The sequence below is a fragment of the Bordetella hinzii LMG 13501 genome (assembly GCF_001548475.1).
In the GTDB taxonomy this organism is placed as follows: Bacteria; Pseudomonadota; Gammaproteobacteria; order Burkholderiales; family Burkholderiaceae_B; genus Bordetella; species Bordetella hinzii.
Map to the genome: position 1 here is coordinate 1 of NZ_LRUJ01000012.1, position 57,454 is coordinate 57,454.

46 protein-coding genes (1 of these 46 cut by a window edge) are annotated in these 57,454 nt (G+C 67.0%); 18 read left to right on the plus strand and 28 right to left on the minus strand.

The window, feature by feature from the left end:
* Positions 1-347 precede the first annotated feature (347 nt).
* The 4 genes from AXA74_RS10175 (at position 348) to AXA74_RS10190 (ending at position 10,085) form a co-directional block, all read left to right on the plus strand.
* A complete protein-coding gene (locus AXA74_RS10175) occupies positions 348-5,864 on the plus strand; it encodes a beta strand repeat-containing protein (RefSeq protein WP_126623600.1) in 5,517 nt (1,838 codons plus the stop codon).
* A 101-nt stretch (positions 5,865-5,965) separates the two neighbouring features.
* Positions 5,966-7,156, plus strand: coding sequence for a TolC family protein (locus tag AXA74_RS10180; RefSeq protein WP_223850548.1), 1,191 nt, complete (start codon positions 5,966-5,968; stop codon positions 7,154-7,156).
* Positions 7,153-8,895, plus strand: coding sequence for an ATP-binding cassette domain-containing protein (locus AXA74_RS10185; protein ID WP_029578915.1), 1,743 nt, complete (start codon positions 7,153-7,155; stop codon positions 8,893-8,895). The genes AXA74_RS10180 and AXA74_RS10185 overlap by 4 nt, the downstream gene beginning before the upstream one ends.
* Positions 8,892-10,085, plus strand: a complete 1,194-nt coding sequence (locus AXA74_RS10190; RefSeq protein WP_048940268.1) for an HlyD family efflux transporter periplasmic adaptor subunit — start codon at positions 8,892-8,894, stop codon at positions 10,083-10,085. Before AXA74_RS10185 ends, AXA74_RS10190 begins: the two co-directional genes overlap by 4 nt.
* 5 nt (positions 10,086-10,090) lie before the next feature.
* Here AXA74_RS10190 and AXA74_RS10195 read toward each other — a convergent pair whose 3' ends face one another.
* Together AXA74_RS10195 and AXA74_RS10200 are read right to left on the minus strand one after the other, a co-directional pair.
* Positions 10,091-10,480 carry a YchJ family protein gene (locus tag AXA74_RS10195; RefSeq protein WP_029578913.1) on the minus strand — a complete coding sequence of 130 codons (390 nt, stop codon included), beginning with the start codon at positions 10,478-10,480 and terminating at the stop codon, positions 10,091-10,093.
* The gene (locus AXA74_RS10200) at positions 10,477-10,761 is read right to left on the minus strand and encodes a GNAT family N-acetyltransferase (RefSeq protein WP_029578912.1); all 285 of its coding nucleotides are present in this window, start codon (positions 10,759-10,761) and stop codon (positions 10,477-10,479) included. The genes AXA74_RS10195 and AXA74_RS10200 overlap by 4 nt, the downstream gene beginning before the upstream one ends.
* Before the next feature lie 191 nt (positions 10,762-10,952).
* Between AXA74_RS10200 and AXA74_RS10205 the strand changes: the two genes are divergently transcribed.
* Positions 10,953-12,347 (plus strand): amidase family protein, encoded by a 1,395-nt coding sequence (locus tag AXA74_RS10205; protein WP_032955282.1) that lies wholly within the window; start codon positions 10,953-10,955, stop codon positions 12,345-12,347.
* A gap of 5 nt (positions 12,348-12,352) precedes the next feature.
* On the opposite strand, the gene AXA74_RS10210 is transcribed toward AXA74_RS10205, so the two are convergent.
* From AXA74_RS10210 to AXA74_RS10250, 9 genes are all read right to left on the minus strand, one after another.
* Complete coding sequence (locus AXA74_RS10210; RefSeq protein ID WP_029578910.1) at positions 12,353-12,889, minus strand: GNAT family N-acetyltransferase; 537 nt, start codon at positions 12,887-12,889, stop codon at positions 12,353-12,355.
* A 2-nt stretch (positions 12,890-12,891) separates the two neighbouring features.
* A complete protein-coding gene (locus AXA74_RS10215) occupies positions 12,892-13,281 on the minus strand; it encodes a membrane protein (protein WP_029578909.1) in 390 nt (129 codons plus the stop codon).
* A 6-nt stretch (positions 13,282-13,287) separates the two neighbouring features.
* Positions 13,288-14,547: a glutamate-5-semialdehyde dehydrogenase gene (locus AXA74_RS10220; protein WP_032979738.1), complete on the minus strand. Its 1,260-nt coding sequence runs from the start codon at positions 14,545-14,547 to the stop codon at positions 13,288-13,290.
* A gap of 29 nt (positions 14,548-14,576) precedes the next feature.
* Positions 14,577-15,617: a DNA polymerase III subunit delta gene (gene holA / locus AXA74_RS10225; protein ID WP_032979737.1), complete on the minus strand. Its 1,041-nt coding sequence runs from the start codon at positions 15,615-15,617 to the stop codon at positions 14,577-14,579.
* Entirely contained in the window at positions 15,617-16,294 is a 678-nt protein-coding gene (locus AXA74_RS10230; protein WP_032955283.1) for an LPS-assembly lipoprotein LptE, read from the minus strand. Before AXA74_RS10230 ends, holA begins: the two co-directional genes overlap by 1 nt.
* 11 nt (positions 16,295-16,305) lie before the next feature.
* Positions 16,306-18,963 (minus strand): leucine--tRNA ligase, encoded by a 2,658-nt coding sequence (gene leuS, locus AXA74_RS10235; protein ID WP_029578905.1) that lies wholly within the window; start codon positions 18,961-18,963, stop codon positions 16,306-16,308.
* 72 nt (positions 18,964-19,035) lie between these two features.
* Positions 19,036-20,208, minus strand: a complete 1,173-nt coding sequence (locus AXA74_RS10240; protein WP_326969420.1) for an MFS transporter — start codon at positions 20,206-20,208, stop codon at positions 19,036-19,038.
* Positions 20,209-20,228: 20 nt separating this feature from the next.
* On the minus strand, positions 20,229-20,741 hold the full coding sequence (locus AXA74_RS10245) for a MarR family winged helix-turn-helix transcriptional regulator (RefSeq protein WP_032955268.1): 513 nt from the start codon (positions 20,739-20,741) through the stop codon (positions 20,229-20,231).
* A gap of 116 nt (positions 20,742-20,857) precedes the next feature.
* A complete protein-coding gene (locus AXA74_RS10250) occupies positions 20,858-21,304 on the minus strand; it encodes an HU family DNA-binding protein (protein ID WP_029578902.1) in 447 nt (148 codons plus the stop codon).
* A 300-nt stretch (positions 21,305-21,604) separates the two neighbouring features.
* Between AXA74_RS10250 and AXA74_RS10255 the strand changes: the two genes are divergently transcribed.
* Positions 21,605-23,374 (plus strand): SulP family inorganic anion transporter, encoded by a 1,770-nt coding sequence (locus AXA74_RS10255; protein WP_029578901.1) that lies wholly within the window; start codon positions 21,605-21,607, stop codon positions 23,372-23,374.
* On the opposite strand, the gene AXA74_RS10260 is transcribed toward AXA74_RS10255, so the two are convergent.
* The 4 genes from AXA74_RS10260 to AXA74_RS10275 form a co-directional block, all read right to left on the minus strand.
* On the minus strand, positions 23,317-24,546 hold the full coding sequence (locus AXA74_RS10260; RefSeq protein WP_029578900.1) for an ABC transporter substrate-binding protein: 1,230 nt from the start codon (positions 24,544-24,546) through the stop codon (positions 23,317-23,319). The genes AXA74_RS10255 and AXA74_RS10260 overlap by 58 nt on opposite strands.
* Positions 24,547-24,693: 147 nt before the next feature.
* Positions 24,694-24,861 (minus strand): 50S ribosomal protein L33, encoded by a 168-nt coding sequence (gene rpmG / locus AXA74_RS10265; RefSeq protein WP_003810296.1) that lies wholly within the window; start codon positions 24,859-24,861, stop codon positions 24,694-24,696.
* A gap of 90 nt (positions 24,862-24,951) precedes the next feature.
* On the minus strand, positions 24,952-25,188 hold the full coding sequence (rpmB, locus tag AXA74_RS10270; protein WP_029578899.1) for a 50S ribosomal protein L28: 237 nt from the start codon (positions 25,186-25,188) through the stop codon (positions 24,952-24,954).
* A 300-nt stretch (positions 25,189-25,488) separates the two neighbouring features.
* Positions 25,489-26,634 carry a multidrug effflux MFS transporter gene (locus AXA74_RS10275; RefSeq protein ID WP_032959549.1) on the minus strand — a complete coding sequence of 382 codons (1,146 nt, stop codon included), beginning with the start codon at positions 26,632-26,634 and terminating at the stop codon, positions 25,489-25,491.
* A gap of 230 nt (positions 26,635-26,864) precedes the next feature.
* Between AXA74_RS10275 and AXA74_RS10280 the strand changes: the two genes are divergently transcribed.
* The 6 genes from AXA74_RS10280 to AXA74_RS10305 all read left to right on the plus strand — a co-directional run bounded on the left by AXA74_RS10280 (position 26,865) and on the right by AXA74_RS10305 (position 33,514).
* Positions 26,865-28,130: a class I SAM-dependent methyltransferase gene (locus tag AXA74_RS10280; protein WP_029578897.1), complete on the plus strand. Its 1,266-nt coding sequence runs from the start codon at positions 26,865-26,867 to the stop codon at positions 28,128-28,130.
* Between the two features lie 490 nt (positions 28,131-28,620).
* Positions 28,621-29,616, plus strand: coding sequence for an ABC transporter substrate-binding protein (locus AXA74_RS10285; protein WP_032979736.1), 996 nt, complete (start codon positions 28,621-28,623; stop codon positions 29,614-29,616).
* A gap of 132 nt (positions 29,617-29,748) precedes the next feature.
* Positions 29,749-30,606, plus strand: a complete 858-nt coding sequence (locus AXA74_RS10290; protein WP_029578895.1) for an ABC transporter permease — start codon at positions 29,749-29,751, stop codon at positions 30,604-30,606.
* Positions 30,603-31,832, plus strand: coding sequence for a quaternary amine ABC transporter ATP-binding protein (locus AXA74_RS10295; protein ID WP_029578894.1), 1,230 nt, complete (start codon positions 30,603-30,605; stop codon positions 31,830-31,832). The genes AXA74_RS10290 and AXA74_RS10295 overlap by 4 nt, the downstream gene beginning before the upstream one ends.
* 77 nt (positions 31,833-31,909) lie before the next feature.
* Positions 31,910-32,284 (plus strand): tautomerase family protein, encoded by a 375-nt coding sequence (locus AXA74_RS10300; protein ID WP_029578893.1) that lies wholly within the window; start codon positions 31,910-31,912, stop codon positions 32,282-32,284.
* A gap of 48 nt (positions 32,285-32,332) precedes the next feature.
* The gene (locus AXA74_RS10305; RefSeq protein ID WP_029578892.1) at positions 32,333-33,514 is read left to right on the plus strand and encodes an acetyl-CoA C-acyltransferase family protein; all 1,182 of its coding nucleotides are present in this window, start codon (positions 32,333-32,335) and stop codon (positions 33,512-33,514) included.
* Between the two features lie 56 nt (positions 33,515-33,570).
* On the opposite strand, the gene AXA74_RS10310 is transcribed toward AXA74_RS10305, so the two are convergent.
* The 3 genes from AXA74_RS10310 to AXA74_RS10320 all read right to left on the minus strand — a co-directional run bounded on the left by AXA74_RS10310 (position 33,571) and on the right by AXA74_RS10320 (position 35,405).
* Positions 33,571-34,194, minus strand: a complete 624-nt coding sequence (locus AXA74_RS10310; RefSeq protein ID WP_032955272.1) for a toxin — start codon at positions 34,192-34,194, stop codon at positions 33,571-33,573.
* A gap of 11 nt (positions 34,195-34,205) precedes the next feature.
* Positions 34,206-34,652 carry a hypothetical protein gene (locus AXA74_RS10315; RefSeq protein ID WP_032979733.1) on the minus strand — a complete coding sequence of 149 codons (447 nt, stop codon included), beginning with the start codon at positions 34,650-34,652 and terminating at the stop codon, positions 34,206-34,208.
* An 87-nt stretch (positions 34,653-34,739) separates the two neighbouring features.
* Positions 34,740-35,405, minus strand: a complete 666-nt coding sequence (locus AXA74_RS10320; protein ID WP_032955273.1) for an LOG family protein — start codon at positions 35,403-35,405, stop codon at positions 34,740-34,742.
* A gap of 16 nt (positions 35,406-35,421) precedes the next feature.
* Between AXA74_RS10320 and polA the strand changes: the two genes are divergently transcribed.
* Positions 35,422-38,142, plus strand: a complete 2,721-nt coding sequence (gene polA, locus AXA74_RS10325) for a DNA polymerase I (protein WP_032955274.1) — start codon at positions 35,422-35,424, stop codon at positions 38,140-38,142.
* Here the strand turns inward: polA and AXA74_RS10330 are convergent.
* From AXA74_RS10330 to cyoA, 5 genes are read right to left on the minus strand one after another with little or no spacing between them, the layout of a single operon-like run.
* Positions 38,096-38,902 (minus strand): SURF1 family protein, encoded by an 807-nt coding sequence (locus AXA74_RS10330; RefSeq protein ID WP_051594011.1) that lies wholly within the window; start codon positions 38,900-38,902, stop codon positions 38,096-38,098. The genes polA and AXA74_RS10330 overlap by 47 nt on opposite strands.
* On the minus strand, positions 38,880-39,263 hold the full coding sequence (gene cyoD, locus AXA74_RS10335; RefSeq protein WP_032979731.1) for a cytochrome o ubiquinol oxidase subunit IV: 384 nt from the start codon (positions 39,261-39,263) through the stop codon (positions 38,880-38,882). The genes AXA74_RS10330 and cyoD overlap by 23 nt, the downstream gene beginning before the upstream one ends.
* Positions 39,260-39,901, minus strand: coding sequence for a cytochrome o ubiquinol oxidase subunit III (gene cyoC / locus AXA74_RS10340; RefSeq protein ID WP_029578886.1), 642 nt, complete (start codon positions 39,899-39,901; stop codon positions 39,260-39,262). Before cyoC ends, cyoD begins: the two co-directional genes overlap by 4 nt.
* Complete coding sequence (gene cyoB / locus AXA74_RS10345; RefSeq protein ID WP_032979729.1) at positions 39,894-41,897, minus strand: cytochrome o ubiquinol oxidase subunit I; 2,004 nt, start codon at positions 41,895-41,897, stop codon at positions 39,894-39,896. Before cyoB ends, cyoC begins: the two co-directional genes overlap by 8 nt.
* Before the next feature lie 31 nt (positions 41,898-41,928).
* Entirely contained in the window at positions 41,929-42,906 is a 978-nt protein-coding gene (cyoA, locus tag AXA74_RS10350; protein WP_080701001.1) for a ubiquinol oxidase subunit II, read from the minus strand.
* Between the two features lie 214 nt (positions 42,907-43,120).
* On the opposite strand from cyoA, the gene AXA74_RS10355 reads away from it, so the two are divergent.
* The 3 genes from AXA74_RS10355 (at position 43,121) to AXA74_RS10365 (ending at position 46,192) form a co-directional block, all read left to right on the plus strand.
* Entirely contained in the window at positions 43,121-44,437 is a 1,317-nt protein-coding gene (locus tag AXA74_RS10355) for an MFS transporter (protein WP_032955276.1), read from the plus strand.
* Between the two features lie 93 nt (positions 44,438-44,530).
* Positions 44,531-45,367 (plus strand): ZIP family metal transporter, encoded by an 837-nt coding sequence (locus tag AXA74_RS10360; protein ID WP_029578882.1) that lies wholly within the window; start codon positions 44,531-44,533, stop codon positions 45,365-45,367.
* Positions 45,368-45,403: 36 nt separating this feature from the next.
* The gene (locus tag AXA74_RS10365; RefSeq protein WP_032979727.1) at positions 45,404-46,192 is read left to right on the plus strand and encodes a dienelactone hydrolase family protein; all 789 of its coding nucleotides are present in this window, start codon (positions 45,404-45,406) and stop codon (positions 46,190-46,192) included.
* Positions 46,193-46,218: 26 nt separating this feature from the next.
* On the opposite strand, the gene AXA74_RS10370 is transcribed toward AXA74_RS10365, so the two are convergent.
* The gene (locus tag AXA74_RS10370; protein ID WP_029578880.1) at positions 46,219-46,890 is read right to left on the minus strand and encodes an HAD family hydrolase; all 672 of its coding nucleotides are present in this window, start codon (positions 46,888-46,890) and stop codon (positions 46,219-46,221) included.
* Between the two features lie 69 nt (positions 46,891-46,959).
* Positions 46,960-48,624, minus strand: coding sequence for a Na/Pi cotransporter family protein (locus AXA74_RS10375; protein ID WP_032955277.1), 1,665 nt, complete (start codon positions 48,622-48,624; stop codon positions 46,960-46,962).
* A gap of 167 nt (positions 48,625-48,791) precedes the next feature.
* Between AXA74_RS10375 and AXA74_RS10380 the strand changes: the two genes are divergently transcribed.
* Positions 48,792-50,183, plus strand: coding sequence for an L-serine ammonia-lyase (locus AXA74_RS10380; RefSeq protein WP_029578878.1), 1,392 nt, complete (start codon positions 48,792-48,794; stop codon positions 50,181-50,183).
* A gap of 7 nt (positions 50,184-50,190) precedes the next feature.
* On the opposite strand, the gene AXA74_RS10385 is transcribed toward AXA74_RS10380, so the two are convergent.
* Both AXA74_RS10385 and glnE read right to left on the minus strand, forming a co-directional pair.
* Complete coding sequence (locus AXA74_RS10385; RefSeq protein WP_029578877.1) at positions 50,191-50,865, minus strand: epoxyqueuosine reductase QueH; 675 nt, start codon at positions 50,863-50,865, stop codon at positions 50,191-50,193.
* A gap of 39 nt (positions 50,866-50,904) precedes the next feature.
* Complete coding sequence (gene glnE, locus AXA74_RS10390) at positions 50,905-53,676, minus strand: bifunctional [glutamate--ammonia ligase]-adenylyl-L-tyrosine phosphorylase/[glutamate--ammonia-ligase] adenylyltransferase (protein ID WP_032979725.1); 2,772 nt, start codon at positions 53,674-53,676, stop codon at positions 50,905-50,907.
* 83 nt (positions 53,677-53,759) lie between these two features.
* Here glnE and AXA74_RS10395 point away from each other — a divergent pair, with 83 nt between their 5' ends.
* On the plus strand, positions 53,760-57,398 hold the full coding sequence (locus AXA74_RS10395) for a YhdP family protein (RefSeq protein WP_032979724.1): 3,639 nt from the start codon (positions 53,760-53,762) through the stop codon (positions 57,396-57,398).
* A gap of 24 nt (positions 57,399-57,422) precedes the next feature.
* On the opposite strand, the gene rho is transcribed toward AXA74_RS10395, so the two are convergent.
* Positions 57,423-57,454: the 3' end of a transcription termination factor Rho gene (rho, locus tag AXA74_RS10400; protein ID WP_029578874.1), read on the minus strand. It continues 1,225 nt past the right edge of the window; only the last 32 of its 1,257 coding nucleotides appear in the window; its start codon lies beyond the right edge, outside the window — the gene reads right to left on this strand; it ends in the stop codon at positions 57,423-57,425.

Consider the following 57,454-nt stretch of genomic DNA (forward strand, 5'->3'; position numbering starts at 1 on the left):
CCCACCCCTACAAAACCCCCGCCTCCCTCCCCCCATGACCTCTTGGGCGGCGGCGGCAATGACCGCCGCGACAACCACGCCAGGCCCTGGCACCCGCGTCAAGAGCGTTCGCTAATTCATTTCCCGCGGACTGTCCATATCCAATTTGAGGGGGGACTTTGTCTTGCCATCCCTCTAGCATGCGCTTACTCAGGATTCCCTCGGCTTACTTTTGCTGATCCTTGTATCTGAATGAGTCAAACCCCTGTTTTTCAGGAGAATTTTGACATTTGGAAAACATGGGAAGAGGGATTAGTCAGGCTTCTGTAAGTTTCGTTTGCGCAAAACTTCGATAAAAGGGCTAGGACATGGCTGCAGCCGTAGTGACCAACGGGACTCTTGACCCCCAGATGAGCAAGAGCGCGCGCGGAAAGCGCGAGTGGCAGGCACAAGGGAAACGGCATCCGGGTAAGCCGGGGGAGAACGGTCTGCTGGGCGAGAACTTGGTGCCGGCCGAGGAGAGCGCGAAGCAGGAGGCGCCCCCGCGGGATGAGGTCCAGGCGCAGGCCGGTGCCGAGCCGGATGAGAACGTAATCGACACCGCGGCCGCGGCGGAGCCTTTCCAGACGACGGGTGAGCGCATCGAGCTGGCCCAGGCCGCGACCACGCAGACGGATGCGGGCGCCGGCAGCGGTGGCTCGGGGAGCACGGCGGCTTCCGGCGGCGCCGAGGGCGGTGGCGCCGCCGCTTCATCCGGGGGGCTATCGACGGGCGCGCTGGTGGCGCTGGGTTTACTGGGCATCGGCGTCATTGCGGCGGCGGCCAGCGGTGGCGGGGGTGGCGGAGGCAGCGACGACAGTCCGTCGTCGTCGGGAGGCAGTTCCAATCCTCCTGTCTCGGGAGGCAATCCCGGCAATCCGCCGGCCGACACGACCGCTCCTGTCCTCGTCGGTGTCGAAGCCCATAGCGGCGCGGCCGGCGCGGGCACGATCGTCATCACCTACAACGAAGCCCTGGACCCGGCCAATCCGCCGCCGCTAGGCGCGTTTGCCGTGACGACGGGGGGAGTGGCCAATCCGGTGGCGAGCATTGTGATCAACGGTTCGACGATCACCTTGACGCTGACCAATGCTTTTGGCGTGCACGATAATGTTTCGGTGGCCTATAACGACCCCACCGCCGGCAATGACGCGGCGGCGATCCAGGATGCGGCCGGCAATGATGCGGCCAGTTTCGTGATCGGGTCGGCCACGGTGGCCGATGGCTATGTGCGCGGCGCGCAGATCTGGGTCGATACCAACGGCGATGGCGAGGCCGATTTCAACACGGGCGTGCGGACCGATGCCAATGGCAATTTCTTTTTGCCCGTGGGCACGCCGGCCGGCACCTTGATCGCCAAGGGCGGCGTCAATATCGATACGGGTGTGGCCAACACCATCGAGTTGAAGGCGCCGGCGGGTTCGACGGTGATCAATCCGCTGACGACGCTGATCGACGCCGTGGCGCAAGACAGCGGACGGTCGGTGCAGGAGGCCACCGCCCTGGTCAAGGCGGCGCTGGGCCTGACGGCCGACAATCTGCTGGCGTACGATCCGATCAATGCTGGCGATGTGGCCGCGCAAAAGGCGGCGGCGACGCTAGCCACGGCCATGGCCCAGGCGGCCGCCGCGGCGGCGGACGCGACGGCGGGAACCCAGGGGGCCGACAGCGCCAATGCCGCAAGCAGCGCCAGCACGGGCGTGCTCAGCGCTTTGGCCGACGCCATCGCCAACGCCAATGGCGCGGTGGATTTGAGCGCCACCGTCGGCGCCGCGGTCAACACCGCGGTGGCGTCGGCTGTCAGCAGCGCGCTGACGGCCGCGGGAGTCGATGCGATCACGGCCGGCACGGCGGCGTCCAACGCGGCGGCCGGCGCGGAGACGGCCGCCAACACGGCCGCGACCGATATTGCCAATGCGACGGACTTGGCCGGGATTTCCGACGCCCAGTCGGCGGCTTTGGACAAGATCGCCCCGAGCGTCGGCGGCTTGACGGCGGACACTACGCTGACCAATCACACCACGGCGGTGGTGCATGTTTCTTTTGGCACGACGGCAACGGACGGCACGGCCGCGATGGCCGGCGACGTCGTCACGGTGTACGACGGCAATACGTCGGTGGGTACGCATATCCTGACTGCCGCGGATATTGCGGCGGGCCGCGCCGATGTGAGTGTGTCGGGCCTGACCGAAGGCGGCAATACGCTGACCGCGACGATCACGGACAAGGCGGGCAACGCCAGCGCGGCCAGTGAGGCGCTGACCATCACGGTGGATACGTTCGCGCCGTCCGCGCCCACGCTGGCGCTGGCCATGGACACCAGCGGCGGCAGCCGTATCACCAGTGATGGCACGCTCAATGTGTCCGGCCTGGAGGCCGGCGCGATCTGGCTGTACAGCGCGGATAATGGCGCGCATTGGCTGATGGGCAGCGGCAACAGCATCGTGCTGACCGGCGATGGCGCCAAGTCGGTGCTGGTGCGCCAACAGGATGCGGCCGGCAATGTCAGCGCGATCTCCGCCGCGTTTGATTTCACCTTGGACACGGCGGCCCCTTCGGCTCCCACCAGCCTGACGATTATTCCGGACAATGCCGGCGGCATGGTCCGCGTGGGGCTGGATGTCACGTCAACGGGCGGGCATGCGGCCGCCGTGGGCGATGTGGTGTGGGTCAATGTGGTGGTCGGCACTACCGGAAGTCCCGCCGGCAGCCAGACCCTGACGGCGGCCGATATCCAGAACGGCTATGTCGATATCGCCCTGTCCAATATGCCGGATTCGGGCGCGGCCACGCTGAGCGCGCAGATTATGGATCCGGCCGGCAACAACGGCGCGCCGCTGAGCCAGAATCTGTATCTCGCCGATGACAGCGGTGCCACCATCGACCAGTCGGCGGCGACCACGGGCGTGTTCATCATGGGCGGGGATGGCGACGACACCCTGCGGGGCGGGTCGGGCGACGACACGATCTACGGTGGCGCGGGCGAGGACCGCATACGCGGCAATGGCGGCGCCGACACGATCTATGGCGGCGAGGGCGCAGACCGCATCCAGTATGCGCGTCCGGGCGACCTGGCCGGCGATACCGTGACCGGTACCGATACGGTGTGGGACCGCGATGTGGCCACCTTGGCCGCGGGCGGCGATCCGACTTCCCAGGACCGCATCCAGCTGCTGGGCGGTGGCACCTACGATTTCGGTACGGCCAATATCAGCTATATCGATCGCATCGACGTGCAGTCCGGCACCAACGCCGGCCCCAACCCCTTGCCCAGCTATGCGTCGACGCTCAGTGGGACGGCGCCTGGCAGCGTGACCATTGTGCTGAGCGCCGATATGGTGGCCTCGGCGGATTTCAATGGCGATGGCGCCTATGGCGATATCCGTATCGTGGGCTATGACAATGCCACGGACGCCAACGGCGCCAATCTGCCGACGACCACCAGCATCACGGTGGATGCGCGCGGCTTGGCGGCCGGCCAGTGGATCCAGGTGGATGGCCAGGTCGGATCGGGCGCGACCGGCCCGGTGGGCATGGCCCAGCAGCCGTTTGGCGGCATGAATGGCAACGACACCATCTATGGCAGCGCCGGTCCGGACCGCATCAACGCGGGCTTGGGCAATGACGTCATCTATGGCGGCGCGGGCGACGACCGGATCACGGGCGGCCTGGGCGCGGACACCATCTACGGCGGCGATGGCACCGACCGCATCCAGTATCTGAGCGGCGACCCGGCGGAGCTGCAGGGCGATATCATCACGGGCACCAACACCATCTGGAATGGCGACCCCAATACCCTGGCCGCGGGCGGCGACCCAGCCAACAGGGACCGTATCCAGATCGGCGCGGCGCCGACCGATGTCACCTTCGATTTCCATGCGGCGGGCAGCGTCAGCTATATCGACCGCATCGACGTCATGTCGAACACGACGGGCGGGCAGGGCCGGGTGACCGTGGTGTTGACCTCCGAGATGGCGGCTTCGGCCGATCTCAATGGCGATGGCGTGTACGGCGATATCGGGGTGACGGGCTATGACAGCAACAATGCGCCGACCACGCTCAATATCACCGTCAATGGCTCGGCGCTGACGGCCGGCCAGAGCCTGGTTGTCTATGGACAGGACGGCTCCGGCGCGCCCAGCGGCCCCTTTGGCGGGATGCGCGGCAATGACGTCCTGATCGGCGGGGCGGGCGCCGATATCCTTTACGGCGGTGCCGGCGATGACCGCATCCGTGGCGGCGGCGGGGCCGATACGATCTACGGCGGCGACGGCACCGACCGCATCCAGTACATGGCGCCGCAGGATATGGCCGGCGATATCGTGACCGGCACCAATACGGTGTGGGACCGCGATCAGGCCACGCTGGCGGCGGGCGGGGACCCGACCGCGCTGGACCGTATCCAGATCATGGGCGCGGGCACCTATGATTTCGCCACGGCGGGCAGCATCAGCTATATCGACCGCATCGACGTGCTGACGGGCGCGAACGGGCCGGCCGGCAACGTGACGCTGGTGCTGACCTCCGACATGGTGGCCTCGGCTGATGCCAACGGCGACAACGTTTATGGCGACATACGTATCGTGGGGTATGACAACGCCACGGACGCCAATGGCGCCAACCTGCCGACGACCGCCGGCATTACGGTGGATGCGCGCGCGCTCGCGGCCAACCAGTGGATACAGGTGGACGGCCAGATCGGCTCGGGCGCGATAGGCCTGCCGGGCAGCGCCAACCAGCCCTTTGGCGGGATGAGCGGCAATGATGTGATCTATGGCGGCGCCGGCGCGGACCGCATCAATGCCGGCGCGGGCGACGACATCATCTATGGCGGCGCGGGCGACGACCGGATCACGGGCGGCCTGGGCGCGGACACCGTCTACGGCGGCGATGGCACCGACCGCATCCAGTATCTGAGCGGCGACCCGAGCGAGCTGTGGGGCGACACCATCACGGGCACCAACACGATATGGGACGGCAATCCCAACACCCTGGCCGCTGGCGGCGATCCCACGACCCGGGACCGTATACAGATCGGCGCGGCGCCGACGGATGTCACCTTCGATTTCCATGACGCGGCCAGTGTCAGCTATATCGACCGCATCGACGTGATGTCGAATCCCGCTGGAGGACAGGGCGGCGTGACCGTGGTGTTGACCTCGGACATGACAGCCTCGGCCGATCTCAATGGCGATGGCGTGTACGGCGATATCGGGGTGACAGGCTACGACAGCAATGACGCGCCGACAGCGCTCAACATCACCATTGATGGTTCGGCGCTGACGGCAGACCAGCACCTGATCGTCTATGGACAGGACGGCTCTGGCGCTTCCGGCGTGCCCTTCGGCGGCATGCAGGGCAATGACACGCTCATCGGCGGCGCGGGCGACGATGTGCTGATCGGCGGCAAGGGCGCCGATATCCTGACCGGCAACGCAGGGGCCGACACGTTTGTGTTTTTCCAGGGCGATTCGCCGTTGTTGTCGGGTATGCAGTTGGCCGGCCCGACCGTGGACGCCGCGGGCAGCACGTTGTCGTTCGCCCATGGGCTGGACATCATCACGGACTTCTCGGGTGGCGATCAGATCCAGCTCAATCCGGGCGCCTTGCTGAACTACCTGGCCGATGCCAGCCAGGCGGCCGATGGTCTGCTGGCGGACCAGTCGTACCACGCGGTGCAGGGCAATTACGCCAATGGCACCTTCACCGTGAATGCGGCGGGCGGCAGCACCCTGGTTGTCTATGACGGCGACAACAGCAGCAATGTGGCGGCGACCGCCATCCTGTTGAGCAACGTGACGCTGGACCAGTTGCAATTCAACAACGGGACGATCACGCACGCATGAGGGGTAGCAACAAGAAGTGGTTGTGGGCGGGGCCCCGCCGTGGCGTCCTGCGGCAGGTCGGGTTGGCGCTGGGGCTGTACTGTCTGGCGCCGTCCCTTGCGATGGCTGCGCGTGACTGGACCATCCCTGCCTTGCTGCAGGCGGCCCAGGCCACGCATCCATCGGTGGCCGGGCGGCGGGCCGATGAGGCCGCCGCCCAGGCCAACCGCGACGCCGCGGGATGGCAACGGTTTCCCACGCCCAGCGTGGAGCTGGGTTCGCGCGCCCTGGGCAGCACGAACTCGGATTCGCTCAATGGCTCGACGCGAGCCATTCGGCTGGATCAGCCGCTGTGGGCCGGCGGCCGCATCGACGCCGGCATCGACGCGGCCGACCAACGCCTGCAGGCCGCCGGCGCGGCCATCAGCGAAACCCAGCTGGAGCTGAGCATCAAGGTGGCCAATGCCGCCAGCGAAGCCTTGCGCCAGCAGGAGCGCATGCGCGTCGCGCAAGGCCATGTTGCCCAGCAGGACAAGCTGCTGGAGATGATACGCCGGCGGGTGGCGCAGGAGGTCAGCGCCACGGCCGACCTCAATCTCGCGCAGTCGCGTATGCTGGCCAGCGTCAACGACGTCAACGCCGCCAAACAAGCGCTGCGTGTGGCCTTGGCTCAGCTGGAGCAACTGGTGGGCGAGCCCGTGCGCAGTGTGATCGGCAGCACGGCCGATGAAGCCGGCTTGCCGGATGACCGGGATGGCCTGCTTGCGCGCACGCTGGACCTGTCGCCGCGCCTGAAGCGGCTGCGTTCCGAACAGCAGCAGGCCGAGGCCACGGTGCGGGAGCGTCGCGCCGTCCTGAGCCCGGCGGTGCTGCTGCGGCTTGAGAATGTCCAGGGCGCGCCCCTGGTCGGCAGCGGCGTCGGATCGACCAATCGCGCGCTGCTGGTGCTGCAATGGCAGACCGGCGCGGGGCTGTCGGCCGTGTCGGCGGTCAGCGAAGCGCGTTCGCAGGTGGAGTCGGTGCGCCAGGCGCGCGAAGCGGCCGTGCGCGATGTGACCCAGCAATTCGAGACCGACTGGGCCCAATGGACGGACGCCCGGCTGCGCCTGGAGGTGGCGCGCCGCATACAAGGCACGGCGGCCGAAGTGGCCGATTCCTATTCCCGCCAATACGTGGCGGGACGCAAGAGCTGGTTGGACATGATGAATTCGGTGCGTGAAGTGGAACAGGCCGAGCTGGCCAGTGTGGACGTGCGTTATGAGGCGCAGGCGGCGGCGCTGCGCCTGCGCCTGGAGTCGGGGAGCCTGCGATGAGGACGCGCAAGGGTGGGCCGGGCGCCCTGGGCTGGGTGACGGCCGCGCTGTGGCGCCGCCGCACGCCGTTTGCCGAGGCCCTGGTGGCCACCACGGTGGCCAATCTGCTGGCGCTGGGCACATCGATGTTCTCCATGCAGGTCTATGACCGCGTGATCCCCAGCGAAGGCCACCAGACGCTGTGGGTGCTGACCGTGGGCGTGAGCCTGGCCGTCATCCTGGAGTTTCTCCTCAGGCTGCTGCGCGGCCGCATGCAGGAGCGCGTCGCCAGCTCGATCGACCAGACGCTGTCGCGGCGCTTTTTCGAGCGCATGCTGAATGTCCGCATGGAAGCGCGGCCGCCCACGGTGGGGACGCTGGCCTCGCAGATCAAGGGTTTCGAGCTGGTGCGCGGGGTGTTGACCGCGGCGTCGCTGCTGGTCCTGGCCGATGTGCCCTTTGCCCTGCTGTATATCGCCGTGATCGCGCTGGTCGGCAGTTGGGTGGCGCTGGTGCCGCTGGCCGTGGCGCCCCTGGCCTTGGCGGCCGGCCTGGGCCTGCAGGCCCTGGTGCGCCGCCATGCCCGCATACAGCAGACGGCCGCCAACCAAAAGGCCGGCCTGCTGGTCGAGGCCGTCGACGGCGCCGAATCGCTCAAGGCCAATGGCGGCGAGCGCATGATGCAGGCGCGCTGGAACACCCTGGTCGACGAGGCGGCCATCGCCGAGCGGCAGTCGCGCGATCATGGCGGCCTCGCGCAGCAATTGACGGTCAGCCTGCAGCAGTTGGGCTATGTGGCCACCATCGCGTTCGGCGCCTGGCTGGTCTCGGAGAACCAGATCACCATGGGCGGCTTGCTGGCCTGCTCCATCCTCAGCAATCGGGCGCTGGCGCCCCTTATCCAGCTGCCGGGCGTGATGATGCAATGGGCGCATGCGCGCGTCGCGCTCGATTCGCTGGACCAGTTGCTGGCGCTCGCCAACGAGGAGGACGATCGCGAGCAAGCCCTCAAGCCCGGCGTCGTCGAACCTTCGATGCGTTTTGAGCGTGTGCGCTTTGCCTATGCGCGCCAGGCGCAGCCGGCCCTGGATCTGGAACGGCTCGACATCCGGCCGGGGGAGCGGATCGGCGTATTGGGGCCGGTGGGCTCGGGCAAGAGCACCCTGCTCAAGCTGGCCAGCACCCTGTATCGGCCGCAAGAGGGCCGGATTTTCCTGTCCAATCTGGACGCCGGCCAGATCGACCCGGCCGTGGCCCGGGCCGCGGTCGGCTATCTGCCCCAGGACTTGCGGCTCTTTAGCGGCACGCTGCGGGACAACCTGCTGCTGGGGCTGCCCGACCCGGGCGATGCGGCCTTGCTGGAGGCGGCCCGCCGCACGGGGCTGGCGCGCCTGATCTCGGGCCAGTCCAAGGGACTGGCCCTGCCTATCGCCGAGGGCGGGCGCGGCATCTCGGGCGGCCAGAAACAACAGCTGGCCTTGACGCGGTTCCTGCTGGCCGGCCCGTCGATGTGGCTGCTCGATGAGCCGACCGGCGCCATGGACGCCGACAACGAGGCGCTGGTCGTGCGCTTGCTGCAGGAAGAATTGCAGTCGGGCAAGCGTTCGGCGCTGATCGCCACGCACAAGACAGCGTTGTTGCCGCTGTTCACACGCTTGATCGTCATGCATGGAGGCAGGATCGTGCTCGATGGACCGCGTCAGGAAGTCATGGCGAAACTGAGCGCGGCCAGAACTCCGGCCGAGGCGGTGACAGCATGAGCGGACAGACCGATCTGGAAAACAGCATGGTCCAGGATGCCAGTGTCGGCGGTGGTGGCCGCGCCTTGCTCTGGACCATCGTGGCCGCGGTGGCGGGCTTCGTGGGCTGGGCGCATTGGGCCGAGCTGGACAAGATCACGCGCGCCAGCGGCCAGGTGATTGTCAGCTCGCGCAACCAGGTGATCCAGGCGCCCGATGGCGGCGTGCTCGAGGAAATGCTGGTGCGCGAAGGCGATACGGTCAAGCGCGGGCAGGTGTTGTTCCGTTTCCAGCAGACCCGCGCGCGCGCGGCGATGCAGGAGAGCGTGGCCAAGGTCGCGGGCCTGAAGGTGGTGGTGGCGCGCCTGCAGGCCGAAGTGTTCGAGACGCCATTGCGTTTTGAGCCGGACGCCGATGCCTATCCGGAATTGCGCGACAACCAGATCGCCTTGATGCGCCGCCGCCAGGCCGCCTTGAACGAGGAAATCGGCGCCCTGGACCGTGCCCGCAAGCTGGCGCAGGAAGAGCTCAGCCTGAATCAGCCCTTGGTGGCGCGCGGCGATGTCAGCCGCGCGGAGGTGCTGAAACTGCAGCGTCAGGTCGTCGATCTCGCCGGCCAGATCAGCAACAAGCGCAATAAGTTCTACCAGGATGCCCAGGCCGATCTGGCCAAGGCGCAGGAGGACCTCGAAGGCGCCCGGCAGGTGCTGGCCCAGCGCCAGGATCAGCTCGAGCACACGGAGGTCTACGCTCCCATGGACGGGGTGGTGCGCAACGTCCGCCTGACCACGGCGCTGGGCGGCGTGGCGCGCTCAGGCGACGAGATCCTGCAGATCGTGCCGGTCGATGAGGACCTGGTCATCGAGGCCAAGGTCAAGCCGCGCGACGTCGCTTTCATCAAGCCGGGGCTGCCGAGCAATATCAAGCTGGACGCCTATGACTACGCCATCTACGGGTCCTTGCAGGGCCGGGTCAGCTATATCAGCGCCGATACCTTGTATGACGAATCCAAGGAGGGCTCGCAACAGCCGTATTACCGCGTGCAGGTCAAGACCAGCGGGCGCGATCTCACCTCGCGCAACGGACAGCCGATACAGACCCAGCCGGGCATGACCGCCACGGTGGAGATCAAGACGGGCAAGCATACGGTCTGGGATTACCTGACCAAGCCCATCACCAAGACGCTGGGCGAGTCGCTGCAGGAGCGTTGAACCCGTCAGGACGGGAACTCGCCATCCACGTAATACCAGCGGCCGTCGCGCTTTTCGAAGCGGCTGATCTCATGCAGGCGGGTCGCGCGCCCGGCCTGCCGATAGCGGGCGACGAACTCGACCAGGGCGTGGCTGTCATCCTGCTGCTCGTGCCGGCGCACCTGCAGCCCCAGCCATTTGAGGTCGGGCGGGTTGGGGGCGAGCGACGCCGGGCGCGACGCCGGATGCCAGGTGCGCAGGAGATAGTCCAGCTCGTCCAGCACGAAGGCGCTGTAGCGCGAGCGCATGAGGCTGGCTGCGTCCGGCGCGGCCGCCTCGCCGTGATGCCATTGCCCGCAACAGGAGGGGTAGTCGGCGCCGCTGCCACAAGGGCAGGCCAAGGATCTGGCGCTCATGCAAGCAGGTCGTTGTATTCGGGGTGGCGCTTGAAGTAGGCCGCGGCATAGGAGCAGCGCGGCCGGACTTTCCAGCCATTCTCGCGCGCGGCGGCCAGGGCGGCCTCGGTCAGCTGGGCGGCGATACCGCGCCCGCCGAGCTCGGGCGGCACGCCGGTATGCAGGATGACCATGACGCCGTCATGCAATTGGTATTCCAGCTCGCTGACATGGCCGTCGATGATGATTTCAAAGCGGCCTTGCTCGGCCAGGTGGGTGATCGCGGGTTGTGCCTGGGTCATGCGAATCTCCTTCAGGTTGCAGGACGGGGGCGTCTTGGAGCGCGCGGCTCGCGCGCCGGTGGCTTTCCTCCATTTTTACATGCCCGCCCGAATCGGTGCCGGCCATCTTGCGGACGGCGGCCATGGGCGCTAAGGTGGACCCGGCCCCCCGCGGGCCTGGGCAAGCATTTTTCTATCAAGGAGGAGTGGCCGTGGCAGAAATCTGGCAGTTGTCGGCGGGCGAAGTGGCCGATGGCATCCGCCGCAAGGCGTTTTCAGCCGAGGAGGCCGCGCGGGCGGCGCTTCTGCGCATGGAGGCGGTCAATCCCCAGCTCAACGCCGTGGTCGACTGCCGTCCCGACGAGGTGCTGGCGCGGGCGCGTGAGTGCGATGCGCGGCTGGCGCGCGGCGAGCCGCTGGGGGTGCTGGGCGGCGTGCCCGTCACGGTAAAGGTCAACGTCGATCAGGCGGGATTCGCCACCACCAATGGGGTGCGCCTGCAGCGGGATGTCATCGCCGCGCACAACAGCCCTGTCGTGGACAATCTGCTGCGGGCCGGCGCGGTGATCCTGGGGCGCACCAATACGCCAGCCTTTTCGCTGCGCTGGTTCACGGACAACCTGCTCTACGGCGCGACCCGCAATCCGCGCAATCCAGCCCTGACGCCTGGCGGTTCTTCTGGCGGCGCGGCCAGCGCGGTCGCCGCCGGCATCGGCCACCTGGCCCACGGCACCGATATCGCCGGGTCCATCCGCTATCCGGCCTACGCCTGCGGGGTGCACGGCCTGCGGCCTTCCCTGGGACGGGTCGCCGCCTATAACGCCGCCCTGCCTGAACGCGGCCTGGGCGGCCAGATCACGGCCGTATCGGGGCCGCTGGCCCGGCGCATCGCCGATGTGCGCCTGGGGTTGCAGGCGCTGGCGGCCCCCGATATGCGCGATCCCTGGTATGCGCCCGTGCCCTTGAGCGGACAGCCTTGGCCCAGGCGTGCCGGCCTGTGGCTGCGCCCGGACGGCCTGCAGATCGTGCCCGAGGTCGAGGCGGCCTTGCGCGAGGCCGCCGGCCGCTTGCGGGACGCGGGCTGGCAGGTGGACGAGCTTGATGCCGCGCCGCCCATGCGGGAAGCGGCCAGCCTGCAGCTGCGCATGTGGCTGGCCGATGGCTACGAGGCCATGGTGGCGGCGGCCGAACGCGAAGGCGATGCGGGGGCCCTGACGGCCCTCAAGGGCCAGGCCGAGGCATTCCGCGCACTGGACCTGCCGGCTTACCAGGCCACGCTGGTGCGCCGGGCCACGCTGGTGCGCGAATGGCAGCTGTTCTTCGAGCGCTATCCGCTGCTGCTGACGCCGGTGTCGGCCGAGTTGCCGTTTGCCGACGGCCTGGATATGCAGGGCGAGGCCGCATACCGGCGTGTCTGGGAAGCGCAGCTGACGCAGATCGGCCTGCCTTTCATGGGGCTGCCGGGGCTGGCGGTCGCCATGGGTTCGGCCGGCGACGCGCCCGTGGGCGTGCAACTGCTCGCGGCGCGCTACCGCGAGGACATCCTGCTGGACGCGGGGCAGGCCATCGAGGCGGCCGGGCCGCCCGTGGAACTGGCGCAGCCCTGATCGTCTTAGCCGGCCTGCGCCTGGGTGCGCGCGCGCCATTCCGCGCGCAGTATCGACATATGGCCGGTGTCCCAGCGCTCCTGGCCCACGCCGCTGCGTATCGAGGAGCGGCGCGCGCCTTCCCAGACGAAGCCCATCGCCTTGTAGAGGTTGATGGCGTGCGTATTGAAGGTGTAGACGTTGAGCTCGACGCGCTCGATCTCCGGGTGCGCGTAAGCGTGGTCGATGAGCTGGGTGAGCATGGGCCGCGCCCAGCCCTTGCCGCGCGCGGACGGTGCGATCAGGATGCGGCCCAGGCGGGCGTTGCCGTCATGCCATTCGAATCCGAGCTGCCCGTGTCCGACCAGTTCGCCATCCACTTCGGCCATCCAGCAGCGGCGCGCGGGACGCTCGCCATGGGTTTCAGCCAGCATGCGGTCGAACTGGGCGGCGTCCAGCGGGTAGCTGACTTGCGAGCCGCCCCATTGCACCACGCCGCGCTGGCTGTCGAACCAGCTGGCCAAGAGCGCATAGTGGGAAGGATGGAAAGGGATGAGGCGCATGTTCATCGGCCCAGCAGCAACATGGCCCACAAGGCGATCATCGCGATCAGCCCGATCCAGCACGATCCCCAGAAGCCGATGATGGGCCATTTGACGTCCAGCGGCACCTGCTTGGGATCGACGTGCTTGAGTTGATAATTGGCATAGCCGGCCACCCAGCGCTTGGCGCGCGGGAACACCAGCCGCAGAAAATAGTCCAGGAAGATGGCGGCCTGGATGGAAAAAGAATACTGGCGGAACGGCCGGTGTTCGAGCAAGGGGTGCTTGAGCACGCTGTTGACGCGCTGGCTTTTCCAGAAGAAAAGCACCAACCCGCAGATCGTGCAGGTAATGAAGCACAGCGCGAACAGGCTGAAGACAAAAATAAAGGTCTGGGAGTAGAGGGCCGTCATGATGGACTATCCGCGGGTCTGGCCTTCGCCGGTGAGCACCCACTTGTAGGTGGTCAGGCCTTCCAGGCCGACCGGGCCGCGAGCGTGCAGGCGGTTGGTGGAAATGCCGATTTCGGCGCCCAGGCCGTATTCGAAACCGTCGGCGAAACAGGTGGGCAGGTTGATATAGACCGAGCTGGAATCGACCTCGCGCTGGAAGCGCTGGGCCGCGCCCAGGTCTTCGGTCACGATGGCGTCGGTGTGGCCCGAGCCCCAGCGGGCGATATGCTCGATGGCCTGGTCCAGGGTGTCCACCACGCGCACGGCCAGGATGGGCCCCAGGTACTCCGTGCCCCAGTCTTCTTCGCTGGCCGCCTTGATGGCGGGCAGGATGGCGCGGCTGCGCTCGCAGCCGCGCAGCTCGACGCCGTGCTGCAGCAGGGCATTGCCGATGCGCGGCAGCAGGGTCGGGGCCACGGCCTGGTGCACCAGCAGGGTTTCCATGGCGCCGCAGATGCCATAGCGGTAGGTTTTGGCGTTGAAGGCGATCTCCAGCGCCCGATCGGCGTCGGCGGCGGCATCCAGGTAGACATGGCAGTTGCCGTCCAGGTGCTTGATGAGCGGCACCCGGGCTTCCTGGGCCAGGCGCGCGATCAGGCCCTTGCCGCCGCGGGGGACGATGACATCCACGTGATCGGTCATGGTGACCAGCTTGCCCACGGCCGCGCGGTCGGTCGTGTCGACCACCTGAACGGCGGCCCGCGGCAGTTCGGCGGCCGCCAATCCGGCCTGCACGATGGCGCCCAGGGCGAGGTTGGAGTGCAAGGCTTCGCTGCCGCCGCGCAGGATGGTGGCATTGCCGGACTTCAGGCAAAGGGCGGCGGCGTCGATGGTCACGTTGGGACGCGATTCATAGATGATGCCGATCACCCCCAGCGGGACGCGCATCTGGGCCACCCGCATGCCGTTGGGGCGTACCGTGGTGGGGCCGATGCTGCCGATGGGGTCGGGCAGGGCGGCGATCTGGCGCAGGCCTTCCGCCATGAGCTGCACGCTGCGGTCCGACAAGGTCAGGCGGTCCAGCAGCGCCGGCTCCAGGCCGTTGGCGCGCGCGGCATCCACGTCGCGGGCATTGGCCGCCTGCAGCGCCTGTTTGCCGTCGATGAGCAGGTCGGCCATGGTGAGCAGGGCGCGGTTCTTGGCCGAGCCGCTGGCGCGCATCATGGCGCGCGAGGCCTGCCGGGCGTTCTCGCCCAGGGTCAGCATGGTTTGGTCGATTGAGGACATGATGGATTTTCTACTCAAGATAGGGCGGATCAGCCGCGCGCGCCGGCGGCGGCCACGCGCAAGGCCAGGCGTGTCATTTCTTCCCAGGGGTCGGCCAGGCGGCCGGGCACGGTCAGGCCTTTGATCAGGCGGTCGACCTCATGGGCGTGCTGCACCGCGGCCGGCCAGGCCTGCGGCGGCACGCGGCCCAGGGCCTGCAAGGCCAGGCGCTCGTGGGCGCCGAACACGCGCAGGCGGCGCATGAGGGCGCCGACATCCTGCCGGTGCTGGCGGGCCTCGGCGATGCGGGCGAGCAGACGGATTTCTTCTCCCACCGCCCACAGCACGAGGGGCAGGGCTTCGCCTTCGGCGCGCAGGCCGTCCAGCATGCGCACGGTGCGGCCGATATCGCCGGCCAGCATGGCGTCGCGCAGGCCGAAGACGTCATAGCGGGCGACATTGAGCACGGCGCGCTCGACGTCTTGGGCGGCCAGCTCGCCTTCGGGGTAGAGCAGGCCGAGCTTGAGGATTTCCTGGTGGGCGGCCAGCAGGTTGCCTTCGACCTTGTCGGCCATCCATTGCAGGGTGGCGCCGTCGACGCGCTGGTTCTGGCGCGCCAGCCGCGCGCCGATCCAGGCTGGCAGGCGGCCGCGCTCGATCGTCGGTATATCGGCGCTTATGCCGCCGCGCGCCAGCGCCAGCGCCCATTTGGACTCGCGCGTGGCGCGATCCAGCCGGGGCAGGGAAATGACGACCAGGGTGTCGGCGTCGGGCGGGCGCTCGGCCAGGCGGGTGAGGGTGTCGGCGCCCGCCTTGCCGGGCTTGCCGGTGGGGATCTTGATTTCAAGCAGGCGGCGGTCGCCGAACAGCGAAACGCTCTGCGTGGCCGCCAGCACGGCGCTCCAGTCGCCGCGCGCGTCCATGACCAGCGAGGTGCGGTCGGTGTAGCCCGCCTTGCGGGCCGCCGCCCGCAAGGCATCGCCGGCTTCGGTGACCAGCAGCGGCTCGTCGCCCGAAAGGGTGTAGAGCGTCGCCAGCGGCCCGCGCCGCAGGTGATCGAGCAGGCCGTCGGCGTCCAGGATCTGCGCCATTACTCTGGCTGCGCGCCCAGGCCCGGGGTGATGTTGGGCGTATTCCAGAGGGCCGGTCCGCGCCGCTGGTCGGTGCGCTCGTTCGGATCGAACAGCGGCGTGTCTTCCGTGACGTCGTCCTTGGTCTGCTCAAGCTTGTGCATGGCCTGGGCCACATCGGGCGCGGTCAGGCGGCGCAGCAGGCGGCTGACCAGGGTCTGCTGCATGGATTCGTACAGCGTCTCCATCTGCGATTGCTTGGCCTGCACCACGCCGTCGTCGTAGGGCATGTCGCGGTAGACGGTGAAGGTGGTGTCCGGAATGATGGCGCGTCCGCTGCTGTCGATCAGGCGGAAGGTGAACACCAGGCCCAGTTCGTATTCCTCGACACGGCCCTGGGCATTGAGCGCCACGTCGCGCAGGCTGCGGTCATTGCGCACCTGCTGCAGGTTGGCCGACGCCGCCTTGGGGTCGTTGACGATGCGGGTGTCCGGCGACGCCGCCCGGATGGCGCGGCGCACGTCCGCGCCGAAACGGGTGTTGTCGGGGATGCCGACATACAGGGTCTTGAACGGCAGGGGCGTTTCGCCCCGCATCTGGAAGCCGCAGGCAGTCAGGAGCATGACCACGGCCAGGCCTGCGGCCTTGAGCCAGCGAGACCCTTGGGAAAACGGCAGGAAAAGCCCGGCGAGGTTCATGCGCATCCTTATCAGCCCACGACGTTGACCAATTTGCCCGGAACGACGATCACACGCTTGGGCGGGCGGCCCTCCAGGAAGCGGGCGACTTCTTCCTGGGACTGGGCGATCTGTTCGATTTCTTCCTTGGCGGCCTTGGCGGCCACGCGGATCGCGCCGCGCAGCTTGCCATTGACCTGGAGCATGAGTTCGATCTCGTCGGCCACCAGCGCGGCTTCGTCCACATGCGGCCAGGGGGCATCGAGCAGGTCGCCCAGTTCGTGCGCAAAGCCCAGGTCGCGCCAGAGCTGCCAGGTGATATGCGGCACCACGGGGTAGAGCACGCGCAGCAACAGGCCCAGGCCCTCGGCCAGGGCGGCATCGCTGGCCGCGCCTTCGGGCAGCTTGGCGCTGTCGATGGCGTTGAGCATCTTCATGCAGGCCGACACCACCGTGTTGTACTGGATGCGCTGGTAATCGTACTCGGCTTGCTTGAGCAGGCCGTACAGTTCGCGGCGCAGGTCCTTGACCGCCGCGGGGGCGTCCTGCCAGTCGCTGCCGTGGGCCAGGCCGCGGGCGACCGCCTCGCGGTGCTCATAGCCCAGCGACCACAGGCGGCGCAGGAAGCGGTTGGCGCCTTCGACGCCGGAGTCCGACCACTCCAGCGTCTGTTCCGGAGGGCTGGCGAACATGACGAACAGGCGCGCGGTGTCGGCGCCCAGCGTGTCGATCAGCGATTGCGGATCCACGCCGTTGTTCTTGGACTTGGACATCGTGCCCACGCCGCCATAGGTGATTTCGGAACCATCGGACTTCAGGCGGGCGCCGATGATGGCGCCCTTGGCGTCGTAGGTGTTTTCGACTTCCTCCGGCCAGAAGTATTCGATGCCGCCCTGAGGCGTGCGGCGCGAATAGATATGGTTGAGCACCATGCCCTGGCAAAGCAGGCGCGTGAAAGGCTCGTCGAACTTGAGCATGCCGAGGTCGCGCATGACCTTGGTCCAGAAGCGCGCATAGAGCAGGTGCAGCACGGCGTGCTCGATGCCGCCGATGTACTGGTCCATGGGCATCCAGTAATCGTTGCGGCTGTCGACCATGGCCTGCCCGTTGCCCGGCGAGGTATAGCGCATGAAGTACCAGGACGAGTCCACGAACGTGTCCATGGTGTCGGTTTCACGGCGGGCCGGTTTGCCGCAGGAGGGGCAGGTGCAGGACAGGAAGGCCTCGTTCTTGGCCAGCGGATTGCCCGAGCCGTCCGGGATCAGGTCTTCGGGCAGCACCACCGGCAGGTCTTGCTCGGGCACCGGCACGGGGCCGCAGTCCGGGCAATGAATGATGGGGATGGGCGTACCCCAGTAGCGCTGGCGCGAAATCCCCCAATCGCGCAGGCGATAGGTGGTCTGTTTTTCGCCCAGGCCCTTGGCGGCCAGGTCGGCGGCGACGGCGTCGATGGCCTCGGCCGACGTCAGGCCGTCATATTTGCCCGAGTTGATGGCGCGGCCGGCTTGCTTGTCGCCATACCACTCCTGCCAGGCCTGTTCGGAATAAGTCTTGCCGTCCAGGGCAATGACCTGGCGGATGGGCAGCCCATATTTGCGGGCAAAGGCGAAGTCGCGTTCGTCGTGGGCCGGAACGCCCATCACGGCGCCGTCGCCATAGCTCATCAGCACATAGTTGCCGACCCAGACTTCGACCGGCTGGCCGGTCAGCGGATGCGTGACCGACAGGCCGGTGCGCATGCCTTCCTTTTCGCGCGTGGCGATCTCGGCTTCGGTGGTGCCGCCGAGCTTGCACTGGTCGATGAAGCTGGCGAGCGCGGGATTGCCGCGCGCGGCAAGCGTGGCCAGCGGATGCTCAGGGGCCACGGCGCAGAAGGTCACGCCCATGAGCGTGTCGGCGCGCGTCGTGAAGACAAACAGCTTGCCATCCTGGATGAGCTGACCGTTTTCGTCCTTGATGTCATGCGGGAAGGCCAGGCGCACCCCTTCGGACTTGCCGATCCAGTTTTCCTGCATGACGCGCACACGCTCCGGCCAGCCCGGCAGGTTGTTCTTGACCTGGTCGAGCAGTTCGTCGGCGTAGTCGGTGATGCGCAGGTAGTAGCCCGGGATTTCGCGTTTTTCGACCGGGGCGCCGGAGCGCCAGCCGCGTCCGTCGATGACCTGTTCGTTGGCCAGCACCGTCTGGTCGACCGGGTCCCAGTTCACGACCTGGGTCTTGCGGTAGGCGATGCCTTTTTCGAGCATCTTCAGGAACAGCCACTGGTTCCATTTGTAATACGCGGGATCGCAGGCGCACATCTCGCGCGACCAGTCGATGGCCAGCCCCATCGCCTTCATCTGCTTCTTCATGTAGGCGATGTTGTCGTAGGTCCATTTGGCCGGCGGCACCTTGGACTTGATGGCGGCGTTTTCGGCCGGCATGCCGAAGGCGTCCCAGCCCATGGGCATCAGCACGTTGTAGCCGCGCATGCGCAGCTGGCGCGCCATCATGTCGTTGATCGTGTAATTACGCACGTGGCCCATGTGCAGCTTGCCGCTGGGATAGGGCAGCATGGAGCAGGCATAGAACTTGGGCTTCTCCGAGCCGTCGGCGTTCTTGGCATGCTCGTGGACGAGATAGGCGTCACGGGCCTGCCAATCTTGTTGGGCGGCCGCTTCGACGAGGTTGGGTTGATAGCGTTCCTGCATGGACTCGTGCGTAGAAATAGGGATGGATGCGCCCGGCGGGCGGGCGCTCAAAACCCTAGATTATAGGAGGTGCTAGGCCCGGGATGGGGGCGGACGGTTTCCGGGGATGCGGGCGCCCGGCGCCAGGCATCCGTAGGCCAGGGCCAGCAGGGCGGTCGCCGCGCCCGTCATCGTCACGCCGTACCAGCCGAAATGCCCGTAGATCCACGCCGAGGCGAGGGAACCGGCCGCCCCGCCGATGAAGTAGGAGGTCATGTAGCCGGCCGTGAGGCGGCTGCGCGCCTCGGGACGCAAGCGGTAGACCGCGCTCTGGTTGGTGACGTGCACACCCTGGATGGCCATGTCCTGGATGACAATGCCGACCAGCAGCGCAACGACGGCATGGGCGCCCCAGGCGATCAGGGCCCAGGATCCGAGCAGGAGCGCAAGGCCCACGACGGTCGCCCGGTTGCCCAGGCCTTGGTCGGTCATGCGGCCGAAGCTGCGGGCGGCATAGGCGCCCATGGCCCCGGCCAGGCCGAACAAGCCGATGGTGGTCGTGCTGTAGCCATACGGCGGGCTGGACAGCAGGAAGGTCAGCGGCGTCCAGAGCATGCTGAAACAGGCGAAAATCAGGCCGCCGATCAGCGAGCGGGCGCGCAACAAGGGCTCTTCGCGGTAGAGGCGCAAGATGGACAGCAGCAGGCGCGGGTAGCTCAGCTGGGCCGAACCATGGTGGTCGGGCAGGATGCGCCAGAGCACGGCCGACATCGCCAGCAGCAAGACAGCGGCGACCCAATACACCGTGCGCCAGCCGCCCAGGTCGGCCAGCACGCCGGCGGCCGTGCGGGCGAGCAGGATGCCCAGCAGCAGTCCGCTCATCAGCGTGCCGACAATGCGTCCGCGCTGGGCCGGGTTGGCCAGCGTCGCGGCGAACGGCACCAGGACCTGGGCCACCACCGACAGCACGCCGGTCAGGAAGGTGCCCAGCATCAGCCAGCCTATGCCGGGGGCGTTGGCCGAGATCAGCAGGCCGGCTGCCGACAGGGCGGTCATGAACACGATGAGGCGCCGCCGTTCGACGATGTCGCCCAGCGGCACGAGCAGCACCAGGCCGACGGCATAGCTGAGCTGCGCGATAGTGACGATGCTGCCGGTGGCGGCATTGGAAACCTGGAATTGCTCGCCGATGATGTGCAGCAGCGGCTGGGCGTAATAGTTGCTGGCCACGGCCAGGCCGGTGGCCACCGACATCAGGAAGACCATGGCGGGAGTGAGGCGGGAATTCAAAACGCGAGGCCTCCGGGGGCATGCTGGTCGTGCTCGGCCAGAAGGCGCTTGAGCAGGCCGGCGAGTTGGCGGCGTTCGGCCGCGTTCAAGGGCGCCAGGGTTTTTTCCATTTCGTCCAGATAGTCGTCCAGCACCTGGCGCAAGGCGCGCTGGCCTTGCACGGTGAGCGAGACGATGACGCCCCGGCGATCTTCGGGGTTGGGGCTGCGCGAGATGAGACCGGCGCTTTCCAGGCGGTCCAGGCGGTGGGTCATGGCGCCCGAAGACAGCAGCAGCGCGCCCGTCAATTGCTGCGGGCTCAGCGCATAGGGCGGGCCGGCGCGGAATAGGGTGGCGAGCAGATCGAATTCACCTTGGTGCATGCCGTGGGCGCGGAAGGCCTGGTCGGCATTGCGGGCGGCGACGATATTCATGCGGAACAGGCGGCTGCACACCGCCATGACCGAGACATCCAGGTCGGGGCGCTGCTGCGCCCATTGCGCTAGGACGAGATCGACGTGGTCCTTCATGGCATTTATCTTTATATAAAGTATCTTTATATCAAAATAAATGCCGGGCGCGCAAACCGGAAAAAAGAAGAGCCCGCCTAGGGCGGGCTCTTCCCGGTTTGACCGGAAGACGTGGCTTACTGAGCGGCGTCTTTCAGCTTCTTGAGCGGGCGGACCTTGACCTTGACCGAGGCGGGCTTGGCCGGGAACCAGCGCTCTTCGCCGGTGAAAGGATCCTTGCCGAAGCGCTTGGCCTTGGCGGGCACCTTTTGCACGGAGACCTTGAACAGGCCGGCCAGCGTGAATTCACCAGCGCCCTTCTTGTCGACCGAACCCAGCACGGCAGCTTCGAGGCCGGCCAGGACAGCCTTGACCGACTTGGCTTCGACGCCGGTGTTTTCGACCAGGTGAGCGACCAGCTGCGACTTGTTCAGCGCGTCCTTGATGGGGCGCACGGCAGCGGTGGCGGTCTTCTTCACGGCCGGCTTGGTGGCGGCGGCCTTCTTGGCGGGGGCCTTCTTGGCAGGGGCCTTGGCGGCGGTTTTGGTGACTTTCTTGGCAGGAGCTTTTGCTTTGGTAGCCATGGTCAAGATCCGTATGTTGGGTAATAAAGCGGCGCTTGCGACGGATGTCCGGCACCACGCGCCCGATGATAGCGGAAAGTCAGGCGCGTGCATGCATTTTTACGCTGTTTAATGCTTACGAGATGTTGTTTTCGCGAGAAACCGCATGCGCCAGGACCACGCGAGATCTTGTTTTAAGGGGTTTGCGGCGTTGCGCCGCATTGCATGGGCGCCTTGCGCGGATTACGCTAGGCGCCTTGCCGGCGCCGCTGAGCGCGCCGTCCACGGAAAGGGGGAAGAGCATTGCGCGTTGCCGGATGGATGGGAAGCTGGGTTCATGACATCACGCCCGCTGTCCTGCGCAGCGATGCGATGGCCGGCCTGCTCGGCGCCCTGCTCGTGCTGCCGCAGGGCATGGCGTTTGCCCTGCTGGCGGGCCTGCCGCCGCAATACGGGCTCTATACCGCGGTCGTGCCTTGCGTGATCGCGGGCTTGTTCGGCTCGAGCCGGCATGTATTGTCGGGTCCGACGAACGCGAACTCGCTGGCCTTGTTCGCGGTGCTCGCGCCCATGGCCGTGCCCGGCTCGCAAGGCTATGTCGAACTGGCGCTGGCCGTCACGGTGCTGGTTGGGCTGATGCAGCTGGCCGTGAGTCTGCTTCGCCTGGGCGTGCTGGCCAATTTCATTTCCCCGGCGGCCTTGTTCGGGTTTACCAGCGGTGCTGCGATCCTGATCGCCCTGCATGCCCTGAAGGATGCCTTCGGCATTGCCCGCGATGCCGCGCACGGCCTGTCGGAAACCTTCTCGGCGCTGTTTGCCGGCGAGGTCAGCGCAGCCGCCATCGCCGTGACTCTCGCCACCCTGGCCTGCGCCCTGGCGGTGCGGCGCTGGGACCGGCGCCGGCCGCACATGCTTGCCGGCCTGGCGGCGGGCACGGCCGCGGGCTGGCTGGCCGGTTTGTTCGGCCCCGGCGTTGCCGTCCTGGGACCGATCGCGCAGCCCCTGCCGCCGCTGCATATTCCCGACGTGGACTGGCGGCGCCTGCCGGACATGCTGGGCGTCGCCGTGCCCTTGACCATCGTGGCCCTGGCGCAGTCCATCTCCATCGCCAAGGCGGTCGCCCAGCGTTCGGGCCAACCCATCGATCCTAATCGCGAGTTCTTCGGCCAGGGCCTGTCCAATGCCGTGGGCGGGCTGTTCTCCTGTTATCTGTCCTGCGGCTCGCTGAATCGTTCGATGCCCAATTACGAGGCGGGGGCGCGCACGCCGCTGGCGGCCGTATTCTCGGCGCTGATCCTGGTGGCCCTGGTCCTGCTCAGCGCCCCCCTGCTGGCGCACATTCCCTATGCCGCGATCGCCGGTCTGCTGCTGCTGGTGGCCTGGACGCTGTTGGACGTGCCGCGTTGGCGCTGGCTGGCACGGGTGGACCGCAACGAGGCCATGATCGCCGCGGCCACGCTGGCCGCGACCCTGTTCATCCGCATGGAAGTGGCCATCATGCTGGGCGCCTTGCTGTCGCTATCGGCCTATCTTTACCGCACCTCGCGTCCGGCCATGCGCGTCATGGGCTTCGACGCCAAGGATCCCGCGCGCCATTTCATCGTGCGCGAAGGCCATGATTCGGCGCTGCCGGAGTGCCCGCAACTGCGCCTGCTGCGCATGGAGGGGTCGGTCTATTTCGGCGCTGCAGCCTATGTGGACGAGCGGCTGGGCATCCTGCGCCAGAATGGCGCCCCGCATCTGCTGGTCATGACCAAGAGCATGAACTTCATCGACCAGGCTGGAGCCCAGGTCTGGGAGGACGAGCTCAAGCGCCGGCGCGAAGCGGGAGGCGATCTCTATTTCCATCGCCCGCGGCCCGAGGTGCTGGCGACCTGGCGGCGCACCGGCTTCATCGAACGCCTCGGGCAGGACCACATTTTTCCCGACAAGACCACGGCGATTGCCAGCATCTACCAGCGCCTGGATCCCGCGGTGTGCCGGGCTTGCGAGGCTCGCTGTTTCCGCGAGTGCGGGCCGCCGGGCACGGCGCATCAGTCCGGCCAGGCCGGCAGCGCCGCGCCGCCGGAAGCAAAGCGCGAGACATCATAGGCCGGCGGCGCCGGGGCCGCTTCTTGCGTGGGGGGCGCGGGGGCCGTCGAGGCGGGCCGGGGCGGCTTGGACAAGTCGCGCATCCGATAGGCCACGGGGTCCGGCAGTTGCAGCCGGCTGCCGTCGACGTAGTGCGGCGATTCCTGTCCCTCCCCGGCGCCGACAAACAAGCCCATGGTGGATTGATGGTCGATCTTGCGGTACTGGATGGGCCCCAAGGGGGTGTCCAGCGCGAGTCCTTGCAGCGCGTCGGCGAGTTTTTCCGCGTCGGTGGATTGCGCCACGCGCAGGGCCTGCGCCAGGCTCTGGAGCGCAATATAGCCTTGCAGGGCCGGCAGGGTGGGGAGGCGGCCCGTGCGGGCCTGGTAGGCCGAAGCAAACGCGGCCTGGCTGTCTGAATCGCCATGGGTGGCGGCGATCCAGCCCGCGGGCGCGGGGCCGGGCAGGTCTTCGCCGTGTGTCAGGACCGCGGGCAGGAGATCGGCTTGCGGCTGCGCCCGCATGAGGCGGGCAAAGGCGGCCAGGTCGGGGCCGTCCAGGGCCAGGAGCAAGGCCTGCGGACGGCTTTCGTCAATGGCGCGCAGCAGCCCGGCATCGACCTGGCCGGGCGCGACGGCCAGGCGGCTGACGATCTCGGTCTTGGACTGGAAAGCCGTCATCATGGAGGCGAAGGTGGCGGCCTCTTCCTGGCCCCGTTGCGACGCCGTATAGACAAGCGCCCAGCGCTTCTGGCGCAGGGCCAGCGCGCGCGGCGCCAGCGCGGCGATCCGCATGCGGGTGGAGGGCGGCAGGCGGAAGGTGTAGCGATTGCCCTCTTGCCAGATCAGGCGGTCGGTCTGCGCGCGCCCGGCAAGGTAGGGCAGGCGCCATGCGGCGGCCTGGTGGGACGTCTGCAGCGCCAAGGCGTCGTCCGGGTTCCCGTCGAACAGCAGGGAGATGTCGGCCGGCCGCGCCGCGCCCGCCTGGACGTCCACGGCGACGACCTCCAGCGGGCGGCCCAGCACGCCTGCCGCCTGGTTGATTTCGTCCAGCGCCATGCGCCAGCCCTGTCCGAAATCGCTGGTATCGGCCTGGGCATGGGCTTCGCCCAGCCGGATGGGGACGGGCGGTTCGGCATGGGCGGCGCCCGCCACCAGGGACAGGCCGACAACGAAGGCGAAAGGAAAGCGCATGGGCGGACAGGAGTGGCGTCTTTGCGCCGAGTGTAGCGGCGCCCGCGGCGGGCCGGCGGGCCGAGGTGGCGCCATATCCTGCCACTTTCCGGCCGCGAAAAGCAAAAAGCCCTGCATGAGCAGGGCTTTTGACCAGGCCAGGCTGAATTACTTCAGCTTGGTTTCCTTGTAGTCAACGTGCTTGCGGGCGACCGGATCAAACTTCTTGATCAGCATCTTCTCGGGCATGTTGCGCTTGTTCTTGGTGGTCGTGTAGAAATGGCCCGTGCCGGCGGTCGACTCGAGCTTGATCTTTTCGCGGATACCTTTGGCCATGTCGGGCTCCTAGTATGAATTTGCAGTTCGTGGCGCTACGTGGCGCACAGAGTGGGGCGTGTGGTGACTAAGCGGTGGGCGATGCCGGGCTTAGACCACTTCGCCGCGTGCGCGCAGGTCGGCCAGCACGGCGTCGATGCCGTTCTTGTCGATCGTGCGGATGGCCTTGGCCGACACGCGCAGGCGAACCCAGCGGTTTTCGCTCTCGACCCAGAAACGGCGCGACTGCAGGTTGGGCAGGAAGCGACGCTTGGTCTTGTTGTTCGCGTGCGAAACATTGTTGCCCACCATCGGGCCCTTGCCGGTTACTTGGCAAACACGTGCCATGGATGCACCTCTTGTTTATTTGCCGGGTATGTCGCAAGGCCGAGGCATTGGGAGATATTCGCACCAGCGGTGATCAGGATCACCCGCCAGTCACCCAAAACCTGGATGAGGGCCGCCTCGCTGGGGTTGCCGTACTTGCTTGGCAGACCCGGGCTGGCCCGTGCTTATACCCGCTTAGCCGCTGACTAGAGAAAACCCAGGCAGAAGTAAGTAATGTGGCAACTACAAAGCATAGTAGTCGCGCACGGGATAGGGAATTAATGCTTAGTCATCGACTATACAACGAAAGGCAAGCCAAGGTCAAGCGCGGCGTCTTGCGATCCTGCCGGCGGCCCAGGACAGGCAGGCGCAACAGGCCAGCACCGTGGTCAAGGGCAGGGCGCTCTGGGTCTGCCAGATGCTGATCAGCAGGCCGGCCAGGGCGCCGCAGGACAGCTGCAGGGTGCCCAGCATGGCCGAGGCCGCGCCCAGGCGGCGGCCCTGCTCGGACAGGGCCAGCGCGGCGGAGTTCGGGTTCACAAAGCCCTGGCTGAACATATAGCCGACCAGGCAGGCCATCAGCACCGGCAGGCTCATGAGCCCGGCCACGGTCAGCAGCACCGCCGTCAGGCTGGCGACGGCCAGGGCGTTCTGGGCGCGGCGCTGCAGCGTGGCGGGCTGGTGGTGGCGCAGCAAGCGGGCGCTGATCTGCGACCCGATGATGAGGGCGGCGGCGTTGGCGCCGAACAGCAGGCCATAGTATTGCGGCGCGACGCCATAGAATTCGATGAAGATGCGTGGCGAACCGACGATATAGGCGAACATGCCGGCTTGGCCCAGCCCGCCGGACAGACTGTGGGCCAGGAAGGCGCGATGCGACAGCAGGGCGCGGTAGTTGCCGAAAATGGTGTGCCATCGCAAGGGCACCATGCGCTCGGGGGCGAGCGACTCCTTCATGATGAACACGACGCTGGCCAGCATGGCCGCGGCGGCCAGGGCCATGAGCCAGAACAGGCTGCGCCAGCCCACGATGGTGAGCAATTGCCCGCCCGCCAGCGGGGCCAGGATGGGGGCCAGGCCCATGATGAGCATGAGCAACGACATGGCGCGCGCCGCGTCCTGGGTTTCATAGTGGTCGCGGATCACCGCGCGCGGGATCACCACGCCGGCCGCGCCGCCCAGCGCCTGGATCACGCGCCAGCCGGTCAGGGTTTCGATGCTGCCCGCCAGCGCACAGCCCAGCGAGGCCATGATGTAGAGCACCAGCCCCGTCATCATGGGCAGTTTGCGCCCGTAGCGGTCGGCCAATGGTCCGTAGACCACCTGCGCCATGGCCAGTCCGATGAGGTAGGCGGCCAGCGTGCGTTCGACATCTCCCCGCGTGACGCCCAGGTTCTGGGCGATCGTGGGGAACGCCGGCAGATACATGTCGATCGAGAAGGGTCCGATCGCGGTGAGCGCACCCATCAGGATCAGCCAGCCGGGCAGGCTGCGGTCCAGGGTGTCGGAACGGGGGGAGGGCGGAGGCGAAGGTGGGGGCATCTGGCGGAAAAAGCGGCGGAAAACCTCGGCAGAGTCCGATTCTGTCCCGGAATACAGCCAAGCCGACGACTGTAGCACGCGCGACCTTACGTGCAAATTTCAACTGTTTTCCGATAAAGTCCCCCTGTCGTTCATGTTCAGTGGAGAGGGAATTGGTGAATCCTTTGCTGTCTGTTGTCGAACGCAAGCTCACCGCGCTGCCGGTGTCCGTGCAACTGCAAATGCCCGATGGAACCGTCCTGGGGCCGCCCGAAGCCAAGGTGCGCTTCATCGCCCGCGACAAGGGGGCGCTGGCCCACCTGGCCGAGGGCGCGGTCGGCGTGCTGGGCCAGGATTATGTCGAAGGGCGTATTGATATCCAGGGCCGCATGCGCGATGTGATGGCCGCCGCGGCCGCCCTGCTGCCGGGGTCGCCGGTCGAGGCGGCGCGGGGCGGCTGGCTGACCGAACTGATACGCAAGGTCACTTCCGTCTGGCGGCACTCCGTCGAGCGCGACGCCAAACAGATCGAGTTCCACTATGACCTGTCGGATGACTTCTACGCCTTGTGGCTGGATCCGCGCCGGGTCTACTCCTGCGCCTATTACCGCGAACCCGGGATGACACTGGCCCAGGCCCAGGAGGCCAAGCTGGATCTCATCTGCCGCAAGCTGCGGCTGCGCGAGGGCGAGCGCTTTCTGGATGTGGGCGCGGGCTGGGGCGGTCTCTTGCTCTGGGCGGCGGAAAACTACGGCGTGGACGCGACAGGCATCACGCTCTCGCGCAACCAGCATGCCCATGTGAACCGCCTGATCGAGGCCAAAGGCCTGTCCGGGCGGGTGCGCATGGAGCTGCTGGATTACCGCAAGCTCGACGAAAGCCAGCCCTACGACAAGATCGCCTCGGTCGGCATGTTCGAGCACGTGGGCCGCGCCCAGCTGCCTGGCTACTTTGCCAAGCTGCGCAATCTGGTCAAGCCGGGCGGCCTCATCATGAACCACGGCATCACCGCCGCAGGCGTCTACAACGCCGAGCTGGGCAGCGGCATGGGCGAGTTCATCGAGAAATACATCTTCCCGGGCGGCGAGCTGACCCATATCAGCAGTGTGCTCGAGGCGGTGACCGGAGGCGGGCTGGAGGCCTGCGACGTCGAAAACCTGCGGCCGCATTACGCGCGCACGCTATGGGCCTGGAGCGACGAGCTGGAGTCCAAGCTGGACGAGGCTTCGCGGATTCTGTCGGGCGAGCAGGGCGCGCGTTCGCTGCGCGCCTACCGGCTGTACCTGGCGGGTTGCGCCATGGCGTTCGAACATGGCTGGATCGCCTTGCATCAAATCCTGGTGAGCACCCCGGCCAAGGGCGATGACCAGGAGTTGAACTACCCGCCGGACCGCCAGTATCCCTGGCGACGCGAATACATGTACCAGGATGTCAAAGCCTGAAGACAGCCCCGCGAGGGGCTGTTTTTTTGCCCGGAATCCAGCCGCCGCCAGGCCTTGAAACCGACTTTACCCAGGTCAAAATCCAATAAATTGGTAACTTAATGAAACCAAGGCGTCGTGTTTTTTGTTGCACCGCAACGGGAGGGGAATGCCCGGCGCGGCGTCCTGCCGCTAAGGACTTTCCCTAGGCGCTGGAGGGGCGGAATGCTACGGAATGTAATCGCGAAAGCTTGGTCGCGTTGGCAAAATCGTCTAACATGCTGCCTTCTTCATTGAGTTTCTTTCAATTTTCTGCGCCGTGATTGCCGGGCCTGCCCGGGAAGAGTGGCGCTGTCATCCGGAAAGCCTGCCCCCCGGGCCGCGCTTTCTGCTGTGAGTGTCGGTTTGTATTGGCGGTTTTGCCCGTCTTCCGCACAACCCCCTTAGCTCCACGGCATGGCCAGCGATGTCTCGCATTGGCTGTGTCCCTGAACCTATGGAGGCAAAAGCCATGCGTTTCACCCCCTTGAAGGCCCTGGCCGCAACGGCCCTTCTTTCCGTTTTCGCCGGCGCCGCCCATGCCGCGCCCCAATGCGAAATCAAGCGCCCCGTGAAGTTTGGCGGGATGAACTGGGAATCCAACCTGGTCCTGGTCGACGTAGAACGTTTCATCATGGAAAAGGGTTACGGCTGCAAGACCGAAGTCCTGCCCACCGAGACCTTGCCCGCCCTGGCGGCCCTGGAGCGCGGCGATCTGGACATCAATACCGAGATCTGGCTGAACAGTGTCGCCGCGCCCTGGGAGAAGGCCGAAAAGACCGGCAAGGTCAAGCGCGTGGGCGATGTCTACCTGGGCGGCGAGGCCTGGTTCATCCCGCGCTACACGGCCGAGCGCTATCCCGAACTGAAGTCGGCGGCCGACCTGCCGAAGTTCAAGGACAAATTCAAGGATCCCGAAGAACCGGGCAAGGGGCGTTTCTACGGTTGCCCGGCCGGCTGGGGCTGCGAGGTGACGAGCGCCAATCTGTTCCACGCGCTCAAGCTCGATGACAGCTTCACCCTGTACTCGCCGGGTACCGGCGCCGCCCAGAAAGCGGCCTTGATGTCGGCCTACAAGCGCAAGCAGGATGTGGTGTTCTATTACTGGTATCCGACGCCCCTGGTGGGCGCCATGGACCTGGTCAAGCTGGAACTGCCGCCCTACGACGCCGAGAAGCACAAGTGCCTGACCGCGCCCAAGTGCGACAACCCCCAGCCCAGCGCCTATCCGGACAACCCCGTCTTCACGGCGGTGAACACCGCCTTCTCGCAAGAGGCGCCCCAGCTGACTGAATTCCTGTCCAAGGTGGCCGTGCCCCGCGAACAGATGGACGAAACGCTGGCCCACATGGAATCGTCGGGCGACGACTCCGCCGACGTGGCGCAGTGGTTCCTGAAGAACAAGGCCGATGTGTGGAAGAAGTGGGTGCCCGCCGATGTGGCCACCCGTGTCCAGGCCTCGCTCTGAGGCCATGCCGGCCCCTCCCCGGGGCCGGGGGCGGCCCTCCGCCCCCATCCGGCCGCGCTGGCCGCGATGATTTTCCCGAACATGCATTGACCGCCGCGATGGCATGCAATCTCCCGGAAGAGGAGTTCTCCGATGTTTCCTGAATGGATACCTGCGAAATCCGTACGCGGGGCGATCGACAGTTTCGTCGATCACCTGGTAACCAATTACGCCGACACCCTTGAAGCCCTGGCCAGTCCCGTGCTGAAGGTGCTGGTCTGGCTTGAACAATTGCTGCGCACCTCCCCTTGGTGGGCCGTGGTGCTGGCCACGGTGGCGATCGCCTGGCTGGTGAGCCGGCGCATCGGCTTGAGCGTGGCCATGGGCGCGCTGCTGTGCGTGATCGGCTTTCTCGGCCTGTGGGACGCCGGCATGCAGACGCTGGCGCTCATGATCATGGCCGCCGGCCTGTCGGTCGTCATCGGCATTCCGCTGGGCATTCTCATGGCCCGCGTGCAATGGCTGCGCTCGGCCATGCTGCCCGTGCTGGACGTGATGCAGACCATGCCCAGTTTCGTCTACCTGATCCCGGTGGTGATGCTTTTCGGCCTGGGCAAGATCCCGGCCCTGATCGCCACCGTCATCTATGCCGTGCCGCCCCTGATCCGCCTGACCGATCTGGGCATCCGTCTGGTGGACCGCGAGGTGCTCGAAGCCTCGCGCGCCTTCGGCGCCAATTCCCGCCAGCAGCTGTTCGGCGTGCAACTGCCGCTGGCCCTGCCCAACATCATGGCCGGCGTGAACCAGACCACGATGATGGCCCTGTCCATGGTGGTGATCGCTTCGATGATCGGGGCGCGCGGGCTGGGCTACGAGGTGCTGCTGGGCATCAACCGCCTGGAGGTGGGCCGTGGCCTGCTGGCGGGCCTGGGCATCGTGGTCCTGGCCGTATTGTTTGACCGTATTACGCAATCCTATGGACAGCGTGTGCGGGTGGGAGGCCAACGATGAGCAAGATTGAAGTCAAGAACATCTACAAGATCTTCGGGCCGCATCCGCAGAAATGCCTCAAGGCCGCGCAGGATGGCATCAGCAAGGAAGCGCTGCTGGCCGAGACCGGCCATACCCTGGGCCTGCGCAATATCAGCCTGTCGATAGACGAAGGCAGTATCTTCGTCATCATGGGTTTGTCCGGTTCCGGCAAGTCCACGCTGATCCGCCATTTCAATCGCCTGATCGAGCCCAGCGCCGGCCAGATCCTGGTCGATGGTGTCGACGTGGTGAGCTTGAACAAGCGCGATCTGGAGACTTTCCGCCAGAAGAAGATGAGCATGGTCTTTCAGCGCTTTGGCCTGTTCCCGCATCGCACGGTGCTGGACAACGCCGCCTACGGGCTGGCCGTACAGGGCGTGGCCCGGGCCGAGCGCGAACAGCGCGCCCGCCACTGGCTGGAGCAGGTAGGCCTGAGCGGCTTCGAGTCGCAGTATCCGCATCAGCTGTCCGGCGGCATGCAGCAGCGTGTCGGCCTGGCGCGGGCGCTGGCCACCGACGCCGAGATCTTGCTGATGGACGAGGCTTTCTCGGCCCTGGACCCGCTCATCCGGCGCGAGATGCAGGACCATCTGCTGCAGCTGCAGGCCAAGCTGAACAAGACCATCGTCTTCATCACGCACGATCTGGACGAGGCCCTGCGCCTGGGCAACCGCATCGCCATCCTCAAGGACGGCGAGCTGGTCCAGGAGGGCACGCCGGAGGACATCCTGCTCAGTCCGGCCAACGATTATGTGCAGGCCTTCCTGCAGGACGTGAACCGCACCAAGGTGCTGAATGCCGCGCATGCGGTCAATCCCTCGCGCCTGACGCTGACCATGCGCTCTCGTGCCGCGCATGCGCTGGAGCGCATGCGGGCGCTCAGCTACGAGTATGCCCCGGTGCTGGATGGCAAGCGGCTGGCGGGGATCCTGACCGAGCAGGCGGCCGTCCGGGCGCAAGAAGAAGGCGCCCGGGATGTGTCGCGCTATGTCGAGGATCTTGCCTCCGTGCCGGCCACGGCCGGCCTGGACCAGGTGTTGTCGCAGCTGGTGCACAGCGACCAGCCGGTGGCCGTCACCGGCGAGGACGATGAGTTCATCGGCATGCTCTCGCGCAAGAAGGTCGTCGAGTTGGTCGCGCCCGTGGTGGCCGAGAACAACGAGGCGGCCGCGCAGCAGGACGATCCGGGGAACACCCAGGGCTAAGCCTGGGCAGGCCGCCAAAGCGGGGCTATGATGGGACCCCTTCGTCAGGGGTCTTCCCCTTTTTCCCGGAATCCGCCATGCCCATCCTGAATGTCCAGATCATGCAGGGCCATACGCCCGCCGCCAAAGCCGCCTTGCTCAAGGGGCTCAGCCAGGCTGTCGTCGACAGCATCGCCGCGCCAGTCGCCAGCGTGCGTGTCACGCTGCACGAGGTGGCCCCGGAGCACGTCATCGTGGCCGGGGAGCTGGGCAAGGCAATGGCCCTCGTCACGGTGGACTTGATCGCCGGGCGCAGCGTCGAGCTCAAGGCCGCCCTGATCGCTGCCCTGAACCAGGCAGCCTGCGACAGCATCGGCATCAGCGGCCAGGACGTCCGGGTGGTGCTGCGCGACGTGCCCAAGACCGATATGGGCGTGGCCAATGGCCTGAGCGCGGCCGCCGCCGGACGCTAAGGCGCGAGTATGATGTTTCTCTGAGATAACCATTCAAGGAGGAACATCATGAAAGAAGTGCTAGTCGTCGCCGGCGCCCGTACCGCGATCGGCGATTTTGGCGGCGCCCTGAAGGATGTGGCGCCCTGCGACCTGGGCGCCACCGTCATCCGCGAGGCGCTGAACCGCGCCGGCGTCAAGGGCGACGAAGTGGGGCATGTCGCGGTGGGCAATGTCATTTGCACCGAGCCGCGCGACATGTATCTGTCCCGCGTGGCGGCCATCAGCGCCGGCATCAGCAAGGAAACCCCCGCTTTCAACGTCAACCGGCTGTGCGGCTCGGGCCTGCAGGCGGTGGTGTCGGCCGCCCAGGGCATCATGCTGGGAGACGCCGAGATCGCCGTGGCGGCCGGCGCCGAGAGCATGAGCCGCGCGCCGTACATCGCCCAGGGCCAGCGCTGGGGCGCGCGCATGGGCGACAGCGTCATGATCGACATGATGACCGGCGCGCTGTCGGACCCCTTTGGCCGCATGCACATGGGTGTGACGGCGGAAAATGTGGCGGCGCGTTTCGGGATCAGCCGCGCCGACCAGGATGCCTTGGCCGCCGAGTCGCACCGCCGCGCCAGCGCCGCCATCGCCGCCGGCCATTTCAAGGATCAGATCATCCCGGTCACCCTCAAGACCCGCAAGGGCGATGTGGTCTTCGAGGTGGACGAGCATGTGCGCGGCGATGTGACCGCCGAGAGCCTGTCCAAGCTCAAGCCGGTGTTCCAGAAAGAAAACGGCACGGTCACCGCGGGCAACGCATCGGGCCTGAACGACGGCGCGGCGGCGCTCGTGCTCATGGAAAGCAGCGTGGCCGCCCGTCGCGGCGCCCGGCCCCTGGCCCGCCTGGTAGCCTATGCCCATTCGGGCGTGGACCCCGAAATCATGGGCATCGGGCCCGTGCCGGCGACGCAGGCCGTGCTCAAGCGCGCCGGGCTGACCGTGGACCAGCTCGACGTCATCGAGGCCAACGAGGCCTTCGCCGCCCAGGCTTGCGCCGTGACGCGCGAACTCAAGCTGGACCCGGCCAAGGTCAATCCCAATGGCAGCGGCATCAGCCTGGGCCATCCCATCGGCGCGACCGGCGCCATCATCACCGTCAAGGCCTTGTACGAGCTGCAGCGCGTCAAGGGCCGCTATGCGCTGGTGACGATGTGCATCGGCGGCGGGCAGGGCATCGCGGCGGTGTTCGAGCGCGTCTGAACCCGGTCCCGGAAAACAGGCGGCCCTGCGGCCGCCTTTTTTTGCAGCTTGCGGTTTCAGTAGCCCAGCGACTCGATGCGATAGGCCCGCTGCCCGGTGGCCAGCCAGCCTCGCGGCTGCCGGCTGTCGAGGCTCAGGCGCAGCGTGCTGCCCAGCCTGAAGGCCTGGAGCAGCCTGTCGGTTTCGGGGCTGGAAAGCGGCGCATCCAGGCAGCCCGCGGCCGTGGGGCTGCCGCGCTGGCTGAATAGCGCGCAGGCCCTGCCTTCCAGCCGCTGGAGCATGCCGACCTGCACGTCGAGATAGCGCAGGTGGCCCTGCTCATCGGGCAGGACGGGCCGGGGAGCGCGATCGGCGTGCAAGGTGGCGGACAGGCCCAGGCAGAGGTTGCGCGGCAGGCTGTCGGCCTCGGCCGGCGGCGTGGCAAGCAGCGTGCCGCCTTCCGGGCGGCTGAGGTATTTGCCGTCGGCCAGGCCATAGGCGCCGGGGGGTAATGCGCGCAGCTGCGAGACCAGTTCGGGCTGGCGGGCTTGCTCGACCGACAAGGCTTGATAGAAATCGGGACAGTGCCCATGGCCGGGACCGACGAGCAGTGGGCGCGGCCAGGGTTGCGCCTGGGCCGCGCCGGCCAGCATGCAGGCCAGCAACAGCAAGGGCCGGCGGGCAAGAGGCAGGATGGGCATGCGCGGGCCTGCTAGGGCTGGATCTGCGTGATGCGGAAGGCTTCCTGGGTCTGCACGGGCGCGTAGCGCTTGGTGTGGTCCAGGTAGACCTTGAGCGGGCGATTTTCGATCAGGCTGTCCGCCAGGCGCGAGGCCTCGCGGGCGGGAGCGCAGCCGGCGACGACCAGTTCCTGCCCGCGGCCGAAGAGCGCGCAGACGATATCGGCTCGGCGCTCCAGGGCGAGGGTGCGGACATCGGAATAGAAGCCTATGCCCTGGGCGTCCAGCTTGCGCCTGGGACCCGCCGGATCGCGGTATTCCGTCCGGACCCCGCTCATCAGGTCCTGCGCCCAGGGCGGGACCTGGCCGATCATCCCGCCTTGCTGCATGAAGGAGAAAGCCCGCGCCGGCCCGGCCGCCGGCATGGCGGCCAGCAGCACGAGCGCCAGGCGGCATGCAGGATGATAAAAGGGACGCATTTGGTCGGTCCTGGGGACATAAAGGATCGACCATACCGAGCGCTGGCGAGGCCCAGGGCCGCCGGGCGGGAGAATCAGCCCAGTCTGTCAGGCCGGCAGCGAGGGCGCGTACTGCTGTTGCGGCGATTGTTTCTTGCGGTGGAAATCCACCACATGGCGCACGACCTTCTCCGGATCGTCCTCGATGATGAAAAGATCCAGGTCATGGGCGCCGATCATGCCGTTGCCCAGCAGCTGCTCGCCCAGCCAATCGATCATGCCGTGCCAGAACTCGCTGCCCACCAGCACGATGGGCGCCGGCGGCACCTTGCCTGTCTGGATGAGGGTCAGGGCCTCGAACAGCTCGTCCAGGGTGCCAAAGCCCCCGGGCATGGATACATAGGCCATGCTGTGCATGAAGAAGGTGGCCTTGCGGGAGTAGAAGTACTCGAACGACAGGCTGATGGTCTGGTAGGCGTTGTTGTGGGCCTCGTGCGGCAGGCTGATATTCAGGCCTATGCTGGTGCCGCCAGCCTCGTAGGCGCCTTTGTTGGCGGCTTCCATGATGCCGGGGCCGCCGCCGGCGATGACCGCGAAACCCTCGCGGGCCAGGGCCGCCGAAATGGCGACGCTGGTCTCATAATAGGGAGAGTTACGGCTGATCCGGGCGCTGCCGAACACGCTCACGGCCGGCCCGATATCCGCCAGCCTTTCGGCCGCGGTCCGTATCTCTGACATAATCACCGGAATTTGTTTGCCGGCGGGTGTGTCCATCTCTGCCTTTGTAACCATGAAAAAAACCTTGTTGCTGGTAGACGGTTCGAGCTACTTGTACCGCGCTTTCCATGCCATGCCGGATTTGCGCAATGCCCAGGGAGAACCGACCGGGGCGCTCTATGGCGTGATCAACATGCTGCGCAAGTTGGTCCAGGACCACAAAGCAGAGTATGCCGCATGTATTTTCGATGCGCGCGGCAAGACTTTCCGCGATGACCTCTATCCCGAATATAAATCGCATCGTCCGCCGATGCCCGAGGACCTCGCCGCGCAGATCGAGCCCATCCATGCGGCGGTCCGCGCCCTGGGATGGCCGGTGTTCGCCGTCGAGGGCGTCGAGGCCGACGACATCATCGCCACGCTGGCGCGCCGCGCCACCGAGGAAGGCCTGCATACCGTGGTGTCAACGGGTGACAAGGACTTGGCCCAGTTGGTCAACCCCCAGGTCACGCTGGTCAATACCATGACGGGCGAGGTGCTGGACGAAGCGGGCGTGGTCAACAAGTTCGGTGTGCCGGCCGAGCGCATCGTGGACTACCTGATGCTGGTGGGCGATGCCGTGGACAATGTGCCGGGCGTGACCAAGGTCGGGCCCAAGACCGCGGTGAAGTGGCTGAGCGAATTCGGCTCCATCGACCGGCTGGTCGAGCATGCCGACACCATCAAAGGCGTGGCCGGCAACAATCTGCGCGAGGCGGTGGCGCGTTTCCCCTTGACCCGCCAGCTGCTGACGGTCAAGGACGACTGCGATCTGGGCGCCTTTCTTTCTTCGCCCGAAGACCTCAAGCCGCGCGAGCCGGATCGCGAGACGCTGGGCGCGCTCTACGACCGCTACGGTTTCCGGACCTGGCTGCGCGAGCTATCGGGCGATGCCGAGCGCGTGCCCACGGGCGATGCGCGCGCCGCCGAGGTGGCGCACGAAGCGCCCGCCGAACAGCACTACCAGATCATTACGGAGTGGACGGACCTGGAAGCCTGGATGGCCCGCGTGGATGCGGCCAGCCTGGTCGCCCTGGACACCGAGACCACCTCGCTGGACGAGATGCAGGCCAGGCTGGTGGGCATATCCATGGCCGTGGAGCCCGGCGTGGCCTGCTATATCCCGCTGGCGCACCGGGGGCCGGAGGCCGGCACGCAACTGCCCCGTCACGAAGTCCTGGAGCGCCTGCGCGGCTGGTTGGAAGACCCGCTGCGCCCCAAGCTGCTGCATCACGCCAAATATGACACGCATGTGTTCGCCAACGAGGGCGTGGCGCTGCGCGGTGTCGCCGAAGACACCATGCTGCAGGCCTATGTGCTGGAGTCGCATCGCGGCGTGGGCCTGAACGACCTGGCCCAGCGTTTCCTGGGCCGCAGCGGCATCAACTACGAAGACCTGTGCGGCAAGGGCGCCAAGCAGATCGGCTTTGACGAGGTGGCGGTGGACAAGGCGGGCTTCTACGCCGCCGAGGATGCCGACTTCACCCTGCAGCTGCATCGCGCGCTGCGCCCGCGCGTGGCGGCTGACGCCGGCCTGGAGCGCATCTACGCCCTGGAGCTCGAGGTCTCGCGCGTGCTGGTCGTGATCGAGCGTAACGGTGTGAAGGTCGATGCCGCCGAGCTGGGCCGCCAAAGCCATGACCTGGGCCGCGAGATGCTGAGCCTGGAGCAGAAGGCCTATGAGCTGGCCGGCCAGCCCTTCAATCTCAATTCGCCCAAGCAGCTGGGTGAAATCCTTTTCGGGCGCATGGGCCTGCCGGTGGTGCGCAAGACCGCGGGCGGCGCGCCTTCGACCGACGAAGAGGTGCTGTCCAAGCTGGCGCAGGACTATCCGCTGCCGCAGGTGCTGCTCGAATATCGCGGGCTGTCCAAGCTGAAGTCCACCTATACCGATAAGCTGCCGCGCATGATCAATCCGGCCACCGGCAGGGTCCACACCCATTATTCGCAGGCCGCGGTCATTACCGGGCGCCTGGCGTCTTCCGACCCCAATCTGCAGAACATCCCGGTGCGCACCGAGGCGGGGCGCCGCGTGCGGGAGGCCTTCGTGGCGGAAAACGGCGGCTTGCTGCTGTCGGCCGACTATTCGCAGATCGAGTTGCGCATCATGGCGCACGTCTCCGACGATGCCAATCTGCAAGGCGCGTTCGCCGCCGGCGAGGATATCCACCGCGCCACGGCGTCCGAGGTCTTCGGCGTGCCGCTGGCCGAAGTCTCCAGCGAGCAGCGCCGCGCGGCCAAGGCCATCAACTTCGGCCTGATCTACGGCATGGGCGTGTTCGGCCTGGCTTCCAATCTGGGCATTACGCGCGATGCCGCCCAGGCCTATATCGACCGCTATTTCACGCGCTATCCGGGCGTGGCCCGTTATATGGATGACACGCGCCGCCTGGCGCGCGAGCAGGGCTATGTCGAAACCGTGTTCGGCCGCCGCCTGCAGTTGCCCGATATCCGGGCCGCGTCGGGGCCGCGCCGCCAGGGCGCCGAGCGTGCCGCGATCAATGCCCCCATGCAGGGCACCGCGGCTGACCTCATCAAACTGGCCATGGTGGCCGTGCAGGATTGGCTGACGGCCGAGAACATGCGCGCCCGCCTCATCATGCAGGTGCACGATGAACTGGTGCTCGAAGCGCCCGAAGCCGAGGTCGAGGCCCTGCGCCTGGCCGTGCCGCGCCTGATGAGCGAGGTGGCGACGCTGCGGGTGCCGCTTATCGCCGAGGTCGGCGTGGGCCGCAACTGGGAGCAGGCGCACTGAGTCCGGCGCGCAGGCGCTTTTCCTCGCGCGCCACCAGCACTGCCCCGGCCAGCACCAGGCCGGCCAGCGCATACCAGGTCAGGGCATAGACCAAGTGGTTGTCGGCAAAGCGCAGCACCGTCAGGCCGCCAGCCGGTGCGCGCGCCGGATCGGACGCGCCAGGCGCCGCATCGGCGTCGATGAAGTAGGGCGCCACCACGCCCAGGCCGCGCGCCCGGGCGATGCCTTGCACGTCGCGCGAGTACCAGCGGTCGGCCGCGGGGTCATTGCGGCGCAGAAACCCCCAGCCGGGCTCGCCCATGCGCAGCAGCCCATTGACCGTGACCGCTTCCGGCGCCGCCGGCGCCTGACGCCATTGCGGCAGCACGAAACCCCGGTTCACGAACAGGATGCTGCCGTCATCGCGCAAGAGCGGCGTCATGACCCAGTATCCGTCGCCCATCGCGGTCACCGCCTTGACCAGGGCCTGCCGGCTGTAGTCATAGCGCCCCGTTGCGCTGACGCGGCGGTACTCCGCATTGGCGGCCGTCAGGCCGGCCCACAGCGCCGCGCCGGGCGCGGGGACGCGGTCGGCCTGCAGGCGCGCCTGGACCTGCGCGATCAGCTCGTGCTTGAAGGCCCGCCGCTGCAATTGCCAACTGCCCAGGGCGCACAGCGTGAAGAAGGCCAGGGCCGCGGCAAGGGCCAGGATGGCCAGGGTGCCGGCGCGGCGCGGCGGCCTGTTGCGTGGCGTATCGTCAAGGGATGTTGCGCCAGTCATGCGTGGTCATGGGCATCATGTTGGCGTCCAGGTGGTACATGATCCAGATCGAGCCGCTCAGGGTGATCACGACCAGCACCAGGGTGAAGATCAGCGCCAGCATGTTCCAGCCGCTTTCCGACCTGGCGTCCATGTGCAGGAAGTAGACGATGTGCACGACGATCTGGACCGCGGCAAGAGCCAGGATCGCCAGCGCCGTGGTGCGCGAGGTCTCGAACACGCGGGCCATCACGATCCAGAACGGGATGGCCGTCAGGATGGCGGCCAGGATGAAACCCGTCACATAGCTCTTCAAGGTGCCATGCGGGGCCTCTTCGTGATGTCCGTCGTCGTCATGGCCGTGGGCGCTGTGGGCGTTCATGGCAGGACTCCCATGAGATAGACAAAGGTGAATACGCCGACCCAGATCAGGTCCAGGAAGTGCCAGAACATGGACAGGCACATCAGGCGCCGCCGATTGGCGGGGATGAGGCCGTGCATGCGCAGCTGCACCATCATCGTCGCCAGCCACACGATGCCGAAGGTGACGTGCAGCCCGTGCGTGCCGACCAGCGTGAAGAAAGAGGACAGGAAGGCGCTGCGTCCGGGGCCCGCGCCCTCGGCGATCAGATGGGCGAACTCGTAGAGCTCCAGCGAGAGGAAGCCCAGGCCGAGCACTCCCGTGACCGCCAGCCAGGCCTGTACGCCGCCCAGGCGCTTGCGCTGCATCTCCAGCATGGCAAAACCGTAAGTAATGGAGGACAGCAGCAGCAGCGAGGTGTTGACCGCGACCAGCGGCAGGTCGAAGAGTTCGGCGCCCGTCGGGCCGTCTGCATAGTTGCGGCCGAGCACGCCATAGGTGGCGAACAGGCAGGCGAAGATGAGGCAGTCGCTCATCAGGTAGACCCAGAAGCCCAGCAGCGTGCCGTTCTGGGGATGATGTTCGCCCGGTTCGTAGAAGACCAGTTCGGCGGCTCGGTCGGAGCCGCCTGCTTGAGGGGTGGCCAGGGTGTCAGACATGGCTTTCCAGTAGGCGGGTGCGCGCCGTTTCGGTGCGCAGGACTTCGTCGGCCGGCACGTAGTAGTCGCGCTGGTAATTGAAGGTGTGGACGATGCAGACCCCGATCAGGGCGGCAAAGGCCAGCACGGCCAGGGGCCACATATGCCAGATGAGGGCGAAACCCAGGGCCACGCTGATGCCGGCCAGCACGATGCCGGCCCAGGTGTTCTTGGGCATGTGGATGGGGATGAACCCGCCCTGGGGCCGCCGGTAGCCGTGCTGCTTCATCTGCCACCAGGCGTCCAGCTCATGCACGCGCGGCGTGAAGGCGAAGTTGTAGGCCGGCGGCGGCGAGGAGGTCGACCACTCCAGGGTACGTCCATCCCAGGGATCGCCCGTGGTATCGCGCAGGGATTCGCGGCGGCGATAGCTCACGATCAGCTGGATGATGAAGCTGGCGATGCCCAGCGCGATGAGCGCCGCGCCCAGCGCCGCCACCTGGAACCAGATCTGCAGCGACATGTCCTGGAAGTGGTTGACGCGGCGCGTCACGCCCATCAGGCCCAGCACGTAGAGCGGCATGAAGGCGACGTAGAACCCCACCAGCCAGAACCAGAACGAACACTTGCCCCAGAAGGGATCCAGGCGGTAGCCGAAGGCCTTGGGAAACCAGAACGTGATGCCGGCCATGAGACCGAACAGCACGCCGCCGATGATCACGTTGTGAAAGTGGGCGATCAGGAACAGGCTGTTGTGCAGCGCGAAGTCCGCCGGCGGAACCGCCAGCAGCACACCGGTCATGCCGCCGATCACGAAGGTGACCATGAAACCCAGCGTCCAGAGCATGGGAACTTCGAACTGGATGCGGCCGCGGTACATGGTGAACAGCCAGTTGAAGATCTTCGCTCCCGTGGGAATGGAGATGATCATCGTCGTGATGCCAAAAAAGGAATTGACGCTGGCCCCGGAGCCCATGGTGAAGAAGTGGTGCAGCCACACCAGATAGGACAGCACGGTGATCACCACGGTGGCGTACACCATGGAGGCATAGCCGAACAGGCGCTTGCGGCAGAAGGTGGCCACCACCTCCGAGAAGATGCCGAAGGCCGGCAAGATCAGGATGTAGACCTCGGGGTGGCCCCATATCCAGATCAGGTTCACATACATCATGGCGTTGCCGCCCAGTTCCGTCGTGAAGAAATTGGTGCCGACATAGCGGTCCATGCTGAGCAGGGCCAGGACAGCGGTCAGCACGGGGAAGGCCGCCACGATGAGCACATTGGTGCACAAGGCAGTCCAGGTGAAGATGGGCATGCGCATCATCTTCATGCCGGGGGCGCGCATCTTGACGATGGTCACCAGCAGATTGACCCCCGAGAGCAGGGTGCCCACGCCGGCGATCTGCAAGGCCCAGATGTAGTAGTCCACCCCTACGTCCGGGCTCGGGGCGATTCCGGACAGTGGCGGATAGGCCAGCCAGCCCGTGCGCGCGAATTCGCCGACGAACAGGGACATCATCACCAGCAGCGCGCCGCCGACCGTCATCCAGAAGCTGAAGTTGTTCAAGAAAGGAAACGCCACATCGCGCGCGCCGATCTGCAGCGGAACGATGTAGTTCATCAGGCCGGTGACCAGCGGCATGGCCACGAAGAAGATCATGATCACGCCATGCGCGGTGAAGATCTGGTCGTAGTGATGGGGCGGCAGATAGCCCGCCGAGTCGCCGAAGGCGATGGCCTGCTGCAGGCGCATCATGATGGCGTCGGCAAAGCCGCGCAGCAGCATGATCAGGCCCAGGACCATATACATGACGCCGATTTTCTTGTGGTCGATGCTGGTGAACCACTCGCGCCAGAGATAGCCCCATTTGCCGAAGTAGGTGATCGCGCCCAGCAGCGCCACGGCGCCCAGCGCCACGGCAATGAAGGTCGCCAGCAGAATCGGTTCGTGAAAGGGGATGGCCTCCCAGGTCAGGCGGCCGAAGATGAGGCTGTTGTGTTCTGGCTGGTCAATCATCTCGACTCCAGATAAAAATCGGCGCCGCCGCTCAGCGCGTCAGGTCTTTCTCCGAGCGGCAGATGGGTCCCAGGTAGCGCTCCGAGGCGGCGGTGCTGAGCGCCGGGCCGCCGCCGCGGGCATGATTCATGCTGCAGGGGTGGGCCGGATCGACACAGCGCCCGACGATGGCATCGAACAGGCCGGGCGCCACATCGCTGAAGTGCTGCACCGGATTGCGCTCGCTGGGCTGCGCCAGCTTGAGATAGGCTTCGCGGCTGAGCATCTGGCCTTGGGCGCGGGTCCGGGCCACCCATTGCTGGAAGCCGGCTTCGTCCACGCCATGGAAGGCAAACCGCATGCCCGAGAAGCCCGCACCGCTGTAGTTGGCCGACAGGCCCTCGTATTCGCCCGGATGGTTGATGACGGCGTGCAGCGTGGTCTGCATGCCGGGCATGGCGTATATCTGGCCGGCCAGGGCGGGGATGAAGAAGGAGTTCATCACCGTGGAGGAGGTGATGCGGAACTGGATCGGCCGGTCTACCGGCGCGGCCATCTCATTGACCGCCGCGATGCCCTGTTCAGGGTAGAGAAAGAGCCATTTCCAGTCCAGCGCCACCACCTCGACCACCAGCGGCTTGGTGTCGGGCGGGATGTCGCGGCCTTCGGATAGCCGCGCGAGCGGGCGGTAGGGATCGAGCTGGTGGGTGCTGACCCAGGTGAGCGCGCCCAGCGCGATGATGATGAGCAGCGGCCCGGCCCAGATCAGCAGTTCTAGCACGGTGGAGTGATTCCACTCGGGGGTGTAGCGCGCGGTCTTGTTGCCCGCCCGATAACGCCAGGCGAACCAGAGTGTCAGGATGATGACCGGCACGATGACGATCAGCATCAAGCCGGTTGAAATGATGATCAGATTGCGCTGCTGGACGGCGATATCCCCCGAGGGCGATAGCAGCACGGCATTGCATCCCGTCAGCAGGGACAGGAGCCCGATCAGCAATATTCCGCGGAACCTTGGGAAGGACGGCATGACCATACCCCGTGACGAAACCGTGGGACGTAGCTGCAACACTACGCCCGACGGCGCGGAAAATCCAGCCCATTTCCATGGCGGCCGGCCGGCGGGCGTTGCGCGGCCGCCGCTGGCCGGATTGGTGCTTGCGGCCCGGCCGGACCTGGGCGTACCCTAGAAACCGCAGTCTGTGGGCAAGGTATAGCCGGAACCTCCTTTCGTGAGTGAACCTATGTCGACCTCCACGCATTATCCCGGCCAGGCGGCCGAGGCAGACGGGCATGACGGCCACGCCAAGGTGGCGCCCGGCGAGATTGCCGTCGGCGTCGTGATCGGCCGCGCCTCCGAATACTTCGATTTCTTCGTGTTCGGCATTGCCTGCGTGCTGGTCTTTCCGCAGGTGTTCTTCCCCTTCGAGGGCAGGCTGGAGGGCACCCTCTGGTCCTTCGTGATCTTCTCCTTCGCTTTCATCATGCGTCCCATCGGCACGGCGCTGTCGATGGCCGTGCAGCGCCGCTGGGGCCGGGCCACCAAGCTGACGCTGGCCCTGTTCTTGCTCGGAACGGCCACGGTCGGCATGGCCTTCCTGCCCAGCTATGACGCCATCGGGATGCATGCCATCACGCTGCTGGCCGTGTTCCGCTGCCTGCAGGGGCTGGCTTTCGGCGGCTCTTGGGATGGGCTGCCGTCGCTGCTGGCGTTGAATGCGCCGCCGGGGCGCCGGGGCTGGTACGCCATGCTGGGCCAGCTGGGCGCGCCCGTCGGCTTCCTGATCGCCAGCGCCTTGTTTCTTTTCCTGTTGCGGACGCTGACCGAGACCGACTTCCTGGCCTGGGGCTGGCGCTATCCTTTCTTCGTTGCCTTCGCCATCAATGTGGTCGCGCTCTTCGCGCGGTTGCGGCTGGTGGTCACCGAGGAATACACGCGCCTGCTCGAAGAGGGGGAGCTCGAACCCATCAGCGTGGCCGAGATCGTGCGCGCGCAGGGCTACAACCTCTTCATCGGCGCTTTCGCCGCGCTAGCCAGTTATGCGCTCTTTCACCTGGTCACGGTCTTTCCCTTGTCGTGGATCGCCGTCAGCGGCACCCAGCAGATCTCCGATGTGCTGACAGCCCAGCTCATCGGCGCGGTGCTGGGCATCCTGGGCACCATCGCCTCGGGCATGCTGGCCGACCGCATCGGGCGGCGCACCACGCTGGGCCTGCTGGCCGCGCTCATCGGTGTCTACGCCCTGTTCACGCCCTGGCTGCTGGGCGGCGGCCCCAAGGCGCAGAATGCCTTCATCCTGATCGGCTTCCTGCTGCTGGGCCTGTCCTATGGCCAGGCCTCGGGCACGGTCACGGCCAATTTCACGCGGCGTTTCCGCTATACCGGCGCGGCCCTGACCTCCGACATGGCCTGGCTGGTCGGGGCGGCTTTCGCGCCGCTGGTGGCCCTCGCCCTGTCGGTGCGCTTCGGGCTGGTGGCGGTCAGCATCTATCTGCTGTCCGGCACGGCCTGCACCTTGCTGGCCCTGCGGATCAACCGGGCCTTGGAAGCACGGGACTGAGCCGGCCCGCGGCGGGGGGGCGGGCGAGCGCATTTCTCCTCGCTGTTTGAAACAATATAATATTGCGCTTTCCGCCATCCTCATCCCATTCCCATGCTGCTTCTCTGGATCATTCTGGCCACGGTCACAGGCGGCTTGGTCGCGGTCGCCGTCGCCCACTGGCTGGCCTATCGCGTCTTTGCGCAATACCTGCATCACATGGTCAGCCTGTCGGTGGGCGTTCTGCTGTCGGTGGCCCTGCTGCATCTGTTGCCCGAGGCATTCGAGCAGGCCGGCGCCGGCGTGCATACGCTCTTCGGCCTCATGCTGGCCAGCCTGATCGGTTTCTTCGTGCTGGAGAAGATTGCGCTCCTGCGGCATAGCCATCACCACGAACATGACGGTCATCACCATCACAAAGGCCATGACCGCCACGAGGCCGGGCGCGGCGGCGTGCTCATCCTGATCGGCAGCTCGCTGCACAATCTCTGCGACGGCGTGCTGGTCGCCGCGGCCTTTCTCACCGACCCGGTCCTCGGCGTGCTGACGGCGGCGTCCATCATCGTGCACGAGGTCCCGCACAAGCTGGGCGACTTCGTGGTGCTGATCAATGCGGGCCTGGCGCGCCGTCGCGCCTTCGGGCTCATCCTCTTCACCAGCCTATGCACGGCCATCGGAGGCGGTGTAGGATATTTCGTGCTGCAGGAAGCGCAGACCCTGGTGCCTTATGTGCTGGTGGTCGCGGCCAGCAGCTTCCTCTATATCTCGGTCGCCGACCTCATGCCGCAGATGCACGAGCGCGTGGCCGTCTCCGACGCCGTGCCGCAGCTTGTGCTCGTGGCCGTGGGCGTGGCCATCATCTATGGCGTGACCACCTTCATGCACCACGGTCATGACCATAGCCACGGCCATGCCGGGACGGCGCTCGAAGCGGACCACCATCGCCATTGACGGCCAGGCGGGCGGCCGGTCACCCGGAGTCCGCTCATGAGTTTCGCCCCCGCCGCCGGCACCGCCGCTTCCACCACCATCCACACCGATACCCAGGGGCTGGCCCAGGGGGATTTCGAACTGCCCGTGCCTGGCGGCACGCAACAGGCCTATTACGCCGCGCCCGAGGGCGTGAAGGGCGCGCCGCTGGTGCTGGTGGTGCAGGAGATCTTCGGCGTGCACGAGCACATCAAGGATATCTGCCGCCGCCTGGCCAAGGCGGGTTATTTCGCGGTGGCCAGCAATCTCTACCAGCGCCAGGGCGATGCGTCGACCTATACCGACATCCCCAAGCTGGTGGCCGAGATCGTGGCCAAGGTGCCCGACGAGCAGGTCTATGCCGACCTGGACGCGGCCGTGGCCTGGGCCCAGGCCCAAGGGGCGGATGCCTCGCGCCTGGGGATCACCGGGTTTTGCTGGGGCGGGCGCATTACGTGGATGTACGCGGCCCACAACCCCAAGGTCAAGGCCGGCGTGGCCTGGTATGGCAAGCTGGCTTCCGGCCATGGGCCGCTGATCAAGTCCGTGGCCTTCGACGTGGCTGGCGCCCTGCACGGCCCCGTGCTGGGCCTGTATGGCGCCCAGGACCACAGTATCCCGGTCGAGGACGTGCGCACCATGGAAGCCAAGCTCGCCGCCGGCAATGCCGCCTCCCAGGCCTCGAGCTTCGTGGTCTACCCCAACTCGGGCCACGCCTTCCTGGCGGACTACCGCCCGAGCTACAACGCCGAGGATGCCAAGGACGGCTGGGCACGCATGCTGGCCTGGTTCGAGCGCTATCTGTAAGCCCGCGCCATCCGGGGCGGCCGGGTTCAGGTCACATAGTGGGTGACATAGGCCAGGTCCGCGACGGTATCGACCGCGCCGGCCTGGCGCAGCTTGTTGTCATGGCCCGGCGCGATGTGCGAGGCGCCCGTGTAGCCCAGCACGCGCATGCCGGCGGCCCGGGCGGCCTGTACGCCCGGCACGCTGTCCTCGACCACCAGGCAATGGCTGGGCGCCACGCCCATCCGGCTGGCCGCGAACAGGAAGATATCGGGTGCCGGCTTGCCTCGAGGGACCTGGCTTACGCTGAAGATATGCGGATCGAATAGCGGCCACAGGCCGGTCAAGCCCAGCGCCGTGCGTAGCTTGTCCGGCGTGCTGCTGGAGGCCACGCAGAATGGCATGCGCCGCGCACGCAGGGTGTCGATCAGGGCCTGCACATGGGGCAGGGCGCGCAGGTCGCTCTCGAAAATACGCGCCAGATGCGCGGCGTAATCGAGTTCGAACCCGGCCGGCAGCGTCGTGTGGAATTCGGCTTGCAGGGTCAGCCACATATCGTGGTCAGGAATGCCGGCAAAGCGTCGCGCGGCTTCCTCGGGCGAGATGTCGATGCCATGGGCCGCGAGGGCCTGGGATTGGGCGCGGGCGGCGATGATCTCGCTGTCGATCAGGACGCCGTCGCAATCAAAGATGACAAGCTGAGTATTGACCGGTGCCATGGTGCTCCGCCTGTGAAGAGGCCGGGCCTCTGCCCGGCCCGGCTATGGTGCGGTCTGGCGGGCGGCGCGTCAATCGGCGTTGGCGTCGCGCAGCCGGCTGGGCAGCAGCTCGCCATGGCGGGCCAGCAGGGGGTAGGCGGCCGCGCCGACCAGGTGCGAGTTGATGCCCTTCATGTCGCGCAGGATGTCCAGGTAGAGCGCGCCCGCCTCGGCGGCATCGACTTCGCCGCTCTTGATCTTCTGCAGATGGGCTTCGGCCGCCTCGGCCTCCATGGCGCGAAAACGCGATTTTTCGCCGGCCAGGGCGCGGGCCTGGCGCAGGTCGTCGTTGACGAACAGCGCGGCGGCCTGGCGCTGATTGGCCACCAGGGCGGCCAGCGTGTCGTCGATATGGGCGCGCTGCTCGGGCGACAGCAGCAGGCCCTGCTTGCGCAGGCGCGTGATATGGCCCAGGAGCCCGTGGAAGGCGATGTCGGCCGCATGCCCCACGTTGCTCGTGAAGGCGAGGATGCTGTCGAGCTGCTGGCGGTCTTCCTGGGTGAGGTTTTCCTGGTCCAGCGTGGCGATATAGGTGGTGATGGCGTTCTCGAGCTTGTCCAGCGCGCTGTCGAGCTGGCGGGCCTGCACCATGCGATGCCGGTTGTCACGCTTGAAGCCCGCGCGGGCATAGAGCAGCAGGGTCTGCAGCATATCCGTCATCCGCAGCGCCTCGCGCCGCGCATTGCCCAGGGCGACGGCGGGCACATCGTGGGCCCATTCGTCCAGGTACTGCGGCCGCGCCGGGTCGTTGGGGTCGCTGCGCTTGGGCAGCCAGCGCGACAGCAGCGCGCCATACGGCGTGAGCAAGGGCAGAAAGACCAGGGCGACCACGATGTTGAAGACCGTGTGGAAGTTGGCCACGACGCGGCTGGGGTCGGTCTCCAGCTTGGCCATGAGCGGGCCGATGTAGGGCAGAATGATGAGGCCGGCCAGCACACCGGCGACGCGGGTCAGCAGATTGCCCAGCGGCAGGCGGCGGGCGGCCGGGTCGTCGCCCGTGACGCCTTCTATCATGGGGTTGACCGCGGTGCCCAGGTTGGCGCCCAGCACCAGGGCCATGGCGACGTCCACGGTGACGATCTGGTGGCTGACCAGCGACATGATGAGCACGACGACGGCGACGCTGGAATGCGCGGCCCAGGTGAGGGCGGCCGCCAGCAGCACCGCCAGCACCGGCTGGGAGGCCAGCGACTGCAGGATGATGGACAGCAGGGGCGCTTGCTCCAGCGGTTGGAACAATTCGACCAGGGCGTGCAGGGCCATGAGCAACAAGCCCAGGCCGATGAAGACCCGCCCCAGGTCGCGGGTGCGGCCGGGCGGATAGCGGCGGAACATCCATACGCCGGCCAGGGTGAGCAGGGGCGCCAGTGAGGTCAGGTCGAAGGACAGCAGCTGCACGATCAGCGTCGTGCCGACGTTGGCGCCGAGCATGGCTGCCAGGGCAGGGACCAGTCCGACCACGCCGCCCGCGGCAAAACCGGTGATCATGAGCCCGGTCGCCGTGCTGCTTTGCAGGGCGGCGGTGATCCCCAGGCCAGCCACGAAGGCCCGGGCCCGCGTGCCGAGCGCACGCCCCAGGGCGGCGCTCAGGGCCGCGCCGAAGGCGCGCTGCACGCCCGTCTGCACCATGTGCACCCCCCAGAGCAGCAGGGCCACATACCCGGCGAAATCCAGCATGGACAGCAATCCCGACATAGTTTTCCTCAGGCTCGCGGCCTTACGCTAATCTGAATATGACAAGAAATATTTCTGTAATAATCGCACGTCCCGCCCCGGGGAGGAAACCTGGCGGCCCGCGCCGCCACGGCCGCCGCGTATCATGAAGGCATTATGCGCCGGCCGCGTCCGGCAGGAGGTTCCAGGTGGCAGTTTCCGTCTTCGACTTGTTCAAAATCGGCATCGGCCCGTCCAGTTCGCACACGGTGGGCCCCATGCGCGCGGCACTCCTCTTTGCGCAGGGCCTGGAGCGCGACGGCCTGCTGCCCGCCGTGGCCAGCCTGCGCTGCGAGCTGTATGGCTCGCTGGGCGCCACCGGCAAGGGGCACGGCACCGACAAGGGCGTCATGCTGGGCCTGATGGGCGAGGCGCCCGACACCGTCGATCCCGCGGCCATTCCCGGCATGCTGCAGGCCGTGCGCGCCAGCCGCGCGCTGCCCATCCTGGGCCGGCATTCCGTGCCCTTCATCGAAAAAGAACACCTGCTTTTCTATCGCCGCGAGGCGCTGGCCGAACATCCCAACGGCATGAAGTTCCACGCCTTCGACGCGGCCGGCGCATGCTTGCGCGAGTCGCGCTACCTGTCGGTGGGCGGCGGTTTCGTCGTCACGCCCGGCGCGCCCAACAGCCAGGTCATCGCCGCCCACGACCAGATGCCGTTTCCTTTCCGCACCGGGCGCGAGCTGCTGCGCATGTGCCAGGAGAGCGGCCTGTCGGTGGCCGGCGTGATGATGCGCAATGAACTCACCTGGCGCGGCCAGGCCGAGGTCGAACATGGCCTGGACCGCATCTGGCAGGTCATGCAGGATTGCGTCAGCCGCGGCTGCGGCATCGGCCATCCCGAGGCCGACGGCGATCTGCCCGGCCCCCTGAAAGTGCGCCGCCGCGCGCCCGAGCTGTATCGCAGCCTCACGCAGCGCGCCGAGCGGGCGCTGTCCGATCCCTTGTCGGTAATGGACTGGGTCAACCTCTACGCCATGGCGGTCAACGAGGAAAATGCCGCTGGCGGGCGCGTGGTGACCGCCCCCACCAACGGCGCGGCGGGCATCATCCCGGCGGTCATGCATTACTACGACCGCTTCGTGCCCCTGGCCAGCCGCCAGGGTATCCGCGATTTCCTGCTCACCGCCGCCGCCATCGGCCTGCTCTACAAGTACAACGCCTCGATCTCCGGGGCCGAGGTCGGCTGCCAGGGAGAGGTGGGCGTGGCTTGTTCCATGGCGGCCGGCGCGCTGGCCGCCGTGCTGGGCGGCTCGGTGGAGCAGGTAGAGAACGCCGCCGAGATCGGCATGGAGCACAACCTGGGGCTGACCTGTGATCCCGTGGGAGGGCTGGTGCAGATTCCCTGCATCGAGCGCAACGCCATGGCGTCGGTCAAGGCCGTCAACGCCGCGCGCATGGCGCTGCGCGGCGATGGCCATCACTATGTGTCGCTGGATTCGGTCATCAAGACCATGCGCGAGACGGGCGCCGACATGAAGACCAAGTACAAGGAAACCGCGCGCGGCGGCCTGGCCGTCAATATCGTCGAGTGCTGAACGGTCTTCAGAGGGATTCCTCGTTGATGAGGTCTTCCTTGCCGTAGAACTTTACGCCGATGTGGATGCGCTCGCGGCCTTGCGCGCGGCGGTGGCGGTTGGTGTCGCGCAGCGAATAGACGCAGCCGCAGTACTCCTGCTGGTAGAAGTTCTCGCGCTTGCTGATCTCGATCATGCGCTGCGAACCACCGCCCTTGCGCCAGTTGTAGGTCCAGTAGAGCATGCCATCGTAGCGCGCCGCGGCCCGTTCCCCGCAGCCGTTGATCTGGTTCATGTCCTTCCAGCGCGAGATGCCGAGCGAGCTGGTGATCGTGTCATAGCCATGCTCATGGGCATAGAGCGCGGTGCGTTCAAAGCGCATGTCGAAACAGACAGTGCAGCGCTCGCCGCGTTCGGGCGAGTCTTCGAGGCCCTTGACGCGGTCGAACCAGTTGTCCATGTCGTAGTCGGCATCGATGAACTTGATGCCATGCTTTTCCGCGAAGCGGATGTTCTCCTGCTTGCGGATTTCGTACTCCTTCACCGGATGGATATTCGGGTTGTAGAAGAAGATGTCGTAATCGATGCCCGAGGCCGTGATGGCCTCCATCACTTCGCCGGAGCAGGGCGCGCAGCAGGAGTGCAGCAGCACCTTGCGGTGGCCGGCGGGCAGTTCGAGTTTGGGGCGAAGGAGTTCAGACATGGCAAGAACCGACAGGAAAGTCCAACGTAGCCCGCCATTTTACGACGCGCTATCCGGCATGCTTGCGTCCCCGAATACCGTGCGCCACAGGGTGCTCACGGCGCCGCGTTCGGCGGCCAGCTCCTGCGGCGCCACGCGGGCGCGGTCTATGCCTTTCAAGCGCATCTGGTGCTGCGCCCGGCGCAGGGTGCGGTAGGCATTGCCGGCGGCGACACCCAGTTCGGCCGGGATGAGGCCGGCTTCGCCGGCCAGGCGCAGTAGCGCGATATTGCCCAGGTTGTTGACCAGCACCCGGTGGCTGCCGGCATGGCACAGGACCAGGTACTGGGTGACGAATTCCACGTCCACCATGCCGCCACGGTCGTGCTTGAGATCGAAGAGCTCGCTGTGATTGGGATGGCCGGCGCTGATCTTGTCGCGCATGGCCAGCACTTCGGCGCGCAGGGCCTCGGTGTCGCGCGGCATGACGAGGATTTCACCTCGGATGCGCTCGAAGGCCGCGCCGACCTCGGTATCGCCCGCGGCGTAGCGCGCGCGCGTGATGGCCTGGTGCTCCCAGGGCCAGGCATGCTTGCGCTGATATTGCTCGAAGGCTTCCAGCGAGACCGCCAGCAGGCCGGCGTCGCCGTCCGGGCGCAGCCGCAGGTCGACCTCATAGAGCCGGCCCGAGGACGTCATGGTCGACAGCCAGGAGGTCATGCGCCGGCCCAGCTTGGCGTAGACCTCGGCGGCGTCCTCGCGGTCGTCCTGGAAGAGATAGACCAAGTCCAGGTCGGAAGCATAGCCGAGCTCCTTGCCGCCCAGCTTGCCGTAGGCAATGATGGCGAAATGCGGCTGCGCGCCGGGCTTGCGGTTGACCAGGGGCCAGACGCGGCGGATGGTTTCGGCCAGCAGCAGGTCGGCCAGCGCCGATAACTGGTCTGCCAGGGCCTCGACCGTCAGGCTGCCCTCCAGGTCCTGGGCCAGCAGCTGGAAGCTGGCCTGGCGCTGCACATCGCGCATGAGGTTCATCTGCCGTTCGACATCGGGGCTGCCGTCGGGCAGGCGGCAGGCATCCAGGTCGGCGCTGAGCTGGCGGGCGACCTGCGCGAAATCCAGCGGCTCGAACAGGGTGCGCCAATCGATCAGACTGTCCAGCAGCAGCGGATGCTGGGTGAGGTATTGCGCCGCCCAAGGGCTGGCGGCCACCATGCGGGCCACGCGCGCCAGCGTATCGGGGTATTCAGCCAGCAGGGCCAGATAGGCGCTGCGCTGGGCGATGGCCTCGATAAGGTCGAACAGGCGCGTGGCGGCCTCCAGGGGCGCGCTGGTCTGCGAGGCGGCCTGCAAGGCGGCCGGCAGCAGCGCCTCCAGGCGCCGGCGGCTGCTGTCGGGCAAGCTGCGGATACGGTGGCTGGACAGCAGGGATTCGGTGCGGTTCAGGAGGTCTTCGGCCTGGTCGCCGAACACATCCTGGATCTGCTGTCCCAGCCTTTCCTCGGCGTCGGCCGGGCCGCGCCGCGGCGATTCGTCTTCCTCGCCCATGCCGGCCAGGCGGAAGGCATTGCGGAAGGTCTGCGACACGAATTCCCGGTGCCCGGCCAGGGTGTCTTCGAATTCGGCCGGCGTATAACCCAGCGCGCGGGCCAGGGCGTCGCGCTGGGCGCGGTCGCCCGGCAGCAGATGGGTCTGCTCGTCCTCGCGGTATTGCAGGGCGTGTTCGGTGCGGCGCAGAAAGCGGTAGGCCGCCTCCAGGCGGGCGGCGTCGCCGGCCGGCAGGAGGCCGGCGTCGCGCTCGGCGCGCAGGGCCTCGATCAGACCGCGCTTTTGCAGGGCCGGCATGCGCCCGCCGCGGATGAGCTGCGAGAGCTGCACCACGAATTCGATCTCGCGTATCCCGCCGTCGCCGAGCTTGATGTTGTTGGCGCTGTCCACGCCATTGCGTGCCAGGGCGCGACGCTGCCAGTCCTGGCGTATACGTTCGCGCAGCGCGCGCAGCGCGGCCAGCGCGTCGAAATCGAAATACTTGCGGTAGACAAAAGGGACGCGCAGGCTTTCGAGCTGCTGTGCCTGCAGGCGGTTGTCGCTGCCGGCAAACGCCTGGGCCGGCATCAGGCGCGCCTTGAGCCAGGCATAACGTTCCCATTCGCGGCCCTGGCCGATCAGATAGTGCTCAAAAGCGTCCAGGCTCCAGGCCAGCGGGCCGGCGTCCCCGTCGGGCCGCAGCCGCAGATCGGTGCGGAAGACCTGTCCGTTGGCGTCGGCCTCCGAGAGCACGGGCATCATGCGGCGCGTCAGGCGGCCATAGAATTCATGATTGCTGATGCGCCGGGGGCCGTCGGTATCGCCCTCGTCGCCGTAGAGCATGACGAGATCGATATCCGAGGAGACGTTTAGCTCGCGTCCGCCCAGCTTGCCCATGCCCACGATCAGCATTTCCTGCGGCGCGCCGCTGGCCTCGCGCGGCATGCCGTGCGCCTGGACGAGGTCGTCGGCCACGCTGCGATAGGCGGCCGAGACCGCCAGGTCGGCGAGAGCGGTCATGGCGCCGACGACTTCCTCCAGGTCGGCCTGTCCGCCCAGGTCGCGCACGATCAGCGACAGGAAGACCCGCTCGCGCAGCTTGCGCAGCACCGTCCGAGTTGTATCCACGGGTAACGCGCCGTCGCCGCCGGCCAGTTCGTGCATCCAGCCCTGCATGCGCGCGGCGGTCAGCGGCTCGGCCGCGGCCTGTCCCAGCCATGCGCGCAGATCGGGGCGGGCGTCCAGGCGGCGGCGCAAGTGGCCGGACCAGGCCAGTGCCTGGTCGAGGGAAGAAGTTGGTGACGACATGGCGGTAGGTATGGGGAGACGGCGGAGCCGGTTTCGGGTATAAGGGGACGATACCCCAAGATGCGTCAATTGCCGATAGTCCCGTGCGCGTACCCACCAAAGTCCTTCGCTGGCTCTTCTGGGGCCTGTTGGCCCTGTACGGAGTGGCGGCCATCGGCTTTCTCGGGCTGCGCTACTGGGTGTTGCCGCGCGCCGACGAATGGCGTCCGCGCATCGAGCAGTATGCCAGCCAGGCCCTCGGTGCGCGCGTCAATATCGATCATCTGAGCGCGGACTGGCGCGGGCTGAATCCCCGGCTCAAGCTGCGGGGCGTGCGCATCCATACTGCCGACAGCGCCGATGCCGTGCTCACCGTGCCGTCCGTCAGCGCCGTGCTGGGCTGGCGCAGCATGCTGCGCATGGCGCCCGCGCTGCTGACTCTGAGGGTCGATGGCGCCGATATCACGCTGCGCCGCGACGCCCAGGGCTTGATCTGGGTGGCCGGGCAGTCCTTCGACCCCACGCAGCAGGACCGGCAGGACGGCAGCCCTTTGCTGGCCTGGCTTTCCCGGCTGCGCGAAGTGACCTTCTACGACACCACCCTGCGGTGGCAGGACGACGCGCGCCAGGTGCCCGAAATCGCCTTGGGCAGCCTGGACCTGCTGGTGCGCAACGGCAGTCTTTCGCATCGCTTTGCCCTGCGCGCGCGTCCGCCTCGCGAACTGGCCGCCAGCGTCGTGCTGCGCGGCGAGTTCAACCGCAGCCTTTTTGCCTCCGAGCCGCGCAACCCGGCCAGCTGGAGCGGCCAGATCTATGCCGAACTGGGCGATGCCGAGCCACTGGCCTGGCGTCCCTGGCTGGAAATCCCCCAGGTGCAGGGCCGGCTGGCCGCGCGCGCCTGGCTGCAGATCGACCACGGCAAGCTGGCGGATTTCACGATGGACGCCGTCACGCGCGGCCTGTCCTGGCAAGCCGGCGGGCCGGGCGAGGCCGGCGTGGGCCTGGCGGCGAGCCGCCTGCGCTGGCGCCTGCAAGGCATGCCCGGCGACCTGCTGCAGCTGCGCGACCTGCCTTTGGCCAAGAGCCCGGACGGCGCCGGCATGAGCCTCAAAGCGCGCGCCGAGCAGGCCGGCGCGCGCCTGCCCGGGCTGTTCGAATTCCCCGATATCCGGGCCGACGAACTGGAGCTGGACACGCGCTTCATCCACCCGGACGGCCAGCCCCTGCGCATGGACCTGGCACAGCTGCGCGTGGCCAATGACGACGCGGAGTTGCGCCTCTACGGCACCTGGCGCGCCGAGGGCAAGTCCGCCGCCGGCACCGCCGATCTGCGCGGCGCGCTCACGCGCGCCCGCATGAGCGCGATTCATCGCTATCTGCCCCTGGAGGTGAATCCGGACGCGCGCGAATGGCTGGCCACGGGCCTGCCGGCAGGCGACATCCGCGATGCGGCGGTGACCATCCAGGGCGACCTGGACGACTTCCCGTTCGCCGCCCCCGGCGCGCAGGGCGCCTTCCGCATCGCCGGCCAGTTCAGCGACGCCACGGTCGATTACGCCCCGGCCCGCGCCGGCCGCAAGGCCTGGCCCAGGCTGGAGAAGCTGGGCGGCAGTTTCGCCGTGGACAAGGCCAGCCTGACGCTGGATTCGCCGGGCGGCGGCCAGGTGCCCACCGGGCCGGCCCAGGTGGTGACCCTTGGGGCGGTCAGCGCGCGGATTCCCGATATGGAGCACAACGCCCGGCTTTATCTGGACGGCATGAGCGCCGGGCCGGTGTCGGCCTATTTGGCGCTGGCAGCCAATTCGCCGCTGGGCGGCTTGCTGGACGACGCCTTGAGCGAGGCTTCGGGCACCGGGGACTGGCGCGTGCCGCTGAAGCTGGACGTGCCGCTGCTCAATGCCGACGACACGACGGTCGAGGGGCAGGTCGTCTTTGCTGGCAACAGCTTCCAATTCATGCCGGAAATCCCCGTGCTGGACCAGGTGCACGGCGCGCTGGATTTTTCCGAACGCGGCATCCAGGTCAAGGACATCCGGGCACAGTTTCTGGGCGGGCCGGCGCGCATCTGGGGCAAGATGGAAAAGGGCAGCGAGCCGCTGCAGTTCGAGGGCACGCTGGCCGGCAATGCGCTGACCCAGCTCATCAATGCGCGCGCGATGAACCGGTTCGCGGGCAAGACCGCCTATCGCGGCCAGCTCACTTACCTGCGCGGCGGCTCGGTCGATATTTCCCTGCGCTCGGACTTGACGGGCCTTGCCATCGACATGCCGGCGCCCGTCGGCAAGAGCGCGGCGGCCGCATTGCCGCTGATGCTGCAATGGAGCCCCGCCACCGACGCCGGCAGCCGCGGCCGCCGCTGGCTGACGGGCAGCCTGGGCGAAAACGTCAATGTGCTGCTGGAGCGTGACGCCGGCGACAAGTCCGGGACGTACTTCGCCCGCGGCGCGCTGGGCGTGAACCGCGCCGCGACCTTGCCCCGCCAGGGTTTGACGGTGGCGGCGTCGCTGCCCGAACTTGACATGCAAGGCTGGGACACCGTCATCGAAGAGTTCGATCAACCCGCCAACCGAGCCACGGCACACAAGAGCAGCCAGCCGACGATGCCGGCGCTTACCCAGGTCAACCTGGCGACCGCGACCCTGCGCAGCTCCAGCCTGGATCTCACCGATCTGAAACTGTTCGCCCAGCGGCCCGCCCCGGCCCAGTGGCGCGTCGACGTGGAATCGCGCCAGGCGACCGGCACGCTGGAGTGGACCGAGGCTTCCGGCGCGATCGCCGGGCATGTCGTGGCGCGGCTCAAGCATCTGTCCCTGGGCGGCGCGGGCGACAGCAACAAGGCCGAGGACAGCCTGTCCTCGGGCAACGATCTCTCGGATATTCCGGGCATCGATCTGCAGGTGCAGAACTTTTCGCTCTACGACAAGCCCTTGGGCACCCTGGAGCTGCTGGGGACCAATACGGCGCGCGGCCGTCTCTGGCGCCTGGACAAGCTGCAGATCCAGAATGCGGACGCCACGCTCAAGGCGACCGGCAATTGGCGCCTGGACACGGACCAGCGCGGCCTGAGCGTGCAGGCCCAGGCGGACTTCAAGGATGTCGGCAAGTTCCTGGACCGCATCGGCCTCAAGCAAGTGATGGCCGCCGGCACGGGCAGCGCCGAGGCGAACTTCACCTGGCGCAACCTGCCGTGGACCCACAATCCCGCCGACATCAGCGGGAATGCCACGGTGAGCATCGACAAGGGACGCTTCCTGAATGTCAATTCGCGAACGGCGCGACTGCTGGAGCTGTTGTCCTTCCAGTCGCTGCAGCGGCTGGCCAAGCTGGACTTCAACCCGGTCAACCTCGTACGCGATGGCTTCCCCTTCGACACCCTGCGCGGCCAGATGTCCCTCGATGGCGGGGTGCTGAAGACCGATGGCTACAAGGTGAACGGGCCCGTGGCGGCCATCGTGCTGGCGGGCAACACCAACATCATCAGCGAGCGCTGGGATCTCAAGGCCGTGGTGGTGCCCAATCTGGATGCCAGCGGGGCGGCCGTGGCGACCGCCGCCCTGGTCAATCCTCTGGTGGGCCTGGGCGCGTTTGTCACCCAATGGCTGCTCAAGCAGCCGCTGGCGCGCGCCATGACGCTGGAGTACAAGGTCTCCGGCTCCTGGGACGATCCCAAGGTGGAGCCGATCGAGTTGGGCGCGCCCGCGCCTTCCCGCCAGACCGTGCCGGAGTTCGATACCGGCCACTGAGGCGCGGGGCGCGCGCCCCGTGCCTTACTTCTTCATCATGTCGAAGAATTCGGCGT

What these genes read in the sequence shown, in the direction of transcription:
- AXA74_RS10175 (WP_126623600.1), top strand. Translation starts at nt 348, where the DNA reads ATGGCTGCAGCCGTAGTGACCAACGGGACTCTTGACCCCCAGATGAGC.
- AXA74_RS10180 (WP_223850548.1), top strand. Translation starts at nt 5,966, where the DNA reads ATGGCTGCGCGTGACTGGACCATCCCTGCCTTGCTGCAGGCGGCCCAG.
- AXA74_RS10185 (WP_029578915.1), top strand. Translation starts at nt 7,153, where the DNA reads ATGAGGACGCGCAAGGGTGGGCCGGGCGCCCTGGGCTGGGTGACGGCC.
- AXA74_RS10190 (WP_048940268.1), top strand. Translation starts at nt 8,892, where the DNA reads ATGAGCGGACAGACCGATCTGGAAAACAGCATGGTCCAGGATGCCAGT.
- AXA74_RS10195 (WP_029578913.1), bottom strand. Translation starts at nt 10,480, where the DNA reads ATGAGCGCCAGATCCTTGGCCTGCCCTTGTGGCAGCGGCGCCGACTAC.
- AXA74_RS10200 (WP_029578912.1), bottom strand. Translation starts at nt 10,761, where the DNA reads ATGACCCAGGCACAACCCGCGATCACCCACCTGGCCGAGCAAGGCCGC.
- AXA74_RS10210 (WP_029578910.1), bottom strand. Translation starts at nt 12,889, where the DNA reads ATGCGCCTCATCCCTTTCCATCCTTCCCACTATGCGCTCTTGGCCAGC.
- AXA74_RS10215 (WP_029578909.1), bottom strand. Translation starts at nt 13,281, where the DNA reads ATGACGGCCCTCTACTCCCAGACCTTTATTTTTGTCTTCAGCCTGTTC.
- AXA74_RS10220 (WP_032979738.1), bottom strand. Translation starts at nt 14,547, where the DNA reads ATGTCCTCAATCGACCAAACCATGCTGACCCTGGGCGAGAACGCCCGG.
- holA (WP_032979737.1), bottom strand. Translation starts at nt 15,617, where the DNA reads ATGGCGCAGATCCTGGACGCCGACGGCCTGCTCGATCACCTGCGGCGC.
- AXA74_RS10230 (WP_032955283.1), bottom strand. Translation starts at nt 16,294, where the DNA reads ATGAACCTCGCCGGGCTTTTCCTGCCGTTTTCCCAAGGGTCTCGCTGG.
- leuS (WP_029578905.1), bottom strand. Translation starts at nt 18,963, where the DNA reads ATGCAGGAACGCTATCAACCCAACCTCGTCGAAGCGGCCGCCCAACAA.
- AXA74_RS10240 (WP_326969420.1), bottom strand. Translation starts at nt 20,208, where the DNA reads ATGGTCTTCCTGATGTCGGTGGCCACCGGCCTGGCCGTGGCCAGCAAC.
- AXA74_RS10245 (WP_032955268.1), bottom strand. Translation starts at nt 20,741, where the DNA reads ATGAAGGACCACGTCGATCTCGTCCTAGCGCAATGGGCGCAGCAGCGC.
- AXA74_RS10250 (WP_029578902.1), bottom strand. Translation starts at nt 21,304, where the DNA reads ATGGCTACCAAAGCAAAAGCTCCTGCCAAGAAAGTCACCAAAACCGCC.
- AXA74_RS10255 (WP_029578901.1), top strand. Translation starts at nt 21,605, where the DNA reads ATGGGAAGCTGGGTTCATGACATCACGCCCGCTGTCCTGCGCAGCGAT.
- AXA74_RS10260 (WP_029578900.1), bottom strand. Translation starts at nt 24,546, where the DNA reads ATGCGCTTTCCTTTCGCCTTCGTTGTCGGCCTGTCCCTGGTGGCGGGC.
- rpmG (WP_003810296.1), bottom strand. Translation starts at nt 24,861, where the DNA reads ATGGCCAAAGGTATCCGCGAAAAGATCAAGCTCGAGTCGACCGCCGGC.
- rpmB (WP_029578899.1), bottom strand. Translation starts at nt 25,188, where the DNA reads ATGGCACGTGTTTGCCAAGTAACCGGCAAGGGCCCGATGGTGGGCAAC.
- AXA74_RS10275 (WP_032959549.1), bottom strand. Translation starts at nt 26,634, where the DNA reads ATGGGTGCGCTCACCGCGATCGGACCCTTCTCGATCGACATGTATCTG.
- AXA74_RS10285 (WP_032979736.1), top strand. Translation starts at nt 28,621, where the DNA reads ATGCGTTTCACCCCCTTGAAGGCCCTGGCCGCAACGGCCCTTCTTTCC.
- AXA74_RS10290 (WP_029578895.1), top strand. Translation starts at nt 29,749, where the DNA reads ATGTTTCCTGAATGGATACCTGCGAAATCCGTACGCGGGGCGATCGAC.
- AXA74_RS10295 (WP_029578894.1), top strand. Translation starts at nt 30,603, where the DNA reads ATGAGCAAGATTGAAGTCAAGAACATCTACAAGATCTTCGGGCCGCAT.
- AXA74_RS10300 (WP_029578893.1), top strand. Translation starts at nt 31,910, where the DNA reads ATGCCCATCCTGAATGTCCAGATCATGCAGGGCCATACGCCCGCCGCC.
- AXA74_RS10305 (WP_029578892.1), top strand. Translation starts at nt 32,333, where the DNA reads ATGAAAGAAGTGCTAGTCGTCGCCGGCGCCCGTACCGCGATCGGCGAT.
- AXA74_RS10310 (WP_032955272.1), bottom strand. Translation starts at nt 34,194, where the DNA reads ATGCCCATCCTGCCTCTTGCCCGCCGGCCCTTGCTGTTGCTGGCCTGC.
- AXA74_RS10315 (WP_032979733.1), bottom strand. Translation starts at nt 34,652, where the DNA reads ATGCGTCCCTTTTATCATCCTGCATGCCGCCTGGCGCTCGTGCTGCTG.
- AXA74_RS10320 (WP_032955273.1), bottom strand. Translation starts at nt 35,405, where the DNA reads ATGGACACACCCGCCGGCAAACAAATTCCGGTGATTATGTCAGAGATA.
- polA (WP_032955274.1), top strand. Translation starts at nt 35,422, where the DNA reads ATGAAAAAAACCTTGTTGCTGGTAGACGGTTCGAGCTACTTGTACCGC.
- AXA74_RS10330 (WP_051594011.1), bottom strand. Translation starts at nt 38,902, where the DNA reads ATGACTGGCGCAACATCCCTTGACGATACGCCACGCAACAGGCCGCCG.
- cyoD (WP_032979731.1), bottom strand. Translation starts at nt 39,263, where the DNA reads ATGAACGCCCACAGCGCCCACGGCCATGACGACGACGGACATCACGAA.
- cyoC (WP_029578886.1), bottom strand. Translation starts at nt 39,901, where the DNA reads ATGTCTGACACCCTGGCCACCCCTCAAGCAGGCGGCTCCGACCGAGCC.
- cyoB (WP_032979729.1), bottom strand. Translation starts at nt 41,897, where the DNA reads ATGATTGACCAGCCAGAACACAACAGCCTCATCTTCGGCCGCCTGACC.
- cyoA (WP_080701001.1), bottom strand. Translation starts at nt 42,906, where the DNA reads ATGCCGTCCTTCCCAAGGTTCCGCGGAATATTGCTGATCGGGCTCCTG.
- AXA74_RS10355 (WP_032955276.1), top strand. Translation starts at nt 43,121, where the DNA reads ATGTCGACCTCCACGCATTATCCCGGCCAGGCGGCCGAGGCAGACGGG.
- AXA74_RS10360 (WP_029578882.1), top strand. Translation starts at nt 44,531, where the DNA reads ATGCTGCTTCTCTGGATCATTCTGGCCACGGTCACAGGCGGCTTGGTC.
- AXA74_RS10365 (WP_032979727.1), top strand. Translation starts at nt 45,404, where the DNA reads ATGAGTTTCGCCCCCGCCGCCGGCACCGCCGCTTCCACCACCATCCAC.
- AXA74_RS10370 (WP_029578880.1), bottom strand. Translation starts at nt 46,890, where the DNA reads ATGGCACCGGTCAATACTCAGCTTGTCATCTTTGATTGCGACGGCGTC.
- AXA74_RS10375 (WP_032955277.1), bottom strand. Translation starts at nt 48,624, where the DNA reads ATGTCGGGATTGCTGTCCATGCTGGATTTCGCCGGGTATGTGGCCCTG.
- AXA74_RS10385 (WP_029578877.1), bottom strand. Translation starts at nt 50,865, where the DNA reads ATGTCTGAACTCCTTCGCCCCAAACTCGAACTGCCCGCCGGCCACCGC.
- glnE (WP_032979725.1), bottom strand. Translation starts at nt 53,676, where the DNA reads ATGTCGTCACCAACTTCTTCCCTCGACCAGGCACTGGCCTGGTCCGGC.